We start from the raw sequence: 55,544 nt of genomic DNA, 5'->3' as shown, positions 1-55,544 counted from the left end.
CAAGGCGGCGGCGGTCATCAGGATGATCTCCGAAACCGGAAGATCGCGAAGCGGCGCGCCGATGGCACCGGTCAACCCCGCGCCATAAAGCCCTGCGAGGATCATCGGGGCCGCAGTCACGATCACCAGAACCCGGGTTGCATGGATCAGGGACAGCGCGCGCACATCTGCACCTGCCTCCTGTCCGAAGGTCACCATGTCATGCAGCCCGCCGGGCATCGCGGCATACCACGACGTCACGGGATCAAATCCGAGACGTCGAAAGAACGGCACGCCCACCAAGCCGATCAACACCACATAGATTGGAACCAGCGCCACGCTGCCCGCCATCTGCGGGATGCGCCCCACCACCTCGGGCGTGATCGATGCGCCGATCGCGACCCCCAGAATAGCCCGCGACAGGGTGGAGATCAGCCCCACCCCCTTGAGCGGCATCCCGGCCAGAGCCGCGAGCAGGCAGGCGGCCATCGGCCCGAAGAGGAAGGGTAGCGGCAACCCGGCGATCTGGAACAGGACGGCACCCGCCAACGCAAGGCCGAAAGTCACAAGCCGCATGGACAGCGAAGAAAACACGATGCGACTCCTTGCCGATTTTGAATACAGTTGTATACATATGGACACCAAAATGGCAAGTGAGGTGTCAGGATGACGGAGGACAGCGACCTTTCCCAAGGACAGGGCGCCTACCGCCAGTTGCTTGAAGAGGTGCGTGCGGGCAGGCTTGGCCCTGGAACGCGTCTGCGCGAGACCGATCTTGCCGCGCGTCTGGGAATCAGCCGAACCCCCGTGCGCGAGGCGATCCGCCAGCTGGAGGCCGACGGGCTGGTCGTGCATTTGCCGCGTCAGGGCGCGACGGTGCGCAGCCTCGATTATGCTGAAGTGATCGAACTTTACGAGATGCGCGCGGTGCTGGAGGGGACGGCGGCGCGACTTGCGGCGCGGGCCGCATCCGAGATCGAACTGGCGGAACTTGCCGCACTGAACGCTGATCTGGCCTCTGCCCCGCCGGGCCCCATTGCGCGCGAGTTGAACCGGCAGTTTCACCGCACGCTGCTTGATGCCGCACGCAACCGGTTTCTGGTCAAGGCAGTCAGCGCGCTGCAAAAGACGCTGCTGATCCTTGGGTCCAGCACGCTCACCGACCCTGACCGCGTGACGGCCTCCCTGAGCGAACATGCCACCGTCCTGGCGGCGCTGCAGGCCCGTGACGGGGCGACGGCCGAAGCGGCGATGCGGGCCCATGTCGAAGCGGCCCTGTCCATGCGCATCCGCGCCATGCGTGGTCGCGAGATCCCGCTGCACGACGAGCCGTAGACCGCCATCGCAGCGGGCCAGAGTGCAGAGCGATCGGGCGACGCGTCCTGCCGGTCAACCAAGAGGCGGGCCGCCCCTCGCTGTCCAGCACGAGGAAGGTGAAGGTGGCATCGGTCACCATCACGCTCTCTTCGGCATATCTGTTGCGCCGCCATGCGTCGACATGGATGCGCATCGATGTCCGACCGGTCGAAACCATGTCCGCGTAAAGCGACATTTCCTCCCAACCCTTCACAGGCTTGTGGAAGGTCATCCCCTCTACCGCGATGGTGGCCGAACGGCCCCGCGATGCCCTTGCGGCAAGATTGCCCGCCGCAAGGTCCATCTGGGCCATCAGCCAGCCCCCAAAGTTATCGCCCGACGGGTTGGCGTCGGCGGGCATGGCGATGGTGCGGATGACGGCTCGCCCGCTGGCTGCTCAGAGGACATGGCCACAAGCGGATGCGGGCGTTCGGGTATCCATGTTGCGCCCCCTGTTCAGATGGTCGTCGATTTCGGCGGCCGCCCCGATCATGCGACCGAACAGGAACACGGTAAAGGCCGCGGTTTCCAGATCGCGCGAGGTCAGGGCCCCGGACTGGTAATCCTTCCACAGCACAGACAGAAGCAGCGCCGCGATGATCGCATCGACATTTACGCAGAAGACATAGGGAGAGGCCCCCACCTCGAACAACTCGCGCACCAGATGTCGGTAGAAATCGTGGAAGACGTTGTATTCGCCCCGTTCCTCCATGAAGCGCGCGATAAAGCGTTCGCGCGGGTCAAAGTTTTCAGGCTTGCCCTTGAAGACCGGATGGTGGACGCCGGGAAGGGCGCGCACCTCTTGCCCCAGGTCTTTGGCGCTGCGCTTTTCGGCCTTGTAGGCAAGGGCAAAGCGGCGGGCCATCGCCTTCAGGTCAAGCCCGTGGTCCGGGTTGGCCGGATCTGTCAGCCCGCTGTCGCGGAACTGGTCCAGAAGGAAAGCCATGCCCTCAAACCCGTTGCCGCCGTGGCTGTAGCCCGAATGGGTCAGAAAGCCCATCATCGCCTTGTTGATCTGCACGCGCTCGGGTGTCTGGGGGCCGTCGGCGGCCACCGCGCCCTTGGCACCCTGCGCCGAGATTGCACCGGGGCCGTTGGAGATCAGAAGCCCGATGAGGATCTGGATGTAAAGTGCCTCGTTCGGGGCTGGCCTTTTGCCGGTCATTGCAAGGCAGCAGAGGTCGGCCATTGTCCAGTCCTGAAACCGCTCGGCGCGGGGAATGCCCCAGAGGCTGCCGGGCTGGTGATGCTGGCCGGGGATCGTCGCCCCCACCATCACGCCATAAAGCCGCAGATACCAGGGCAGCGTCCCGGCCGTCAGTCGGCTGATCCGCTTGCGCACCAGCGGGCCCCAGGCGATCGTCGTGGTGATGGCGGCAAGGATCGCGTCACGGGAGACACGGGCGCCCAGACCCATCAGGAAGTTCAGAAAGACCGACCGGCCGCCACGGGCGGCAATCGCCTCCAGCATCGCCTCGGGTCTTGGGTCGTCAGCCTCATCGGCGGTGGCAAGGAACAACCGGCGCGTCGCGTCATCGATCTGGATCCTGGACAGGTCAAAGCCTTCGTCGCGGCCATCGCGCAAGCCGGATTTGGCGAAAAGCTCGATCAGCGCCTGCGCGCAGGCCAGGGCCCGCTCCAGCCGGTGCGGGCCGGTAATACCCGCGGCGACCGCCATGATCGCGTTTGGGGCATTGGCCCCCGCACGCGCGGCATCGGTCGCGACAAGGATCGGATCCCCCACCAGGTTGACCTCAGCAGCCACAGCTACATCGAGCAGCGCCCGATCATTCGCGTCGGCAATTTCGTGGACAAGCGGCAAGGCAAACATTGCCTCAAGCGGTTGCAGCGCCAGATCGAGCACAGTGTGACCATGCACGCTGGTCACCTGTGTCTGGGCATCCATCACGCTGGCACCTGATTTGTCCTTCATCCCCTGCCGCGCGATGACCGCGCCGATCTGGTCAGACAGTCCGGCGATCTGCTGGTCGTAAGGGGAAGGTGCGGTCACCACGGGCAGGGCGATCTCGGATGGCAGCGGCAGCCCCTGATCGTTCGCGATCCATGGCTTCAATGTCAGCGATCCGCGCGGCGCAAAATCGGGTGAGGCCCCGTTCAGCGCCATCACCGCCGTAAGCGCCGCCGGAATGTCGGCAATGTTCGTCACCAGTGCACCCTTGGCCGAAACGTGCGGTGTTGCGGGCGTGAATATGCCTTTGACTCCGAACGCTTCCATGAACCAGCGCTCCTTGTCCTCGGCACTGTCGCCCGCGCCTGCCATCGCCCCGGCATGGCCCACGGCGCGTGTCAGCCGTGATTTCCAGCGGCCCACCACACAGGCAACCACGGGCTTGGACCATTCGATGCCCCGTTCGTAATAGCCGCCAGGTTCGACATAGAGCACCGCCGCACGCGAGCGGGAGTCATTGCCGAAGGCGTGGGCAAAGTCACGCGCGGCATACTGGATGTACACATCCTTGCCCGACGAAATCAGCGTCGTCGTTCCCCATCCAGCCGTCGCCATGTATTGCGCGATGGTGGTCGTGAACCCGCCCGAGTTCGAGAAAACGGCGACCGAGCCCTTGATGAGTGACTCCTCGGGGTGATCTCCACCAAGCGCGCCGCCAATGCGCACGCGCGACCAACTGTCAGCAACACCAAGGCAGTTGCCCCCGACGATATCGATGCCCGAGGTTTGCGCCATGGCCCGGATCTCGCGCGCGTCATGGACCGCGATCTTTTCGGTGATGATGACGATCTTGCGCAGCTCCGGGTTGACGCGGATCAACTCGGCCACGCCATCGCGCACGCCCGAAGGTGGCAGATAGACGACCCCGGTGTTGAAACGATGCCCGGCTCTCAGCCCTTCAAGCACGGTGTTGAACACCGGAATGTCGCCTGCCAGCGTCTTCAGAACCTGCCCCGACCGGCCCGGCGAGGTGCCGAACACCACATTGCCACCCGAGAAGGCGTGGCTGACCGGCGTCACAGTGCGGCTTTCGCTCCCCAGAATGTTCAGCACACAAACCCGGTCATCGGGCGTTGCGATCTGATCCAGACGGTCAATGCCCAGAAAATACGGAAAATCCGCGACCCCTTGGCGATACATGGCAAGTCTCCTGTCAGATGCTGATGTTCATCGCGCGGGCAATCTCGGCACGCCCACCGCCGCGCATCCATTGGTCGACCTGCTTGGCATGGTTGACCACTTCGGAAATTGCGCTGTCGAAGCCGAAAAAGCGGTAGGGCACGCCAAGGCTGTCCAGCGTATCGGCAAGGTTGCCCATGCCGCGCACAAGGTTCGGACCGCCGCGCCCAACCACGACATAGAGCGGCACCGGTCCATGCCGGGCAAAGTGCTCGCGCAGAGCATCACCCATGCCCCGGAAGGTTTCCAGAATGTCGGTATTGTTCGACTTGCCGCCAATGATGAACAGGACATTGGTCTGCTTCAGGAAATGACGGTAGCAGATCGAGGCGACGGCCTTCATCTTCTCATAGGGCGGGTTGCCCCCAAAATCGGAGGAGATGATGGCGGCATCGCCCAGAACCTCGGTCACCAGACTGTTCGCCCCACCGCCAAAGGTTGGCGCAAGGATGGTGCCCTTTTCGTTGATGACGAAGACGTCCGACTGCCCCTGATGGGTGCGCAGCTGGTTCACCTCTTGCTCGAACTCGGAAATGTCGGCGGCGAACAGATAATCCGGCAGGCCGAGGCGACCCACGCGCAGGTCGTCCCGGTCAAAGCCGCATTTGAAGTCGCAGGCGATGGGGGTCAGCCGGCCATCGCGGCCCGGCATCATGCGGATCGGGTTCAACTCCAGCGTTGTCATGCCGTAGTGGTGCATCAGCTCCCACAGTTTCGGCAGATGCTGCGTCAGGGGCGAGATGATCTCACGCGGGGCACCGATCTCGGTCAAGGCATTGGCGACGACGAAGGCCTTCATCCCCGTCAATGCATCAAACGGAACGCTCGCGATCTCGGACTTGTCGAGTTCCTCGATATCCACCCCGCCGCGGTGGGTCAGCGTCATCGTTGGGGCACGAAAGCGCGTGTCGTCGGTGATCGCGAAATAGACCTCATGTTCCGCAGGGACGCCCGCCTCGAAGGTCACGCCATTGGCCTTGGCGACCGCATTGCCGTGGCGGTGCTCGGCAAAGTAGAGCCGCTCCTTTTCCGCCAGTGCGGTTCCCAGATCACGGGCGCGACCAATCAGCCCGGCCTTGCCCTTCTTCCCCACCCCGCCCCGGAACAGCGGCTTGATGAAGATCAGGCCGTGTCGGTCGATCAGACCCTGGATCTGATCCTCTGTTGCGTCGGGGCCAAGGATTTCCGACGTGGGAAATCCGACATGGGCCAGCAGACGTGCACCCGTGAGCATTCCGGTCACCTGCATCAGGTTCCTCCAGTTGGCTATGAGATTTTGGGGGAGATAGGAGGGGACCTGGCCGCAGGTCAGCGCGCGGCCAGGTCAGGGGGACGGATCAGGCGTCCTTGAACACCTCGTCGCGCGATTTGCGGATCGACGGCAGCACCGCGACGAGCAGAGCGAAGGCCCCGATGGCCAGAAGGAAGGCCGACAGCGGCGAGGTGATAAAGGTGGTCATGCTGCCATCCGAAATGATCAGCGCCTGACGCAGCTTTTCTTCCAGCAGCCGGCCCAGCACGAAGCCAAGCGCAAGCGGCGCGGCCTCGAACTGCAGCTTCCACAGCGCAAATCCCACCAGACCCATCGCACCAGCCATCATCACCTGCGTCGGCTCGTTCGAGATCGAGAAGAGACCGATGCAGCAGAAGGCGACAATGGCAGGGAAGAGCAAGCGGTATGGCACCTGCAGCAGCTTCACCCAGAGGCCGATCAGGGGCAGGTTGATGATGACCAGCATCAGGTTGCCGATCCACATGCTGGCGATCAGGCCCCAGAACAGCTCCGGGTTGCGCTCGATGACCTGCGGACCGGGAACAATGCCCTGGATCATCATGGCGCCCACCATAAGCGCCATCACCGCATTGGGTGGCAGGCCCAGCGTCATCAAGGGAATGAACGAGGTCTGCGCGCCGGCATTGTTTGCCGATTCAGGCCCTGCAACCGCCTGCGAAACGCCGGTGCCAAAGTCCTGCGGGCGCTTCGACAGCCGCTTTTCCATCGCGTAGCTGGCGAATGGGCCGAGGATCGCGCCGTTGCCGGGAAGCACACCGAGCACCGCACCGATACCCGTCCCGCGCAGGATTGCGCCCATGTTTTCGCGCAGGTCACGCAGGCTGGGCCAGAGCCGCCCGATCGAACCCTTCACCAGATCGCGCTTTTCGGGGTCAGCCAGATTCTTGAAGATCTCGCCGAAGCCGAAGACGCCCATCGCCAGCACGACGAATTCGATCCCGTCGGTCAGCATGTGCAGGCCAAAGGTCATCCGTTCGCGCCCGGTTTCCATATCCGCCCCAACGCAGGACAGAAGCACGCCCGCCAGGATCATCGCCACGGCCTTGGTCAGCGATCCATGCGCCAGCACGACCGCAAACACGAGGCCCATGACCATCAGCGAGAAATACTCTGCCGGACCGAAGAGCAGACCCAGCTTGGTCATCGGAACGCCAAGCGCCGCAATGACGATGGTCGCAAAGGTGCCGGCGATGAACGATCCGATGGCGGCAAGCCCAAGTGCCAGCCCGGCCTGCCCGCGCTTTGCCATCTCGTGCCCGTCAATCGCGGTGACGACGGCCGTGGCCTCGCCCGGGATGTTCACCAGAATGGCCGTGGTCGAGCCGCCATACTGCGCGCCGTAGTAAATCCCGGCCAGCATGATCAGGGCACCGGTCGGGTCCAGCGCCAGCGTGACCGGCAGCAAGATCGAGATGGTCGCGACCGGGCCGACACCGGGAAGCACACCCACAAGCGTGCCGATAAGGCAGCCAACAAAGCAGAAAAACACATTCTTGAGCGTGAGCGCGACGGCAAAGCCCAGCCCCAGATTGTACAGCATGTCCATCATGTCAGTATCCGATCAGCCAAGGCGCAACAGGCAGCGAAAGCCCGAGCGCGAAACGGAACAAGGCAATGCAGAGCGCAGACAACACCACCGTGAAGATCAGAAGCTCCACCAGACGCGCATCCTTTGCCGCCATGCCCGAGCAGAAGATCGCCAGCGGCGTTGCGACCGCCATTCCCAGCACCGGGATCTTGAACGATCCGAAATCAAAACCACGGATCGTCAGGGCAAAGAGGAAGATCCCGACCAGCACCGGAACCATGTCTCGGATCGGCCAGTTGCCGGTTGATTCCGGTGGCTCGCGCCAGCAGATCGCCAGCTGCACAATTCCCAGAAGGATGATCAGCACCGACAACGCGCGCGGCAGAAGGCCTGATCCAACCCCCCCTTCGGTGAAGAAGGGAAGATCGGCGCTGGCATAGAGGGCAAAGAGCCCGAAAACCACGAGGCAGAGCCCGGCCAGCCGTTCTCGGCCGATCAAGGGTCGTGGCGGGGGCGGGTTGGTGACCTCGTGGCTCATTTCTGTCACTCCACCTTGATGTTGGCGGCCTTGACGACCTCACCCCAGCGGGCACGTTCCGCGGCCATGAAGTCAGCGAAAGCCTGCCCGGAGAGGGCCGAGGGCACGCCGCCATCGTTCTTCAGCTTGGCGATGAACTCCGGATCCGCGAGTGTTTCGGCCGTGGCGCTGGCCAGTTTGTCGCGCACGTCCTGCGGCAGCCCTTTGGGCCCCAGCAGGCCATACCATGCCGAGGCGGTGTAGGTCGGCAGTCCGGACTCGGCGACGGTCGGAACGTCGGGCAGTTCAGCAAAGCGCTCAGCGCCGGTCACCGCCAGCGCGGTCAGCGTGCCGTCGCCGACGAGGCCGATGACCGACGGAATGGTGGTGACCATGAAGTCGATATGGCCACCGACCAGATCATTCACCGCCGGGCCTGCACCCTTGTAAGGCACATGCTTCAGATCGATCCCCGCCGTCTGACCCAGAAGCAGCGTCGCGACATGGCTTGCCGAGGCGTTGCCGGCCGAACCGTAAACCAACTCTCCCGCCTTGGCCTTTTCAAGAAGCTCGGCCAGCGAGGTGACCGGCAGGCGCGGACCGACCACCACCACGAGCGAGGCATCGGCGATCATTGCGATCGGGTCCAGCGCTTCGGCCGGGTCGTGTTTCAGGTTGAAGATATGCGGGTTCACCGCCATCGGGCCCTGATTGCCCACCAGCAGGGTGTAACCATCGGGATCGGCGCTTGCGACCACCTCGGTCCCGATGTTTGCGGCCGCACCGGGGCGGTTTTCCACGATCACGCGGCCATTCAGCGCCTTTTCGAGCCGCGCGGCAAAGACGCGTGCAATCGCATCGGTTCCACCACCAGCCGCATAGGACACGACCAGTGTCACCGGCTTGGACGGATAGTCCTGCGCCAGCGCGGGCAGGCCCGCCGTCGACAACAGCGCCACCCCAAGCGCCAGCGCGGCACGACGATTGAATTTCAGCATGTCAGTTCCTCCCTTGAACAAAGATCTCCGGTTCCGCCTGCAGGTCCAGCCCCTCCAGCGGCTTGCCGTCAGTTTCTGCGTCGCACCAGAGCAGCGCCTTCGAACAGACGGCGGCAGGTACGGGTGACGAAGACGACGGGTTGGCCCGTCGCTGCGTCGGTCTCCACGCGCACGGCCATGCGACCGGACGGGTGTTCGAATGTGAGGTCAGTGGGCAAACGCAGATCCGGCATGGCAGTGCCCACGATGCTGTCCGGCAGCGTCGCGGCAACGGCAACCGAAACGGCCCCGGTCGTTGCAAGCGATGAATGGCAACTCCATGGTGTGAAGTACCGCACGGCCAGATCGCCCCCGCGTTGCGGGGCGCCGATCAGCACCGGTTTGGGAAGCACCGACTGCGCGACGTCGCCAAAACCCATCCTCTGCCCGGCCTTCAGGCGAACGGCCTCAAGCCGTGCCATGAACGCGGTGTTCCGGTCGAGTTCCTGTGCGCTTTCTGAACCTGTCAGTCCGAAGGTCTCGGCCCGGGCGATCATGACCGGCGTCGCGCCATCAATCAACGAGACCGGAACCCCATCAATCACCTCTTGCGGCGCGCCCGAGGGCAGAAGGTGCCCGGTCTTGGCCCCGATCGCCTCGAGAAATGCCAGATAGACCGGCGCCGCCGTGCCCGGCACGCCGTCGATACCGGCGTCACCTTGATAGCGTAGCTCGCCCCCCGGCGTGAGGATACGCGCCTCGATGATCTTGCCGGTATTTACGTTGTGCACGCGCACCCGCGTCTCGGACGGCCCGGCCAGCACCAGCCCGCGCTCAACTGAGAACGCCGCGACCGCCGACAACATGTTGCCGCAGTTGGGCGCGGTGTCGACGATCTGTTCATCGACCTTCACCTGCGCAAAGAGGTAGTCGACATCCGCCCCCTCGCGGCTGGCCGGTCCGACGATGGCGACCTTTGAGCTCAGGGGGTTGCCCCCCCCGATGCCGTCGATCTCCAGCGGGTGGCCAGAGCCCATGATCTCTATCAGCAGCGCATCGCGCTGCGCCGGGTCTGCGGGCAGATCGCTGCGCAGAAAAAAAGGTCCCTTGGACGTGCCGCCCCTCATCAGGACGCACGGTATGCGCATCAGGTCATCCATTTGGGTCTTCCTCCCAGGCGGAACTTGCCGCCCCTTGGACATGGAATGCCGGGAATCTTCTGTGTTGTGAATTGCAAAGAATTGATCTATTATTCCATTATGCGGAATAATTTCGAATTCCTTGACCTCAAGGCCTTTCTCGCGGTGCTGGAGCTTTCATCGTTCCACGTGGCAGCCAAACTGCTTAATCTGTCACCCCCTGCCCTCTCGCGTCGCATCCGCGCGCTGGAGGAGGCCGTGGGCGCGCAACTGATAGAGCGCACAACGCGCCGCGTCGGCCCCACGCAGGTCGGGCGCGAATTGATGCCGCTGGTGCGCCGGCTCGTCGATGAATTCGAGGAATCGATCCTGTCGATTTCCGATCTGGGCGGACGCCATCGAACGCAGGTCCGGCTGGCCTCGGTGCCCACCGCCGCCTTCTACTTCCTGCCGGGCATCGTGCGGGAGTTCAATGCGCGATACCCAGGAATTCGCTTCCGTATCATGGACTTGTCGGCGAACGAGGGGCTTGATGCCGTCGCCAACGGCGAAGTCGAATTCGGCATCAACATTACCGGCGCCACGCGGGATGACCTGCTGTTCACGCCACTGATGGAAGACCCGTTTGTCCTCGCCTGCCGCCGCGATCATCCGTTCTCGGGGCGCAAGACCCTGCCGTGGAGCGAACTCGTCGGGCATCCGCTGATCGGGGTGTCAAAGTCATCCGGCAACCGTGCCGTTCTCGACCGGGCTCTGGCCGCGACAGGTTTGCAGCTGGAACTGAACTGGTTTTACGAGGTCAACCACCTGTCGACGTCCCTGGGGCTGGTTGAAGCGGGGCTGGGAATCTCCGTACTTCCGAAACTCGCCACACCGCAACATGAACACCCGCTGATTGCCACCGTCCAGCTTGAAGATCCCGTCGTGTCTCGCACGATCGGCATCGTCGAGCGCCGCGGCGCCCCGCTCTCACCTGCAGCCATGCGGTTTAGGGACCTCCTGGTCAATGAATGGCAACGTACGGGCGTTATCAAGAACTGAGGAGTCCTCCAGGCGGTGGCCAGTATCGCGGCAATGGAGGAACGCCTGCCGATCCTGCCGCCCAAGTAAGAGGTGGAGCTGCTGAAAACCGCCGGTTTCCGGGACATCCAGTTGTTGTGCACCGCCCTCACTTTCAAGGGCTGGGTTGCCCGGTCGTGATGGTTGGAGCGACGATTTGTAGTCCAGCGTGAGGGGCGGCCGCCTTTCGCTCGACATATGACCGAGATATTTGCTGCAGCGGCGATCCAATGGCGGCTAATGGGATGTGTCGGCTGCTTCCCCACCGTTGGGTTACCCTGAAGAGGGATCAACCGTGCAACAAGGAGAAGTAGCCATGTGTGCAAACAAGACAGGAAGCTTCGAAGACCTTGTCGTCGTCGGTGTCGATATCGGCAAGGACACGTTTCATCTGGTCGGGTTCGACCGCGCCGGCCAGCTGGTCATGCGCAAGCAGATCAAGCGGCTGGCGTTGAGTGCCACATTCGAACAGCTCCCACGCTGCATCGTCGGGATGGAAGCCTGCCTCAGCGCCCATTTTGTCAGCCGGACGCTACGAGGCATGGGTTTCGAGCCGCGGATCATCCCCGCAATTTACGTGAAGCCCTTCAACAAGGGCCAGAAGAATGACTACAATGACGCCGAGGCAATCGCTGAGGCGGCGCTGCGACCTAACCTGCGGACCGTCTCGGAGAAGGATCAGGATCAACTTGATCTTCAGGCATTGCATCGGGTCCGGGCACGGCTGGTTTCGCGGCGCACGGCGAGCATCAACCAGATCCGGGCCTTTCTGATCGAACAGGGCATCACTGTGCGCTCGGGTCTGCGGGCGTTGAGGAATTCGTTTGAGGCGATCCTCGAACAGCGGCGGGGCGAGATCTCGCCCCGGATGCGCGGTATTCTGATCGGGCTTTACGGCGACTGGCTGTGGCTGGACAAACGGATCGAGGACGTCTCGGGCGAGATCGAGGAGATCAGCCGCACGGAAGAGAACTGCGCCAACGTCATGACCATCCCCGGGATCGGTCCAATGATCTCGACGGCAATGGTCGCGGCAGTTGGCAAGGGGGAGGCTTTCGACCGAGGTCGGGACTTTGCCGCGTGGGTCGGTTTGGTGCCGACCCAATACAGCACGGGCGGGAGAACGATCCTCGGGCGGATCACCAAACGGGGCAGCCGCTATCTTCGTATGCTCTTCGTTCAGGCGGCGAAGGTGATCATGATGCGTCAGAACAGGTGGTCCACCTTCAGCTTCGGCCCCTGGCTGACCGAAGCGGTGAAACGCATGCCGCGCAACAAGGCAGCCGTTGCGCTGGCCAACAAACTTGCCCGAACCGCATGGAGCGTTCTGCGACACGGGACCCGGTTCGACGCCCCAAGAGATATGGCCATGGAAACCATCTGACGCTTTCCACGGTCAGAAGGAGTTCGCGACAGAGAGACAGCATGGAACGGAGAAAATACGCCCCCAGAGTCTGACGGCCCTTATGGTCAGCCAGGACCTTGCCGCTAATGAGACCAAGGCGCGTGCGTAACCCCATCAAGGCCACGGCCCGCGAGCCGATCAACAGGCCGGATACATATGAGCGATTTCCGAAGTCGTGCCAAATTCTCAATTGCGAACAGCAGCCGACACATACATATGGGCCGGAATTGAAGTTGCTGGGGGGGCTCACGCCCCCTTCTCGAACTTCAGGACCGGGATGCCCAGCTTTTTGGCCTTGTCGGCGAGGTTTTCCTGGATGCCGTTGCCCGGGAAGACGAGGACACCCACGGGGAGTACATCCAGCATGGCGTCGTTGCGCTTGAAGGGTGCGGCCTTGGCGTGTTTGGTCCAGTCCGGCTTGAACGCGACCTGCGTAACCTTGCGGGCATCGGCCCATTTGGCGGCGATGAGTTCGGCCCCCTTGGCGCTGCCACCGTGCAGGAGAACCATGTCGGGATACTTGGCCTGGACCTGATCAAGCTTGACCCAGATCAGGCGGTGATCGTTAAAGTCGGTCCCGCCGGTGAGGGCAACCTTGGGGCCGGAGGGGAGTAGTACTTCGTTTTCGGCGCGGCGCTTGGCTGAGAGGAAATCGCGGCTGTCGATCAGCGCCGCCGTCAGATGCCGGTGGTTCACCATCGAGCCAGAGCGAGGCCGCCAGGTTGAGCCGGTGTGCAGCTCGAATGCCTCGGCGCTGCGGTCGCGGAAGGCTTCCAGACAATGCCGCCGTTCGACAAGGCTGGTGCCTTCGGCCGTCAGGCGCTCAAGCTCGGTCGATTTCACCTCAGAACCGTCCTGTTCGCGCTGAAGGCGGTGCTGCGCCACTTCGTTGTCATCGAGCAGGCGTTCGGTGCGGGCGGCGGCGCGGTGGAAGAGGTTGACCTGACCCCAGAGCAGTTCTTCGAGGTCGGGTTCCATGCGGGTATCGCCGAGGGTCGCGACGAGGGCATCGAAGATATCAGTGACCGCGTCGATGAGGCGCTCGGGTTCTGGCATCGGGCGCAGATCGGCCTCGTCCTGGAAGGCACGGGTGCCATAGAGCTGAAGCTCCTGAAGCGCCCAGGCGGTCTGGGAAAGGGCGGGGCTGCGGTCGAAATCCTCGCTCTGGAATTGGGTCGTCATGGTCTTTTGCCTCCGGCTGCTCGGGCCCGCGCGACATCCCCGCGCGGCCTTCATGGGCTGCGAAAGCTGTCACTGGGGACGCCCCTTCACCCCCTCTTCGGGGCCGGAACGCATGTGGAGGAGGACGGGGGGCGGCTGATTTGCTTCGCGATGCAAAGCGGGGGCAAACCTCGGGGTTCCCATGCGACCTGTCGCATGGGGTGGGGTTCCCCGCGGCGGAAATCAGTTGCGCCCCGTCCTTGCAGGGGCGGCGCCTTTGACGGCCGCCTGCCCATCTCTTGAAGGACGTGCGGGTGTCGGGCGGGTTTGACAGCCGGGACATGGCAATAGACCACGACCGAATTTCCTCCGGCGAAGTGCGCCGCCTGCCCCGCTTTGCCAGACTGCCTTTGCGCTAGGGGGCTCAGATCGGCAGACGGTGCAAATCCTCAGGGCCGATCTGCTCTGCCAGATGTTGACGCAGCGCTTCAACGCCGTGGGCGCGGAGATCATCGTTGAAATCCCCGAGTTGCGGCTCGAGCACCATGACCTGAAGCCCGTCCTTGGATGCTCTGGCGGTCAACCTCTCCGTCGCGCGTGCCCCGGCCGGATCGCGGTCGCGGGCAATGTAGAGGCGCTGCACCCCCGCGGGCAGGATGACGGCTCCGAGGTGAGACGATGACAGCGCCGCCCAGACGGGTAAAGAAGGGGCCGCCTCGCGGATGGACAGCATGGTCTCGATGCCTTCACCCAGCACGAGGACGGAGTCACACGGGCTCAGCCTGACAGCATTGCCGAGGAGGTGACCCATTGCCCGACGGGGGATCTCGACATGCGCTTTGTCCTGTCCGTCAGGAGCCAACCAGGTGCGATGCACACCTTGCAGGACCCCTGCCCCATCGGTGACCGCAGCGATCATCGCAGGTCTGGGAACGGGCCTGGTCTGACCCTCATCCCGATGCCAGCACTTCGGGTGGAAGCGCAGGGCCGCACTTGGCACCGCCTGGGTGATGCCCCGGGAACGCAGGTAAGTTGCTGCCAAGGAACCGGCCAATGGAAGCGAGGCCGCAAACAAGCGCGATGCTGCTGCCGGCGTGCCTGAGGGGGATTTTCGGCTGCGCGAGGGATTGCCATCCGGGAGAACCGGCTGCGGACGGCCAAGATGCACCCGGGCCTCGGCCAGAAGATCGGGAAAGCGGGTGATGCCCGTCCGTTCGCGAATGATGTCAAGGAGATCGCCAAACTGGGACGTGGCACTGTCGGTCCACTTGCCTCTGGCACCCGGTCCAGAGGTCGGGCCAGTTAACCTGACAAACAGCGAGCGGCCCGGATTGTTCTGCAGATCGCCGACCATCCAGTAGGAGCCTTCCCGCCTCCCGGCGGGAAGATAATGACGGCAGACGCTTTCGGCATTTTGCGAGAGGTCTCGCAGCAGATCTTCTGTTTCCAATGACATGGCACACACACTTAACAACCCTTGCGTGCGTGTAGTCCCTGGATGTGGAAGCGTGCAAGCAGTTGATAGAGCACGTTGATCCCGCTCGAATCCGTCGGACAGAAGAGCCTGAGCTTCCAGCTGATGATCTCCGAGAAGAAGCCATCGGCCTTGAGCCGGTCCTTGGCGGCTTCGGTGAAGCCGGACAGCTCAATCCGGTTCACGCCCATCACGCGAGACCGGTGCAACTCCATCCCCTCGGCCAGCCGCACGACGGTCTTGCCCTCCAGAACGAGGGCGTGGACCTGCGCGGGCGTCAGCTTGGGCGCATCGGCGGCAAGCGTGGTGGCGACCCAGGCGGGCGAGACACGGCGGCCGATGATGCGCTGGCCATCATCGGTTTGCAGGCGATAGACGCGGGTTTCGTCCTGCGGAAGCTGCTTCCAGATCGGCAGCAGCAGCCCCGCCACGATGTGCAGCGTGGACTCCGAGAACTCCGGCACCTCGGCCAGTTCTGCGGTCCATGCAGCGGAGAACGCGGCGCGGTCGGCCTCGAGCCAGTGGGTGTCCTCCATGATCTTGGCAGGCACGGTGCTCGTCTCGGTCGGACGGATCAGGCGCAGGCGCGGTTCGATGGTGCCATCGTCGAGCATCAGGCTGGTGGCAGGCACCTGCACTGCGGCGCGACCGGAGCGGCTGTTGATCAGAAGCCGCGCCTTGGGGTCATCGAGCCAGTCGAGCGCATCGGCGAGCGCGGTCGGCATGTTACAGCGCTTTTCCGCGATGGTCAGAAGCTGGGTTTCTGCACCGGAACCGGGATGGGTGTAGATCACCCTTGCATCCGTGATGCGGAAGCTTTCGGCGCGCAGAGTCTCGAGCCCGAGGTCATAGACCCCCGCCGCAATGGCGCCCTCGATCCGCGCATCGAGAAGCTCTTCGAAGGCCGCGAAGAGCACGGCCTGCATGTCGATCCTCAGCGCCAGCAGGCGATTGAGGAAGGTCGTGATCGGGGGCAGGTCATCTTTCAGACCGTTGTCATCGGTCAGGCTGAGCCCGGTGGCGTCCTCAAAGGCCCCGAGCGAGCACCCCGCCACATCGCCGCGATAGATGCGCCGGTAAAGCTGGCGCAGGGCGTCGCGGGCATAGGGGCTCTCGAGGTTGTCCTCGGGGCGGAACAGCCCCTGCCCCCCGGTCTGGCGCTGACCCCGCGTGATGGCACCCAGCGTGTCGAGGCGTCGCGCGATGGTCGAGAGGAACCGCTTCTCCGCCTTCACATCGGTGGCTACCGGTCGGAAGAGCGGCGGTTGCGCCTGATTGGTGCGGTTGGTGCGCCCGAGGCCCTGGATGGCAGCGTCGGCCTTCCAGCCGGGTTCCAGGAGATAGTGGACCCGCAGTCGCTGGTTCTTTGCCCCTAGATCGGCGTGATAGCTGCGCCCTGTGCCGCCGGCGTCCGAGAAGATCAGGATGCGCTTCTGATCATCCATGAAGGCGGCGGTTTCCGCGAGATTGGCCGATCCGGCCCGGCTTTCCACGACGAGGCGCGCAGCGATGCCTTCGCCCTTGCGCACGATACGGCGCGAGCGGCCCGTGACCTCGGCCACGAGGTCGGTGCCGAAGCGCTGGACGATCTGGTCGAGCGCCCCCGGCACGGGCGGTAGGCCAGCCAGCTTCTCGATCAGCGCGTCACGCCGACGGGCGGCTTCGCGGCATTCGACCAGCTGGCCTTCGCGCACGACGGGCCGGGAGGAGAGATTGCCTTCGCTGTCGGTAAAGGGCTCGTAGAGCTGCACCGGGAAGGAATGGGCGAGGTAATCCAGGACGTATTCCCTCGGGGTGATGTCGACGCGGATGTCATTCCACTCCTCGGTCGGGATCTCCGACAAGCGGCGTTCCATGAGCGCCTCGCCCGTCGAGACAATCTGGATGACGGCCGCATGGCCCACCGCCAGATCGCCCTCGATGGCGGCGATCAGCGTGGGGGTTTTCATGCTGGTCAGCAGATGGCCGAAGAAGCGCTGCTTGGCGGATTCGAAGGCCGACCGGGCGGCGGACTTGGCCTGGCGGTTCAGCGTGCCACTGTCGCCCGTAATGTTGGCAGCCTCCATCGCGGTAGCCAGGTTGTTGTGGATGATGGCGAAGGCCCCAGCGTAGGCATCGTAGATGCCGCGCTGCTCGAGGGTCAGCGCATGCTCCAGCATCTCGTATTCGACGCCGTCATAGGAAAGCGACCGGGCGGTGTAGAGGCCGAGAGACCGCAGGTCGCGCGCGAGGACCTCCATCGCAGCGACCCCGCCCGCCTCGATGGCTTCGACGAACTCCCCGCGCGTCCCGAACGGAAAATCCTCCCCGCCCCAGAGCCCGAGGCGTTGCGCATAGGCGAGGTTGTGGACCGTCGTAGCCCCCGTGGCCGAGACATAGACCACGCGGGCATTCGGCAGCTTGTGCTGCAGGCGCAGGCCCGCCCTGCCCTGCTGCGATGCCTCGGTGTTACCGCGCTCGCCCTTCGACCCGGCCGCATTGGCCATGGCATGACTTTCATCAAAGAGGATCACGCCGTCGAAGTCCGCGCCCAGCCAGCCGACGATCTGGTCGACGCGAGACTTCTTGGCGCCGCGCTCCTCCGAGCGCAGCGTCGCATAGGTGGTGAACAGGATGCCCTCGGTCAGAAGGATGTCGCGGCCTTGGGCAAAGCGCGAGAGCGGCGTGACGAGCAGCCGCTCCTGACCCAGCGCAGACCAGTCGCGCTGCGCATCCTCCAGCAGCTTGTCGCTTTTCGAGATCCAGAGGGCCTTTCGGCGGCCTTGGCACCAATTGTCGAGCAGGATTCCGGCCGATTGGCGGCCCTTGCCTGCACCGGTGCCATCGCCAAGGAAGAAGCCGCGCCGGAAGCAGACAGCATCAGCGGCATCCTCCGGTGCGGCCGAGACCATGTCGCCCGTTTCATCGACACACCATGATCCGGCGAGATATGCGTCATGCGCCTCGCCCGCGTAGATCACGGTTTCAAGCTGTGCGTCGGAAAGCAATCCGTCCCGCAGAACGGCGGCGGGCAGCTTGGGGCGGTAGCTGGGTTTCGGGGGTGCAACGGAAGCCATGGCCGCCGATTGCACCAGCTTGGTCGGGTGCGGTGCCGCGCCGGGGATGTCGATGGCCTGCAGACGGAAGGTCTCATAGATCGCATCGGACAGGCGCGCGGCAACCTCGTCCTCTTCGGCGCTGCGCTGCGCATAGGCCAGATCCTCGGCCTCGATCCGCACGGGACCATGCGCGGGCGGAGCCGAGGGTGCCGGGCGAGACGGGCTGATAGCCTTGCGCACGGCGGGCGATGGAATCCCCGGGAGGAGGGAAGAACGGGCCTGTCCTGCCGCTGCGATCTGATCCAGTTCGAGACGCGGTGGGACCTCGGCCGTGATCCGGGAAAAGAGCTTCGCCACATCCGGAGACATGGGCTGGTTGAGATTGGCGGTGATGCCACCTCGTTCGCCGCCCCGGCACTTGTCGAAGACCAAAATCCGCGTCTCGAAGCTGGTGCCATGCTTGGCAAAGGCCGCGCCCGACACAGCGCCGGTGAAGACCAGATGCGCGGTCTCTGTCAGGCGACCGAAGGTCTCGGACCAAGCGGGCGCATCCGGCGCGAAACCGGCCCCGGTGATGGCGACCAGACGACCGCCGGGCGCGAGACGGGCGAGCGCCGATCGCAGATGCCGAGCCGTCGCTTCGGTCGTGCGGCCATCGACATTGGCCACGGCGGAAAACGGCGGGTTCATCAGGATGACGCTCGGGCGCAAGTCAGCGTCCAGATGGTCGTCGATCTGCGCGGCATCGAAGGTGGTGACGCGCCGGCCCGGAAAAAGGAGGCGCAGAAGATCGGCGCGGGTCTCGGCCAGTTCGTTCAGCGCGAGGCTGCTGCCCGCGATTTCGGCGAGGATCGCGAGAAAGCCAGTCCCGGCCGAAGGCTCGAGGACCAGGTCACGGGGCGTGATCTGTGCAGCAGTGAGGGCCGCGAGCCCCATGGGCAGCGGCGTCGAGAACTGCTGGAAGCGCTCCATCTCCTCCGAGCGGCGGGTGTGGGTCGGCAACAGGCCCGTCATCTTGGCGAGGATGGACAAGAGTACTGCGGGCGAGCCCGCCCGGGCCAAAAGGGCGCGGCCGAACTTCCGCAGGAAGAGGACGAGCGCCACCTCACCCGCCTCATAGGCGAGCTTCCAGTCCCAGGCGCCATCGGCATCGGAGCCGCCGAAGGCGCGCTCCATCTCGAGGCGCAGACGCAGCGCGTCGATCTGAAACCCTTGCGCCAGATCAGGCTGCAGCACTTCGGCGACGGCGAGGATCGCGGGCGCGCGATCCGCGGACGGAACAGCGACGGGAGGCGCAACGGTCGCGAGATAGGTCATCGGGAAACTCCGGAATGAGGGACAGGGACAGGCCCGGTCACCCTCTTTCGGGCGCCCTCAGGCCTGATCTTTCCCGGCCCCCCTCTTCCTCTCGAACCGACGCGTCCCGGACGCTCGGGTTGATTTTGTTCCTTTTATGTTCTATTTTTGAGGTCAAGCCTGAAAGGGAGTTCCCCCATGGAAAGCACCACGCACGCCCTGCCCGCGACACCCAAGCAGATCGCCTATGCCCCCGGTCGCTTGCCCTGCGCAACCAGACCCTCCTGCCCTGGGAGGTTCAGCAGGACCGCCGGTCGCTCAGCGCTTGGATCGAGGCGCAGGCCCAACTGCGCCCGGTATCGGACATGGACCGGCTGCCGACCTCGAAGCAGGTGGCCTTCGCGGAGAAACTCGCCCGGATCAAGCGCCGCGCCGTCCCGGACGAATGCTTCCACGACAAGGGGCTGATGTCGAAGTGGATCGACGGGAACAAGTGACGAACATCACTCGTCGGACTGCGTGAAATCGTGCTTACCCGCACGGAGGTGCTTTCGCCTGCGAAAAGCGGCACGCAGCGCCTCGGTCGGTGAAGCCGGGGAATCCAACGCCTCAAAGAACGCCTGATGGTCGCATGGCTTCAGGTTCGTGACGTCGGGGCTTATGTCGCTAGGTGCTTTCATTTCTTCGGACCTCCAAGGGCGCGCGGTCTCTGACTGGTCAGCCGACAGCCGTAATCGAGTAGTGTGCTGTCCCATCCCAAACAAGATCCCAGGATGCGCCCGGTCGGACGTTCTGAATGGCGTGCGGCTCGAAGCAGACCAGACAATTCCCGCCAAGAGCAGGCGCCCGGACTGATGGGTAAATCAGACCGCGGGATCCCGCTCGGCGCAGATGTTGGGCTAGGCTTTGCCCCTCGGGATATCCAACGGCCGGATCGGGATGCAGCGCCGGATGTTCCGGCTCATCGGTCAGATCATCGAAGATCCCGATGAAATCCGCCAGCAGTTCCACATAGCGGGCGCTGTCATGGAAGCTGCCCGTAAAGCCAAGTTCGCGCGTGCGGTGCCAGGCCACTTCGCTGACGGACACCATCACATCCCATGCGCAATACCAAGCTCCGCGCTCCTCGATGTTGAAGCGGTTCCCTCCTGCGCGGGTATAGGTGAAGGCAGCATTGACATGGCTGTCGCCGTAGATGCGCAGATCGCGGCTGCGTCGCTGCCAGGCAAGCTCGCGCGGGTCCAGATGCGGGTTGCGCCCGCGTTCGGCCAGAAGACGGCCACTGGTCAGCCCCTCGATCTCTGCCAAGATCGCCATCTCGTCATCGCTATCGACGAGACCGCGCAGCGATGGCGGTTTGTGGTAGGTGGCGGGCAGGAGGCGAACGAGACCGCGATCGGAAATCTCGGTCTGCTTCATGCCCCACCACGAAGGGCATCGAGATAGGTCCGCACTGCGAGGATCTGCGGCAAGCCACCGTCGATGGCGATGTCAACCGGACGGCTACCCCCAAACAGCGGCCCTGTGTTCGGTCGGGTGAACCAGCTTCGCGCGAGCGGCTCGGAGAAGTAGAGTTCGAGCGACTTGTAGATGCCGATCACCGCACTGAGCCGCAGCAGTTGATCCTTGGTCAGTTCTCCCGCAAAGTCCGGCTTCTTGGCACGCTTCCACGTGCTCACCGTCATGTCGGCAAGGCCAGCCGCTTCGTTCAGGTTGAGGCCCCAGGCATCGGCCACGCGCGCATAGGCCTTCAACGCGACGGCGTTGACCTTTGCAGGTTCCCGGATTTTCTCTGCGACGTGCATGTCGTCCTCCATCGCCCTCAACATAGTTCATATGACCCTATTGTAAAGATCAAATGAACTGCGCGTCGTCATTGATCATCACCCGAAGCGCCGTCCGCCTTCCGTGAAGGTGTACTCGTTGACGATGATCCCTTCCTCGATGGCCTCGTCCGAGGTGAGGTGGTCGTATTCGGCCTCAAGCTGGCGGTAGAGCCAGCGGGCCAGATCGCGCAGCGCCTCGGTCACGACCTCTTCCGCGTCCTCGGTGGGCGGTTGCCAGGTCGGGTCGGGGGCGTCTGAACCCTCCACTCCCTGTCAGGTGTAGAAAAGTGATGGAGAGAGGGGGGCGTTTGTCGTGGGAACGCCCGGCAGTCAGGACGCAGGTCTTGCCCGTTCTGACACTGTCGCAAGTGCGAAGCGCACAAGATAATCGTTCAGCGCCAGTGATGCGGCACAAGCAACATCGGCATCGCGTTCCATGACGCCTGACAGGATGGCTGTGTGCAGCGCCTTTCCCGCAGTGATTTCCTTGGTCTCGTCCTGCACATGCAGAAACCAGAATCTGCGTGACAGGCTTTGCAATGGGGTCAGTGCGGCTTCGAGATAAGGGTTGCCTGTTGCGCGAATGATGACTGCGTGGGTCTGCCGCACAGTTTCGGCATAGCCGCGCAGATCGAACGCGTCAGCCAAAGTTGCCCGCAATTGGGCCAGCTCGCCGATGTCTTTCGATGTCGCGCGCTGGCAGGCCAGCAGCACGGACAGGCGTTCCATCACGCGGCGGACTTCGAGCCCATTGAGCTGATCCTCGACCGACACAGCCGGGATCTCGATGCCCTTGCTGGCATGTATCCGCAGCATCCGGATCAGGGCGAGCCTCTGAAGCGCTTCACGCACCGGCGTTCTGCCCAATCCGGTCGCTTCCACAAGCCCGCGTTCCGAAACCATCGAGCCGGGCTTCAGCTCTCCCCGTTCGATCATGTCTTGCAGCAAGGCAACGGCCTGATCCGACTGGCTACCCATGATTTCCCCCGCACTCCCTGAAAGCCGATCTTGCGACACGGCGGTCTTGGCAAGGAATCACTTGCCATGCAACCGATATATCGGTGATATGTCGAATAATGCGCAGCAGCCCAGGACAAATCAGCCATGAAATATGCCCCACATATCGAACCGAGCCCGTTGCCTTTTTCCCCATTCAAGAGTTGCACGATCCCCCGGCCGATCGGGTGGCTGTCTTCGGTCAGCCCCACGGGAGTCGAGAACATCGCCCCCTACAGCCAATGGCAGAACCTGTCCTTCGATCCGCCCATGGTGATGTTCTCCGCCAATCAATACCCGGATGGGCGGCGCAAGGACACGGTCATCAACGCCGAGACGGCCGGTTGGTTCGTCTGGAACATGGCCACATGGGATCTGCGCGAGCAGGTCAATCTCAGCGCTATGGCCTTGCCGCCCGGCGAAAGCGAATTCGATCATCTGACCGTCACGCGCGACTATGCCGACAACGCCCCCATTCCGTTGGTGCGTGAAAGCCCGGTCAAGTTCGAGTGTCGCTACCTGTCCACCCACCGCATCAAAGGAAACTCGCCGGTCGGAACGATCGACATCGTGTTTGCGCGGGTGGAGAAAATCCACATCGACGACCGGGTTATCCGGCCGGACGGGCGGCTCGACATCCCCGCGATCCGACCCATCGCACGGTTGGGGTATTTCGACTATACGGTGATCGACAACGTGTTCGAGATGCGCGTTCCCGGATCAGATGGTGATGCGCAGGCTGGCCTTGAGGGGCGGGCAAGCATCTGAATGCCCTTTTAGCCGTCATCACCAAGATCACTCGGTTCTGATGGCGCGCAAATGGCGCGGAATCTGTCGCGCTTTTGGCGCGCAATCGTCAAAGAAAATGACAACGCAAGGCGCATCCGCTCAAGCGCGCCCGTCTGCTTGATTTGGCTTGATAACCAAAATGGTGCGAACCTTCGCCGTCTGAGATGCGAATTTGGCTGATCGGCCAAATTTGTTGCCTGGAACGTCCCTGCCCACTATGTTTTGGCGAGATAACCAAAACCTTTGGCCAGAGCTGCAGATCAACAGCGCGACAGATCTCGGCAACCTCATCCGCAACCGGCGTGAAGCGCTCGCCATCAAGCAGGGCGACCTCGCGAGCAGCGCTGGGGTCGATCAGGGCAACCTGTCGAAGATCGAGCGCGGCACCGCCAAGGCGACACTCGACACCTATCTGCGCCTGTGCAGCGCGCTCGGCATCGACCTGCTAGCGGAGCCGCGGGCATGAGGATGAATGTCTGGATCGAGGCACATGACAAGCCCGTCGGCTTACATTCAGCCAACTGAATCAGAGACATCGGACTTCTTCAACAGCCCCCGCAGGACCAAAGCCCGGTCCCGGCGGCACGCCGGGAGGCGCCCGAACCGACAGTCGGCAATCACAGCAGCACGGCGGCCATCATGATACCATGCTTCGTCGGATCTCCCTCTGTTTGAAGCCGCTCACCAAGCTCTTTGACGATCTGCAGTTTGGAGCGTCTATAACGCTGAAAACCGTCTTCCTCCAAAGTAACCAGTGGCACTCTCTTTAGAAATATGTCACTTTAGGTGTCATGGACGCCGTAAGATCACAAAACCTGAAGAAGCTGATCGACGCTGTGCCGGCCGGGTATCTGGTCGATGCCGCATGGCTCGTCTCGCATGGCATCGCCTATGAGAGTTTTCGCGACTATGTCAAACGCGGCTGGCTGGAGCGTATCACACGCGGTGTCTTCCGCAGGCCGATCCCAACCACACCGACGACAAACAGCATCAACTGGAAGACCTGCATCCTGTCCATGCAGCACATCATGGGCCATGATTTGCACGTCGGCGGCACGACGGCACTTGGCGAACAGGGACATGCCCACTACTTGCGCCTCGGGAAAAGCGCCCCGGTCTGGGTCTATGGCGACAGTATCCCGAAGTGGTTGGTCAAACTGCCGACGGATGTCCCGATCAATATCCGCCCCCGGTCCTTGTTCGCCGATCCGAAGCTCAGCGTGACCCTGGGCAACAGGACGGACCTACCATGGGATTGGGGTCTCACGATGTCGACGCCGGAGCGCGCGATCTTGGAAGCCATGGACGAACTGCCCGACAATGAAAGTTTTCACACGCTCGACATGGTCTTCGAGAGCCTGACAAACCTGCGCCCGAGACTGCTTTCTGACCTCTTGCAGGCGTGCCGCAAGATCAAAGTCAAGCGCCTGTTCTTCGTCTTCGCCGACCGTCACAATCATCCTTGGCGCAAGCGGATCGACCCGCAGGCCTTCGACCTCGGAAGCGGCGACCGAGCCCTGATCAAAGGCGGCAAGATCCACCCACACTACCGGATCGTGGTGCCGGAAGAATTCGTGAAACCGGAGGCCGAGAGTGGCGCGTGAGACCTATGAAGCCCAGGTTGCACTCCTGGTACGCGTCCTTTCCCATGTCGCGGGAGAAAGTGTCTTTGCGCTCAAAGGCGGTACGGCGATCAACTTGTTCTACCGCGACCTGCCGCGGTTGTCGGTCGACATAGACCTGACCTACCTGCCAATCAAGGAACGCACCGAGAGCCTGGCCGAGATCAATGCCGCGATGGATCGCCTTGCGGCGGCCATTGAGACCGGCATCCGCGGCGCGAAATCTCAGCGCATCCAGGGAGGCGGCGGCGGAGCCACGCGGCTCTTGGCGCGTCTTGGGAATGCCGAGATCAAAATCGAAACCTCACCCGTGACCCGGGGCGTCGTCCACGACCCGGAGACCCGGGCCGTCTCGGCCGCCGTCGAGGATGCCTACGGCTATGCCGAAATGCAGATCGTCTCGTTCGAGGACCTGTTCGCTGGAAAGCTGCACGCCGCCTTGGACAGGCAGCACCCCCGGGATCTCTACGACGTCACGCTTCTTTACGAAAACGAAGGCCTGACGCAGGACCTGTTCCTTACTTTCCTGATCTATGTTGCCAGCTCCCCGCGGCCGGCGCATGAGCTGCTCGATCCCAACCTGATTGATCTCGCGCAACCCTATGCGCGGGAATTCGAGGGCATGACCAGGACACCCGTCCCTCTCGACACACTCTTGGCGACCCGCAAAAGACTGGTCGCCGATCTGCAATCGAGGCTCGATGACAAGGCCAGGCAGTTCCTCCTGACACTGCAGGACGGAGCGCCTCACTTTGCGGCGATCGACCGGTCGCAAGCTGCTGACCTACCGGCCGTGAAGTGGAAACTCCTCAACCTGAACAAGTTGAAGCGCGACAACCCCGGAAAACATACCGCGCAGCGCGACGCCTTGTTGAAGCTCCTCGGCTGAGCCATGCCCCGCCCCGTCGTGCGGGGGGCAGGACATGATGGGTCCTCTCAGTCGATGGCTTTGAAGATCTTGCCCGCCTCGGGATGGTCCCCGGCGAAGGCGCAAAGCCGCAAGTAGGCGTCGGCGAGCTGGTCGGATTCCTGCTGGAAGGACAGGTGTGAGAGAGCGAAAAGGGTGGCGATCAGGCCCGCCGCTTCCGCCGAGACCTCGCCTTGGTAGCCGTTCGTCTCGCAAGAGATGCGGAAGCGTTTTTCAGCTGCTGGCGAGAGGAACAAGGGCTGGCCCCCGAGTTCATGGAAATGCCACATGCCCCCGGTGTAGTCGTCCGGGGCGAGCCAGGACATGAACTGATAGACGGTGCGCTCGCCAACAAGAATCAACTTGCGACCGAAGAGACCCGGAAGGAACGACATGCGGCGGGCTTCGGGGACGAGGGTGGCGGGCGTGGCGGCGTTGGCAGTCAGGATCATCGGAAATCCTCCGGTTCAGGGGTGAGGAACGCACTTCAGCAACTCTCTCGACCCGCCTGCACGTCCGACAAACTCCACCTACCTCTGCCTCTCGACCCGCCGCCAACGAGAGCCGTCGTGATTGGCTCCCCGCGGCGGCGGGCCGAGGTCACTCCCTGCCCCGGTCGCGCCAGCCGATGAAGCTCGACGGGCCGTCATAGGCGACATGGCGGGTTTCATCCATGACGAAGCCGAAGGGGCCGACCTTGTAGTCCTTGGAGGGAACAAGGAAGCGACGCTCTTGGGCGGAAGGGTCGCGCTGCCCGCCGAGGGTGGCGACGACCTCGGTGAAGCCGGGATGGTGATCCGAATGGATCGCCGAGATCACGACCCAGTCTTTCGCATGATCCTGTGCGAAGGCCTCGGCATCCCGGGCGCGAGATTCGCCGGGGCGGAGCGCCCGACCGTGGATGGCCTCCCAGGCATCCGGCCAGCTGTGGCGCAGGGCCTCTTCGGCCTGCCGCCGCTCGAGGGCCGTGAAGAGATCTGGCCAGGCGGTGGCAACGGCGGACCAGGCGGCGTCCTCTTCGTAGTAACCCGCCACGTTGCGCAGAAGGGGATGCACCTTGGCATTGCGCTCGGGCGAGAGATGAAAGCCACCGTGCCCGGCGGTCGTGTGAAACACCACTCCCTCGCCATAGCAGACCGCGCCCTGCGACGGCCCCAGGGCGTGCTGGCGGCAGTGCGGGATTCGCGTCGACCAAGGGCAGCCTTCTCTGCCTGATGTTCGGTCTGCTCATGGACCAGGGCGCGGAAGGCAGTTTCGTCGCCGACATCCCCGCCATGACCGAAGAAGTCCGAGCGGGTCCAGTCCGAGAAGGATTTCGACAGCCTCCAGCCGCTGCCCAGGAAGTACCCGCCGTTCCGCTTCGGGATCATGGCAAAGGCGGCCTCGCCGAGCCGGGCGACAAAGAGGCCGTCGGAGCTGACACCGAAGTCCGGGACGGGGCAGGAAACGGGCGCGCGGGGCGGAAGGGCGGTATTCATCGGACCAGCGCCTCCACCGCGTCGATATCCTCACCATTCAATGCCGCGGTCAGCCATTCGTGGGTACTGATCCAGCCGATGCTCTTGCGCGCGCCGAGGTCAATGACATGGGCGCCGCCGCCGAAAGCCTCCAGCCTGAACCTTGAACAGGTCAGGGCGTAGTCGAAACCCCATAAGCCCGTCAGGTCGATCTCGGCAGCCAGGCGCAGGACGAATGTGATGAGCCTGTCGACATCGCCCTGCCCATCATCATGGAACCAGAGCACCGAAGTGCCGGGCCCGTCCTGCAGCGCCAGCGAGAAGCCGCCATGCTCAGGCTCACCGGAAGCCTCGTCTTCCGCGAGCAGACGGACATGGAGATCAAGTGCATGCGCGGCCTTCTCGGGAGTGCCTGCGTCCAAGACGCAGGAGAAGTGGGTGAAATAATCGGCCATTCGGCCCTCCATAAGTGAAGGCACCCGACCCCATTAGGCCGGGTGCGATGGAAATTTCGGGATCGATGGGTGAGACGCGCGTCAGCCCGGCTGCACGCGCGCCTGGTCCTGCGCCGCTTGGTGGGCGCTGAGCAGATCGCGGTAGTATCGCTTGCGCGCCGCGCGCCAGCTGCGGACGGCCAGCGTGTCGGGATGCAAGCGCCGGATCGCGGTGCGCAGAACCGTCAGGTTCGACGCCTCGGGCGGCAGGCAAAGGTCTTGATAGGCTCTGCACATGTCAGCGGACCTCCAGGACAGGCGGGGCCAGATGCGGGTCGACCAAGGCTTCGATCTTCTCGGCTCGGCCCATCCATGGCTCGGGCCGGATCGTTTTCACCCAGTCGGTGAAGCTCGGGATGAACCCCAGATCCTCCCGCACATGCTGCTCGCCGACCCAGCGGGTCGGGATGATGCGGCCCGTCGAGAGCGTGATCGTCGCCCCGAAGATCGTCTCCGAGAGCCAAATCCCGGCGGCATGATGAAACATCGCTCTGTGACGAAAGTCCGCACATTGGGCTTTCGAGCTATCGTACCAAGCGTGGATAGGCTGGAAATCGTCAACGGTGCCGCCCCATTTCTTCACCGAGGACAGGGCGTGGTGATACGGATGTGCCATTGCCGCCCCCTCAGAAATCATGGGTGAAGAGTTCGGACGACGTGAATCGTTCGTTGAACTCAAGGTGGATGGAGCGGGCAGCCGCGTCAAAGCAGAACTCGCCATAGGCGCCGTCGTTGTTTTCCCAGCCGCCATGGGTGTCGGAGAGGAAATCGTAGGCCAGCTGCTCGACAGCATCCTCAAGTGAAAGCTGTCGCATTTCGACCTCGGGGTCATCCCAGGTCAACGCGGCATAGGCGATTTCCACGGGCGGGAAATCGACGGCAGTCTCGCCATTCCAGGCCGCGATGCTCTCGATCTGGCCGCTGTCGCCTTCGCCATCGAAGGTGACGGTGACATGGGTGATGCCGGCGGCCATCAAGCCGTCGAAGAGGCGGTCTTTGTTGCCGGGGCGCAGGGCCTCGATCCGGGCGGTGCGTTCGGCGTGGCCTGCAAAGATCGACACCAGATCGATGGTCGAGGGCGGCATCGGGGCCGCGAGGGTAGGTTGGGTTTGGGTCATGGCTGTCTCCGGAAAGGGGGAAGGGATCGGAGCCGGACGGGCGATCTCTCTCATCCCGCCAGGCTCGCAATCCCCCTGCCCTCCTCTGCCTCTCTGGGATCACGCGGCGATTTGCAGCGTGCGGGCGGCAAAGGCGCGCCAAAGTGGATCGACGAGGCGTGCCTCGAGGCGTTGGGCCCGCTGGCGAAGCCGGGCGGCGAGCTCGGCCTCCTGCCAATCGCTGACGCGGGCGACTTGGGCGCGCAGCGCGCTTGCCTCCATGACGACGGCGCGCGCCTCAGCGGCGCTCTGGACCGGGTGGCACCAGGCGACGGTACCGGAGGTGGCGACGCCCGCCAGAACCAGCCGATCGTCTCGGTCGAGGATGGCGAGGATCTGGGGAGCGGCCTGGAACTCCATGTGGTCGGCTGCCTTGACGGCCCCCTCCATCGCATCGGCCAAGCTCGCGAAGCGGGCGAGAACCACGGGCTGCGCCATACCCGACAGGGCTGCGGCAGGGTTCACATTGGGCAGGGTCAAGGCAAAGGGATGGTCCGGCGAAAAGGACGACAGGAGAAAGGCAACCGGAAGCTCGGTGGGCGGCAGCATGTTGGAAGCCAGGGGGACATGGTCAAGCATCGGGAGGTCTCCGACGGCGCGGGGGGCCTCTCCTCTCGCTTCAGCCGTCAAAGACAAAACCGCCGCCCTCTTCCTCGAAGGGCGGCGTCGGTGGGGCAGGATCGTCAGACAGGTCACATCTTGCCCAGACTGCGCAGCGACAGCTCATAGCCCGCGCCGACGATGATGTGGTCGTGCAGCGTCAGACCCAGAAAGCGGCATCCCTTCTGGATTTCTTTGGTCATGGTAAGGTCGGCTTCGGACGGCGTCGGATCCCCGGACGGGTGGTTATGGATCAGGATCAAAGCACTGGCCCCGAGGATCAGCGCCCGCTTGATCACCTCGCGCGGATAGACCGGGACATGGTCGACGGTGCCGACCGCCATTCGCTCGTCCGAAATCAGCCGGTTTTTCCGGTCGAGGTAGAGAACATGGAAGCGCTCCTCCGGGCCGCGCACTGTCACGGCGCAATAGTCGCAGACGACTTGCCACGAGGTCAGCGCCGGATTCCGGTTCAAATAGCGGCCGAGGATTTCGCGGGCCTCGAGAATCACGGTTTCTTCTTGCGGGGTCATGGGGGCCTTTCGGGAAATGAAGGGCTGGTCCTCGCCAATCCGCGGCACGCGGTTGGCGAGGGGTAAAGCCCGGGAAGGGGAAGAGAGGATGTGGAGGTGCAGCAGCCCCCTGCCCCACCGAAGGTGGGAGATGGCAGGCTACGACGCTGGCTCAGCCGACGCGGTCGAGGAGCTTCTTGGCACGGCCTTCCATGTCGAGACGCGCATCCTGCTGGGTCTTGTCGCGCGCCAGTCGCGTGATCCCCTGCACGAAATCGAAGATGCTCTCCGGCGGGCGGCCCTCTTCCATCAGCACCTTCTCGATGATCTTGCCGGACTCGGCCTTCGAAAAACCGCGCTTCCTCAGGAAGTCATCCCGGTCCGCATCGGTCCGTGCGACAATCTGCTGCCGCGCTGCCTTGATGCCGTTCACGAAGCCCTGTGGCGAGGAATTGGCGAAGCGCGTCAGCGCCGGGGCCGCCTCATGCGCGAAGCGCGAGGCGGCATACTTCGAGTGCCGGATGGTGATTTCCTGAAAATCCTCAACGCCCCACAGGTTGCGGTTCTGGCACACGGCGCGCAGATAGAAGCTCGCCATGCCGAGGGTCTTGGCTCCGACCTCGGAGTTCCAGCAATAAAATCCCCGGAAGTAGAGGTCCGGCGATCCATCGGCCAGCCGCCCCGCTTCGATCGGGTTCAGGTCATCAACCAGGAACAGGAAGACGTCGCGGTCCGAGGCGTAGAGCGTCGTCGTGTCGCGGCTGATCTTCACATCGGGATTGTAGACCCCTGTTGACCAGTCGAGCACGCCCGGCACCTTCCAGCGCGTGTCGCCGGTGCCATTGCCCGCGATGCGCTGCACCGCCTCGACCAGTTCGTAGTCGTGGATCCGGCCATAGTCGGGGCCGGTCACGGCGCGCAGTTCCGTCCGGCCATCCTCGGTCTCGAAAGTCTTCACCTGCTCGGCGCGGTGATTGGCAAGGCCGTATTGCAGGTTGATCCCGGCCAGTGGCGCGGGCAGCTGCCGCAGGTAGGAGGCCGGCGCGCCGACGATGCTGGCAAGTTGGCCGAAGGCCCAGTGCGTGGGCGCGACGGGTTCATGCGCTTTCGGCAGGACGAGGTGCAGCCGTTCGGCGCTGTCGCGCGCGGCCTCGACCCGAATGTCGGCCGTCTGCACCACCCGGCTGCGGCTGCGCTCAGACCGGCCCTTCACTGATGCCCAAAGATCATCGAGCGAGAGATACCGCTCATCATCGGGCCGGTTGAACCATTCGGACGAGACCCGCCCGTTCCGCTCCCCCCGGCTGGCATCTACCTTCCAGCCACCCGCCCGCACCGGCTGCACCGGATCCAGAACCTCCACAACGCCCATCGGCATCCCTCCGTGACAGGCGCTGGAAGCCACTCTCCCAGCCTTCAACCCATCGCGAAAGCAACCAGCCCCTCTCTGCCTCTGCGGCCCAAACCAAAGGACGGCGCGCTGGCCTTGGTCAGAAATGTCAGCCCAGCCAGCAAGGCTTCCAACGCGGCATACGTTCTGGCAATGTTCCATCTCACCCCGATTTCGAGGACTCGCCGATGTGCAACCTTTACTCGCAGACCAAATCCCAGGACGCGATGCGGCATGTCTTTGACGATATGGTCGAGGAGGACGAAGACCTGATCGACACCAGCGGCAACCTGCCCCCGATGGCCGGGATCTTCCCCGACTATCCCGCACCGATCATCCGGCACGGGCCACAGGGCGACTGGCAGCTGACCAAGGCCCGCTGGGGCATGCCGACGCCGGAGGTGTTTCTGGTGGGAAAGCGCACCGCCCCCGGCGTGACCAATATCCGCAATGTGGGATCAAAGCACTGGAAGCGCTGGCTTGGGGTGGCTCATCGCTGCCTCGTGCCCTTCACCAGCTTTTCCGAGATCGACAGCCGTCCGGGCGCCCCTCGCAACCATCCGGTCTGGTTCGCGCTTGGCCCTGATCGGCCCCTGGTCTTCTTCGCAGGTATCCGCACCGAATGGACATCGGTGCGCAAGCTGAAGGAGGGCGAGGTCACGGCAGAACTCTTCGGCTTCCTGACCTGTGCCCCAAACCGCGAGGTAGCCTCTGTTCATCCCAAGGCGATGCCGGTCATCCTGACAAAGCCGGAGGAATGGCGATGCTGGCTGACCGCTCCGACGGCGGAAGCCCTGCGGCTGCAACGCCCCTTGGCCGACGGCATGCTCCAGATCGTAGCGGAAGGGGGGCGTGAGGATGCGGTCTGACCTTCGCATGCAGACGGGCCCAACCGATCTGTTCGACCTTCGTCCGCGCCGCGTGCATGAGGCCGAGGGGCGGGGTCGCCGTGCCTTTGCACTGTTTCAGGCGGAGCGGCATCCCGGCCCGCTGGTCTGGATCCTGCCTGCCTATGTGCCCGAACTGCCGATGCTGCGCGGGTTGCCGCGGGGCGTGGGCGAACGGCTGCATCTGTTTCGCCCCGTTGGTGAGACGGACCTGCTGTGGTGCATTGAGGAAGCATTGCGCGCCGCCCCGGTCAGTCTTGTCATCGCCGAGCCGGAAAAGCCGATGTCGCTGACCGCTGGCCGCCGGTTGCAACTGGCGGCCGAGGCCGGGCGCACCACCGGCCTGATGCTGATCCGCGAGGGCGCAGGCAGCAATGCCACCGAGACCCGCTGGAAGTGTGAACCCGTGGCCAGCACGGCTGCGGACTCGACTCTGCATCAATGGGATCTTAATAAGAACAAAAAGGGAACTTCTGGAAGCTGGGTGTTGAACTGGAATGGCGCGTCGGCTGCTGTCCATATGGTTTCCGAGGCTCGCCAGCGACACGAGCCTGCGGGCACGGCCCGTTGAGGGGCCCTTTGCCCTGACCCATCGGTCGGGCAATAGCGATCACCTGCACTGCCTGAACCAAGCGGCCTCGTCGCGCGGTTTGCATCGCGGCATGGCTTTGGCCGATGCCCGCGCGATCTGCCCCGATCTTGCCACCCGCCCCGCCGACCTGGCGCGCGAGGCCGCCGCCCTTGCAAGCCTGCGCCGCTGGGCCGGGCGCTATGCTCCGATGGTGGCCACCGATGGCGTCGACGGGTTGATGGCCGATATCTCCGGCGTGCCGCATCTGTTCGGCGGCGAGGCCGACCTGCGCGATGATTTGCAGGCACGGCTGGAGAGGGCAGGCCTGCACGCCACCAGCGCCATTGCCGGAACCCGTGGGGCGGCCCATGCCCTCGCGCGTCATGGCGGCGGCATTGTCGCCGATGGACAGTTGGCAGAGGGGATTGGGCATCTTCCGGTCACCGCGCTCAGGGTGGACCACGACACGGCAGAGGCGCTGGCCCGGGTCGGCTTGGCGCGGATTGCCGATCTGACCCACTTGCCGCGCGCGCCCTTGGCCCGGCGGTTCGGGTCGGGGCTGGTGCTGCGGCTGGATCAGGCGCTTGGGGCGCAGGCCGAGCCAGTGGCCGCAGAACCGGACGCCCCGCAGTTCGGGGTTCGGATGACCCTGCCTGAGCCGATTGGCCTGCAATCAGATGTGATGGCGGGCCTCGCGCGCCTGCTGGAGCGGCTCTGCGCCAAACTGGCCCGGCATCGAATGGGCGCGCGCCGGGTGCGGCTGGAGCTGCGCCGGGTGGATCGCGGCACGGCGCAGGTCGAGATCGGCCTCGCCCGACCGATGCGCGACCCTGCCCGGATTGCTGTCCTGTTTGCCAAGGGGGTAGACGAGGTGGAGTCCGGTTTCGGCATCGACGCGCTGCGGCTGACAGCCCCGGTGACCGAAACCCTTGCTCCTGAACAGATCGGCGGTGGCCCGACGATACGACACGAAGATGCACTGGCGGACCTGCTGTCCTCCGTCGGCAATCGCATCGGCTTTGACCGGGTGCTGAGGCTCTTGCCCGCAACCAGTCTGATCCCGGAGCGCAGCTTCCTGCTGGCCCCCGCCGCCTGGTCGACACCCGAGCCGATCCCGCATCGCGCAGGGGTGGCGCGGCCGATCATCCTCTTTTCACCAGAGCCGGTGACGGCGGCTTCCGGCACACCACCCGCCCGTTTCCGCTGGCGGCGCATGCGTTTTACCACCTTGCGCGCGACGGGGCCGGAGCGGATCACCCCGGAATGGTGGTTCGACGATCCCGCCTGGCGGTCTGGTCTGCGTGATTACTGGAGGGTCGAAACACAGGAGGGCCCGCGTCTCTGGCTGTTTGTCACCCCGCAATCGCAGGGCGCACAGGATGGGCCCGCGCCCGTAGGACCGCTAAATTGGTATGTCCAGGGGGAGTTCGCATGACCTCCGCCCGCGTCCAGCCCTATGCCGAACTCTGCGTCACCAGCAATTTCACCTTTCTGCATGGGGCCTCCCATCCAGAAGAGCTTGTCACCCGCGCCGCTGAACTGGGCCTTGCCGCCATCGCCATCACGGACCGCAATTCGGTTGCGGGCGTGGTGCGGGCGTTTTCCGCGCTGAAGGAACTGGCGCGGCTGCGGGACGAATCCCAAGCTGCTGCCGAGGCAGCACAGGATGGCCCGACCATCCGGTCGCAGCGCGTCACCGATCATTCCAGCCGCCAGACCGTGCCGCATTTCACAGGCGCGACAGCCGCCCCAGTTCAAACCGGTGCCCCCCTGCCGAAACTGATCGCGGGGGCACGGCTTGTGCTGACCGACTCTGCTGTGGACTGGCTGGCCCTGCCGACCGATCTGGCGGCCTGGTCGCGGCTGACCCGGCTCCTGTCCTTGGGCAACCGCCGCGCGCCCAAGGGCGAATGCCACCTGCAGCGGGCCGATCTGACCGAATGGGGTCAAGGCATGATCCTGATCGCCCTCCCGCCAGACCCGCTGGACGATGCCAACTCCAAGACCACCCGCGTCGATCTGCTGACCGTCACCCGCGCCTTCCCCGGCCAGTGCTTCCTTGGTGCCGCCCCGCGCTATGATGGCCGCGATCAAGCCCGCCTTGATCAGCTGGCCATGCTGGCCCAAGGCGCGAACCTGCCCCTGGTCGCTGTGGGCGACGTCCTGATGCACCGTGCCGCCCGCCGCCCTCTGGCCGATGTGCTCACTTGTCTGCGCCTTGGCTGCACCATAGACAACATCGGCACCCACCGGCTGGCCAATGGCGAGCGCCGCCTGAAATCCGGCTCCGAGTTGGTCCGGCTCTTCGCCCGCCACCCGGCAGCCATTCGTCGCACGCTGGAGATTGCGGATCGTTGCGCCTTCCGCCTGAGCGACCTCAGCTATCAATACCCGGATGAAGCGCAAGAGGGTGAACCGGCACAAGACCGGCTGGAGCGGCTGGCGTGGGAGGGGCTGCACTGGCGCTATCCCGCTGGCCCACCGCCCAAGATCGTACATCGCGTGGAAAAGGAGCTGACCCTGATCCGCGAGGTGGAATACGCCCCCTATTTCCTGACTGTGCATGACATCGTCCAGTTTGCGCGATCGAAGGGCATCCTCTGCCAGGGGCGCGGGTCTGCCGCCAATTCGGTGGTCTGCTATCTGTTGGGCATCACCGAGGTGCCGCCTGAATCCATTACCCTGATCTTCGAGCGGTTCATCAGCAAGGAACGCGGCGAGCCGCCCGACATCGACGTGGATTTCGAACACGAGCGCCGGGAAGAGGTGATCCAGTGGATTTATGCCCGCTATGGCCGGGAGCGCGCCGGGCTGACCGCCACGGTGATCCATTTCCGCAGCCGTGCCGCCATCCGCGAAGTGGGCAAGGTCATGGGCCTCAGCCAGGACGTGATCGCCCGGCTTTCCGGGCAAATCTGGGGCTGGTCCTCCGCTGCCCCCGGCGAGGATCGCTTGCGCGACGCAGGCCTCTCCATCGAAGATCGGCGGGTGCAACTGGCCGTGCACCTGATCGGTGAGATCATCGGCTTTCCGCGCCACCTGTCGCAGCATGTCGGCGGCTTCGTCATCACGCGCGGACGGCTGGACGAACTCTGCCCCATCGAAAATGCTGCGATGGACGACCGGACCATCATCGAATGGGACAAGGACGACATCGACGCGCTTGGCCTCTTGAAGGTCGATATCCTCGCCCTCGGCATGCTGACCGCCATCCGCAAGGCCTTTACCCTTCTGGCCGATCATCGCGGCCAGAAGCTGACACTCGCCAACGTCCCACCTGAAAATGCGCCGGTCTATGACATGCTCTGCCGCGCCGATGCCATCGGGGTGTTTCAGGTGGAAAGCCGGGCGCAGCTGAACTTTCTGCCCCGGATGCGGCCGCGCAAATTCTACGATCTGGTCTGTGAGGTCGCCATCGTCCGTCCCGGCCCGATCCAGGGCGGCATGGTGCATCCCTTCATCAACCGTCGCATGGGCCGCGAGCCGGTCGAAGATCTTGGCCCGGCGCTGATGGAGGTTCTGGCCCGCACCTATGGCGTGCCGCTGTTCCAGGAACAGGCGATGCAGATCGCCGTGGTCGCGGCGGGCTTCACCCCCGCAGAAGCGGATCGCCTGCGCCGCAGCCTCGCCACCTTCAAGCGGATGGGCACCATTGGCAGCTTTCGCGGCCGTTTTGTCAGCGGAATGCTGTCGCGCGGCTATGATGCGGATTTCGCGGCGCGCTGCTTTGCCCAGATCGAAGGCTTCGGCAGCTATGGCTTCCCCGAAAGCCACGCGGCCAGCTTTGCGCGGCTGGTCTATATCTCGGCTTGGCTCAAATGCCACCATCAGGCAGTCTTCACCTGCGCGCTTCTGAACAGCCAGCCGATGGGATTCTATGCCCCGGCGCAGCTGGTGCGCGATGCCCGCGACCATGGTGTGGAGGTGCGACCGATCTCGGTCAACCATTCGCTCTGGGATTGCACGCTGGAACTGCGCCCGGATGGTGGACTGGCGCTGCGGTTGGGGTTCCGCCAGATCAAGGGCATGCGCGAGGAGGACGCCGCCTGGATCGCCGCCGCGCGCGGCAACGGCTATCCCGACGTGGAAAGCCTGTGGCGCCGCGCGGGCGTGCATCCCGATACGCTGGAGCGCCTCGCCGAAGCCGACGCCTTCGCCGCCCTTGGCCTGACCCGCCGCGATGCGCTTTGGGCCGCAAAGGCGCTGAAAGCCCCGGCCCCGCTGCCCCTCTTCGGCCCGGATGGCGAAGGTGGCACTGAACCCACCGTCACCCTGCCGCAGATGACCCTCGGTCAGGAGGTGATCGAGGATTATCTGTCCCTGCGCCTATCTCTGCGCGCCCATCCGATGGAATTGTTGCGTCCCCGCCTGCCCGAAAGCCTGCCACATGACCGACTGTCGCTGGCGAAAGGCCGCGTCACCGTCACCGGCCTCGTCATCACCCGCCAGCGTCCCGGCACGGCCTCGGGCGTGATCTTCCTGACGCTGGAGGATGAAACCGGCACCGCCAATGTCATGGTCTGGAAGAAGGTCTACGACACCTTCCGCAAGGCGGTGATCGCCGGGCGGCTGCTCCGCGTCACGGGCCGGATCGAGCGCGATGGCCCGGTCGTCCATCTGATCGCCGAACGAGTCGAGGATGTCTCGCCGCTCCTTGCCACGTTGGGTCGCCCGGTGATCATTGACGCCAATGATGGGCGTGCCGACGAGACCAGGTCGCCCGCTGGGGGCAGCATCCACTCCACCGCGCGCCATCCGCGCGAACAGGCAAGGAAACTGTTCCCAAGTCGGGATTTCCATTGAGGGCAATGTGCAGCGCCAACGACGAAAATGGGCGGGAAGCGGACATTCGACTATTCTACGGATTTAATTTTGGTTCTGCGAAATCGGCTATTCGTTGGACGACACAACAGGCGAACAGGCTCTGCGTCATGTTCGATCAGGTGGCGATTTTTTCTGACTTTCGGTGATGTCGTCGCTGGAACCAACCCATAGCCTTGAGTTGGACACAACGCGCAGAAGTGCCTCGCGAATTGTGTCGCTGATCGGAATCTTGCTAAAGACCCTTGCATCCATAAATACTGAAGTCGCTCGGCATTCGAAGCATGTAGTCTGTCCTTGGCGACCAATAACTTGCAAACCCACTGACCTGCTGGACGCGAACTTCGGAAACAAGAGGCATGCCAGCCCTGACTGGAGACATGAAGTCAAAGGTCAGATTAACGAAGGGGATTGCGATCTTTTCTTCCGTCAGAAGATAGAGCCAGCCGCATCCATCCAAGAGTTCGTCCCAGAACGCCTCGAGAGCTTCGATAGCGAAATTGGTGATCCGGCCAGTGAACGCGATTCCAAGCAAGTCGCAGTCACCAAAGAATATTCTGCGTGGGAATAGAAAGGCTTCTTGCGCCATCTTACTTCTACTTCTCCAAGAAAACTGATCTCGGCGCAGTGCCGGGAAACTGAAGATGGTATGTATTCCAAATTCTGGCTGAACTTGGGTCTTCCAGGCTCATGGCGTGCGCGCATGGCCCATTCGCGAACAGTGCAACCGGCTACACGCCGAGGCAGACCTGCTCCCTTTCATGTGTCGTTCTGATACTGGGCCGGGGTCGTGCCGACGATTTTTCGAAATGTCCTGCAAAAGTGACTTTGATCAGAGAAACCGCAATCCAGGGCCACAACCTTGTGGGCCGCCTTGCCTTGCCGCAGCATCTCTTGTGCCTTTGCAACCCTTTTGCGGATGACATAGGCATAGGGCGCCAGGCCGAATTCGGCCTTGAACTGACGCGAGAAGTGAAATGCGCTCAGACCGGTGGCCTCTGCGAGATCGTCCAGGCTGATATCCTCGGCCAGCCGGCTTTCGATCAGATCATTGATCCGGTTGCGTTGCGCACCGCTGAAGGCAGAACCCTTGTCTTCGGTCAGGGTGATTTTGGCGTAGTGGCGCAGAAGATGCACCGCCAACTGGCTGCGCAGAGTGTCGATCATCAGCCGTTGCCCGATGCCGCCGCATTTCAGTTCGGTTTCCAGCATCTGGAACGATGCCAGAATCAGAGAATCCTCGGCAGCGATCTGGTCATCAATCTCGACTGACTGCGGGTCGCGGCCAAAGACGGTTTGTGCCGTGCTTTCCAGGCTGTCATGGGCCAGGTAGATGTGGCGAACCTTGATCGGCTCGGCCCAGGCCCAGGTCGATTGCTCGGCCCGGGTCAGAAGCGAGATCCGCCCGCTGCCGACCTGGCCGCTTTGCCACGGACCGCCACTGGTGCGGCGCATCGTGGTGGGCGCGCCGTCATAGGCCACGATCATGTAATCGCGCATCAGCGGGATGGCGACCTCTTGCCGGTCATAGTGATAGCCCTTGAGCGTGATGCCCTTCCAGTCATGGGGCGAGGAGTCCAGCGTCATCTGGCCCGGAATCCAGTCGGGTATCTTGTCGGGTGCCACGAGCGTCTGTTGCATGCCTTTCTCCCTCTGTCGCAATCCATGTGGGTCGAACGGGGTCAATCCGGTTGTTCTTCCAGAACGATCCCCGATCGGGTCAAGGTGTCGATCTGGTCGTCGGAATACCCGGCCTCCTGCAGCAGGGCACGGCTGTGTTGGGCAAAGCGGGGCGGGGCGAGGCGGACGACGCCGGGCGTGCGCGAGAACCGCGCCGGAATGCCTGTGCCTTGGTAGCTGCCCGCGGTGACGACCATGCCGCGATGGGCCGTATGGGGATGTGCCAGCGCCTCGTTGACGTTGCGAACCACCCCGGCAGGCACGCCTGCCTTCAGCAACCGGGGCTCCAGCACCTGTGCGTCAAGCTCGGCCAGCCGCGCCGAAAGGATGGCGGTGATCTCGGCCCGGTGGGCCAAACGGGCGGCGTTGTCGGCAAAGCGGGGATCGGCGGGGACATCGGGCAGGGCCAGCAGCTCGCACAGCTTGGCGAACTGGCCGTTGTTGCCGACGGCGAGGTAGAGCTTGCCGGTGCGGGTCTCATACATGTCATAGGGCACGATGTTGGGATGCCCGTTGCCGGTCGCCACCGGCACCTTGCCCGACATCAGCGCATTGGCCGTCTGCGGATGCATGACGCTGAGGGCGCAGTCATAAAGCGGCACTTCGATCGCCTGCCCAAGGCCCGAGCGAAAGCGCTCGATGATCGCCGCCAACACGGCGTTGCAGGCGATCAGCCCGGTGCTGATATCGACCACCGGCGTGCCCAGCCGGGTCGGACCCGCGCCGGGTGTGCCGTTAATGCTCATCAGCCCGGTCATGGCCTGGACCACGGCGTCATAGCCGGGAAAGCCGCCCAAGGGGCCATCGGCACCAAAGCCGGTGACATGGGCGAGGATCAGCCTTGGAAAGCGGTCTTTCAATACGGCGTCATAGCCCAGACCCCATTTTTCCAAAGTGCCCGCCTTGAAGTTGTGAACCAGCACATCGGCCGTTTCCAGCAGGCGCAGGATGATCGCCTGCCCCTCGGGCTTGCCGATATCTATGGCGATGGACCGCTTGTTCCGGTTGGCCCCCGAGAAATAGGCGCTGAGACCGGCATTGAAGGGCGGCCCCCAGCCGCGCGTCTCGTCGCCTTGCGGCGGCTCGACCTTGATGATTTCGGCCCCATGATCGGCGAGCATCTGCGTGCAATAAGGGCCGCCCAGAACGCGGCTGAGGTCCAGAACGCGGATACCATCCAGAGCGCCCATCACAAAACCTCCAGATACAGGGCTTCGACTTCGGGGGCGGTCATGTCGCGCGGATTGGTGGCCAGAAGGCGGCTGATGCCGGTGACGACCTGTTGCGCCATGCCGGGAATGGCCGCTTTGGTGACGCCCATATCCGACAGCCGGGTTTTCAGGCCGCTGGTTTTCAGCAACCGCTCCAGTTCGTCAATCAGCGCCAGGGCCGCTGCGGCATCAGAGTTGAAGGGCCGCGACGGCAGCAGCAGCCGCGACAGGCGCGCATATTCGGCTTCGGCGGCTGGCAGGTTGAACCGAAGGACCGGCCCTGCGACCAGCGCATTGGCATGGCCATGCGGCACATGAAAGCCACTGCCCAAAGGATAGGACAGTGCATGGATGGCGCCCACGCTGGCATTGATGAAGGCCATGCCCGCCAGCGTTGCGCCCAGCAGCATCGCCTCGCGGGCAGCAAGGTTGGACGGCGTCTCCAGCACCAAGGGCAGGTTCTGACCCAACAGAACCAGCGCCTTGTCGGCCAAGGCGTCCGACACAGGGTTCTTGCGGGTCCGGCTGGTCGCGGCTTCGATGGCGTGAACCATGGCGTCCAGAGCCGTCGCCGCCGTGATGGCGCGGGGCATGCCCAGGGTCAGCCGCGCATCCAAGAGCGCCACATCCGGCAGAAGCTGGGGGGCATAGACCGCCTTCTTCTCATGGCTGTCCGAGGTCAGGACCGAGACCCATGTGACTTCTGACCCAGTGCCCGCCGTGGTCGGCACCTGGATCAGCGGCAGGCGTTTGCCTGTCACGCGATCGACGCCGATCATCTCGGCCACAGGTTGCCCGCTGGCAGCCGCAGCTGCCACGACCTTGGCGGTATCAAGCGAGCTGCCGCCGCCCAGGCCCACGATGCCATCGGCCCCAAAGGCCCGCGCCGCTTCGACCGCAAGACCCACCACCGCCACGGGGGGATCGGCCTCGACCTTGTCGAAGACCTCGGCGGCCAGTCCCGCGGAGGCCAGGGCGTCCAGGGCCTCGGCGGCAAAACCGCAGGCGACGATGCCGGGATCAGAGATCACCAGAACGCGGGTCGCGCCAAGGCCCTGCATCAGGGTGCCCAATTGTGACAGCCCGCCCGATTGGCAGACGATCTTCGGAGTGGACAGGAAGTTGAAATCCATGGTTTTCCTCACGCCGCGTCGCGGATCATGTTGCGGGCGATGACCAATTGCTGGATCTGGGTCGTGCCCTCGTAGATGCGGAACAGGCGCACATCGCGGTAGAACCGCTCGACGGCATAATCCGCCATATAGCCCGCCCCGCCATGGATCTGCACGGCGCGGTCAGCCACCCGTCCCACCATTTCACTGGCATACATCTTGCAGCAGGCCGCTTCGGTCGAGACGTTCTGCCCGGCATCCTTGCGCCGCGCCGTCTCTTCGATCATGCAGCGGGCGGCGAAGGCCTCGGCCTTGCTGTCGGCCAGCATCGCCTGCACCAGTTGCTTTTCCGCGATGGGCTCGCCGAACTGCTTGCGCTCCATGGCAAAGGCCAGGGCATCGCGGATCAACCGCTCTGCCGCCCCGGTGCAAACCGCCGAGATATGCAGACGGCCGCGATCCAAGACCTTCATCGCGGTCTTGAAGCCTTGATTTTCCCGCGCGGCGCCGCCGATGATATTGGTCGCCGGAACCCGCACGTTTTCAAAGATGACGTCGCAGGTGTGCGAGCCCTTTTGCCCCATCTTGCGATCGGTTGCTCCCAGCGTCAGCCCCGGCGTCCCCGCCTCAACGATAAAGGCGCTGACCCCGGCAGAGCCTTTAACTTCGGCATTCGTGCGGGCAAAGACTGTGAAGACATCGGCACGGGGCGCGTTGGTGATATAGCGCTTGGTGCCGTTCAGAATGTAATCGTCGCCATCCCGTCGCGCCGTGGTGCGCAGGGACCCCGCATCCGACCCGGCATCCGGCTCGGTCAGTGCAAAGGAGGCGATCATCTCACCCGAGGCCAACGCAGGCAGATAACGCGCCTTCTGCTCGGCCGTGCCGTCTATGATGATGCCCTGAGAGCCGATGCCGTTGTTGGTGCCAACCAAGGACCGGAACACCGGAGAGGTCTGGCCCAGGATGAAAGCTGCCTTCACCTCTTCGGCCATCGACAGACCAAGGCCGCCATATTCCTCGGGGATGGCCATGCCGAACAGGCCCATCTCGCGGATTTCCTGTACAAGGGCCGGCGGGATGGCGTCGTCATCGGCCACGCGGGCCTCGTTCGGGATCAGGCGATCCTTCACGAAGCGGTCAAGCGCTTCAAGGAACTGGGAAAGGGTGTCGGGATCAAGAGCCATGGTTTTGCACTTTCAGGGAGCAATCGCCGCAAGGCGGCGGACAAGATCGGTCAGGCGCGGCGCCAGGTCGTATTCGACATGGTCGCGCGTCAGGGTCTGGGCGGAACCGCCACAGTTGAAGGCCACCATGGGCGAGCCGTCGCGGGGTTTGAACGGCACGGCCACTGCCGCGACATCCGGGCGCCATTCGGCGATAGACGTGCAAAACCCCCGAACGTGATAGCTTTCCACCGCGTCTTCGATGCCGCGCTGGACCACAGGCCAGTTGGCGCCCTCGTCCTGACGGATGTCTTCCATCGCGGCGGCGCGGGCGTCGTCGTCCATGGCGGCCAGATAGGCCCGGCCCATGGCCGTCGTGGCCAGCTTGATCTGCGCGCCGACCTCGATGTTCAGCGCCACCGCATTGGTGCCCCGGCAGCGCTCCAGATAGACCATCGACAGGCGGTCGCGGCCCGCCATTGCAACAGGCAGGGTGGTCGCCTCGGCCATCGCCTGCATCAGGGGCTTGGCCAACTGCCGCAGCGGCATCCCCGCCAGGCAGGAGAATCCCAGCGACAGCACCGGCGGCGCCAGTTGATAGCGCGCCGTATCTGGGTTGTAGGACAGATACTCCAGTTTGTGCAGCGTATAGGTCAGCCGCGAGACGGTGGATTTCGACAGCCCCGTCCGTTCCGCAAAGTCGCGGTTGCCCAGCGACTCGCCTTCGCGCCCAAACGCCCGCAACAATTCCAGCCCGCGCGCCAAGGCGGTCACGAAATCGCGGTCCTGCCCGTCATCCTCGTCGCGTTCCTTCCTTGGCCGCATCAGTGCCTCCCCTGCCGCGTCTTGAAACTCAATTAAGCGCAAGCTAAGGTCGGCGTCAATAGTGCGGAATAGTATTCCGCATAGCGGAATATTGGCGCCGCCCGCCTTGATCCGCTGGCTCCGAAGGAACGCGGGTGGCGCGAAAAATCAGGGGAATAAGGCTATGAATGATATGACCTATCCAGTGATCCAGCATCTGATCGGGCCGGAATGGAGCGCGCCCGAGGGCGAGGCAGACCGCGCCGTCACCAACCCTGCGACCGGGCTTCAGATCGGGCGCATTCCCCAAGCGACGGCGCAGGATCTGGATCTTGCGGTGCGCACTGCCGAATCGGCCTTCGCGCTTTGGCGGCACCGGTCCCCGATGGATCGCAGCGCCATCCTGCGCCGCTTTGCCAATCTTCTGCGGCAGAACGAAGCCCGGATCGCCCGCTGGATCACGCTGGACGAGGGCAAGCCCCTGGCCGAGGCGCTGGCGGAAGTGCAGGCCTCGGCCGACCATGTCGATTGGCATGCCGAAGAAGGGCGGCGGATTTACGGGCGCATCGTGCCCGCGCGCAACCCATCGGTGCAACAACTGGTGGTGCGCGAGCCGGTCGGCGTCTGTCTGGCCATCACGCCATGGAACTTTCCGCTCAGCCAGGCCGTCCGCAAGGTGGCCGCCGCTTTGGCCTCGGGTTGCACCATGATCCTGAAGGGCCCGGCAGAGGCGCCCTCGGGCTGCCTTGCCATCGCGCATTTCCTGCAAGAGGCAGGGTTGCCTGAGGGTTGTCTGAACCTGGTCTGGGGCAACTCGGCCTTCATCTCGGAAACGCTGATCCCAAGGCCCGAGGTGCGCAAGATCACCTTTACCGGGTCGGTCGAGGTGGGCAAGCATCTGGGCGCGCTGGCCGGGCGCCACATGAAGCGGGCAACGATGGAACTGGGCGGCCATGCCCCGGTTCTGGTCTTTGATGACGCCGATGCTGAGGCTGCTGCCCGGGCGCTGGCCCTCAACAAGTTGCGCAATGCCGGGCAGGTCTGCATCGCGCCGACACGGTTCTTTGTGCAGTCCGGGGTGCATGACCGTTTTCTTGACGCCTTGGTTTCGGCGTTCAAGGCCGTCAAAGTGGGCGACGGGCAGGAGGACGGCACCCAGATGGGGCCGCTCTGCCATCCGGGCCGCGTGACGGCGATGGAAAAGCTGGTGGCCGATGCGCGCGAGGGGGGCGCACAGGTGCTGACCGGCGGCCACCGGATTGGCAATGCGGGCAGTTTCTATGCGCCAACCGTGGTTGACACGCCCGACGACAAGATCGCCCTGATGCGGGAAGAGCCCTTCGGCCCGGTTGCCGTTGTTTCGCCTTTCTGGGAGGTCGAGGATGGTCTGGCGCGGGCGAATGGCTTGCCGTTCGGTCTGGCTTCTTATGTCTTCACCAACAGTCTAGAGCGGGCGGACCGGGCCGCGGCAGGCTTGCAGGCGGGCATGGTCAGCATCAACCACTTTGGCCTGGCGCTGCCAGAGACGCCCTTCGGCGGACAGCGCGACAGCGGTTATGGCAGCGAGGGCGGGACCGAGACTTTCGACGGGTATCTGTCCACCAAGTTCATCTCGCGCAATTCCGTGCCCGTGAAGTGAGGATGCCATGTCTGTCAATCTGACCTTTCAGGACGGCACCGCGATCCTGACTATCGACAACCCGCCGCTGAACCTGATCAGCGCCGAGGTGCGCGCGGGGCTGTTGCGGGCCATGGCCGAAGTCACGGCGCAAGGAGCCAAGCGGCTTGTCATCACCGGCGCTGGCACTGTCTTCGTCGCTGGGGCCGATGCAACTGAGTTTGGCCGACCTCCAGTCGCGCCGCATCTGAACGATGTGCTGGCGGAATTGGCAACCTTGCCGATCCCGACCATCGCCGCCATGAACGGCACGGCGCTGGGGGGCGGGCTTGAGATAGCGCTGGCCTGCCGGTCACGCATCGCGGCCCCAGCAGCGCAGCTCGGCCTGCCCGAGGTCACATTGGGCCTGATCCCCGGTGCAGGCGGCACGCAACGCCTGCCGCGTCTGGTGGGGATCAAGGTCGCACTAGAGATGATCGTTGAAGGCAAAGCCATTTCAGCGGCCAAGGGGCAGGCCATCGGGCTGGTGGACCTTGTGGCCAATGATCCTATGGCCGCGGCGTTGACCTTTGATGCGCCAGCAGTAATCGCTGACCAGCGTCCAGCCCCGTCTGCCGACGCCGAGGCCGTCCAGGCCATGCACGCCCAGATCAAGCGCCGCTTTGCGGGCCAGATTGCCCCCGCTATTGCGATTGATCTGGTGTCCTCCAGTGCCACACTGCCGCTGGCCGAGGGGCTGACGCAGGAAAGGGCGGCGTTTCTGACCCTGCGCACCTCGCCCCAAGCGGCGGCACTGCGGCATGTGTTCTTTGCCGAACGGGCGGCGGCGAACCGGGGGCGGGACTACCCCAAGCCCCTCCACCCGATGACCACGGCCATCGTGGTGGGCGGCGGCAACATGGGTGCTTCGATTGCCTATGCCCTGGCCGTTGCAGGCCTGGAGGTGACCGTTGTGGAGCGTGATGCCGCTGCAGCGGGGCGTGCCGAGGCGAACCTGAACAAGCTGGTTGATCAGGGCGTCAGCCGGGGCAGTTTATCTGCCTCCGAAGGGCTGGCGGTCCAATCGCGGCTGCGCGGTCTTGTGGGCTACAGCGCTCTGCCGCCCGCCGATCTGGCCATCGAGGCGGCTTTTGAGGATATGGGCGTCAAACAGGCGATCTTTGCCGAACTGGAGGCCGCCTTGCCCGCCCAGACGATCCTTGCCACCAACACCTCCTATCTGGATGTGAACCTTCTGGCGTCTGGCCTGAAAGACCCGTCGCGCTGTCTTGGCCTGCATTTCTTCAGTCCGGCCCACATCATGAAGCTGTTGGAGATCGTCAAAGGCGATGCGACCGCGCCGCAGACCCTTGGCGCGGCCTTTGCCTTGGCACGGCGGTTGGGGAAAGTGCCGGTGGTTTCCGGGGTTTGCGATGGCTTCATCGGCAACCGTATCCTGATGCGCTACCGGCAAGAGGCCAACCGGCTTTTGGTCGAGGGCGCCTTACCGGATCAGGTGGATGCGGCGATGCGGGGCTTTGGCATGGCGATGGGGCCGTTCGAGGCGCAGGACATGTCCGGTCTGGACATCGCCTATGCAAACATCAAACGACAGGGCGGCGCTGGCGTTCCGCTGGTTGAACGGCTGGTCGAGGATTACCAGCGCCTTGGCCGCAAATCGGGCGCGGGGTGGTATGACTATGACGCCGGGGGGCGGGCGGCGGACTCGTCTCTGGTGGCCGATGTGATCCGCGCCACCTCGGAGGCCTTGCACCTGACGCGAGGGGACTTCCCGGCGGACGCAATTGTAGAGCGCATCACCTTGGCCATGATCGCCGAGGCATGCGCCATTCTGGACGAGGGCATAGCCGGGCGACCGCAGGACATCGACCTTGTGATGATCCACGGCTATGGCTTCCCGCGGTGGCGCGGCGGGCTGATGCATCATGCCGACAGCCTTGGCGATCTGCGGGACCGCTATTCTGCGCTGGCGGAAACCGATCCGAAAAGCTGGGTTGTGCCGCCCTTGCTGCGCAGGCTTGCTGACAGGGGGCAGTCGCTGGCCAGCCTGAACTGATCCCGCACAGCAAGAACAGGCCATGGAACAAGCAAGTTCGTGCAATACAGTGCCTGCTTCCGCCCCGTAGCCTCCGTCAACCTTGGGCCGCCGCCCAAACCCGTCAGCCGATCAAAGGCGGGATGCGGCAGCCCGATACGCCACTCATGAGGAGGATGACATGGCCGTAAGCAAAGAAGCCGATACCCTGCGCGCACTTTACCAAAGCTGGACAGATCAGATGGTTGCCAACCCCGGCCTGACCATCGCCAACCTGCGCAGCATGTTCGACGAATGGCACCAGCCCGCGCTGGAGCCGGAAAACGTCACCTACAAAAGCGAAATCGTCGGCGGGGTCGAGGCGATCTGGGCGCTGCCCGTGGGCGCGGACGCCAAGAAGGTCATCGTCTATACCCATGGCGGCGGCTTTGCCGTGGGATCGGCAGACAGTCACCGCAAGATGGCGGGCCATCTGGCCAAGGCCCTGGGCGTGACCTCGGTCATCCTGCATTACCGGCGTGCGCCTGAACATCCCTTCCCGGCGCAGATCGAGGATGCCGTGGCCGCCTACAAGGCGCTTTTGGGCAAAGGCTATCAGGCGGGCAACATCCTGACAGCGGGCGACAGCGCGGGCGGCAACCTGGCCATCGGCTCGGTGCTGAAGATGCGCGACCTTGGGCTGCCCCTGCCCGGCGCGGTGATCGCGTATTCGCCCTGGCTGGATATGGCGATGCGCGGTGCCACGCTGACAACCAATGCTGCCACCGACGCCCTGGTTGGCAAGCCGATCCTGGAGGCGATGGCGGGCATGTTCCTGGGCGGGACCGATGCGCTGAACCCGCTGGCCAACCCGTTGGAGAACGACTTCGTCGGCTTCCCGCCGCTGTATATCACCTGTGGTGGGGCCGAGACTTTGCAAAGCGACTCGGAAACGCTTTATGCCAAGGCCAAGGCCGCAGGGGTCAAGACCGCGCTTTCGGTCGTGCCGGGCATGCAGCACGTCTTTCCGGCACTGTCGGGCCGCGCGCCCGAGGCTGATGGAGAACTGGCCCGCATCGCCGCCTGGTATCGCGCGCTGTAACCCAAAGGCCCCGGGGGCATCCGGGGCCATCCGTCACACAATCCGGCCCCGCCCCGTGTTTCACGGGACCAAGGGGGCATGCTCTGGGAGGATGCATATGACCAAATCTGAAACGACCAAAACCAAGGGCGCCGATTATGACGCCGTCATCATCGGCGCGGGCTTTGGCGGGCTTTATTCCGTCTACAAGCTGCGCGACGAACAGGGGCTGAACGTCCTGGGCTTTGACAGCGCGGGCGACGTGGGCGGCACCTGGTATTGGAACCGCTATCCGGGCGCGGTTTCGGACACCGAAAGCTATGTCTACCGCTATTCCTTCAGCGGTGAGCTTTTGCAAAAGGGCCGTTGGAAGACCCGCTATCTGACGCAGCCGGAAATCCTGGACTATATGAACGAGGTGGCCGACCACTACGACCTGCGCCGCAGCTATCAGTTTGGCACCAAGGTCACCGCGACGCATTTCGATGATGTCACGGGCCTGTGGAAGGTCACGACCGACAAGGGGCAGACCGTCACCGCAAAATACCTGATCACCGGGCTGGGGCTTTTGTCGGCGGTCAACAAGCCGAACTTCAAGGGCATTGACAGCTTCAAGGGCCAGATCATGCACACGGGTGCCTGGGCTCAGGATGCCCAACTTGAAGGCAAGCGCGTCGGCGTCATCGGCACCGGGTCAACCGGGGTGCAGGTCATCATCGCCACCGCCCCCATCGCCAAACACCTGACGGTTTTCCAGCGTTCGGCCCAATATGTTGTGCCGATCGGCAACACCCCGCAAAGCGCCGAGGTGATCGCGGAACAGAAGGCAAACTACGATGACATCTGGAAACAGGTGAAATCCTCGGTCGTGGCCTTTGGGTTTGAGGAAAGCACGATCCCGGCCGAAACCGCCTCGGAAGAGGTCCGCAACGCGGTCTTCGAAGCGGCATGGCAGCGCGGCGGCGGGTTCTATTTCATGTTCGGCACCTTCTGCGACATCGCCACCAGCCAGATCGCCAATGATGCGGCGGCGGGCTTCATCAAGAAGAAGATCACCGAGATCGTCAAAGACCCTGCAATCGCCAAGATGCTGACGCCGAAGGATATCTATGCCAAGCGGCCTCTGTGCGCCAACAACTACTACGGTGTCTATAACCGCGACAACGTCACCCTGGCCGACGTGAAAGCCGACCCGATTGCCGAATTCACCCCGACGGGCATCCGCCTTGAAAGTGGGGCGGAACATGAGCTGGATGTGGTGATCTTTGCCACCGGCTTTGACGCGGTGGACGGCAACTATACCCGCATCGACATGCGCGGGCGCGGCGGCGTGACGATGCGCGAAAAGTGGAAGGACGGCCCGCTGGGCTATCTGGGGATGATGGAGACGGATTTCCCCAACTTCTTCATGATCCTTGGCCCGAACGGCCCCTTCACCAACCTGCCGCCTTCGATCGAAACGCAGGTGGAATGGATCGCCGAGACCATCGAGATGATGGAGGCCAAGGGCCGCGTCAGCATCGAGCCGACCGAAGCCGCACGGGATGAGTGGGTCGGCCTGTGCCGCACCATCGCCGACATGACGCTGTTCCCCAAGGCGGAGTCCTGGATTTTCGGCGCCAACAGCCCCGGCAAGAAGAACGTCGTGATGTTCTACATGGCGGGCCTTGGCAATTACCGGGGCGCCATCGGGGCGGTGAAGGACGGCGGCTATCAGACCATGATCTTCGACCGCGCCAACGCGCTGGCCTGAGGACAGGCATCAGGGCCGGGGGCAAATCCTCCGGCCCGGCTATTTACAGAAAAACCATGGAAATAAGGGAGAGAGTCTATGGGACGCGTAACAGGTAAGGTGGCTTTGGTCACCGGCGGCGCCATGGGGATGGGCAAGTCGCATTCCGAACTTCTGGCGCGCGAGGGCGCGCATGTCTTCGTCACCGACCGCGATACGGCAGCGGGCGAGGCGGTGGCCAAGGGCATCGTGGCCGCCGGAGGCAAGGCTGATTTCATCAAGCATGACGTGGCCAGCGAAGCCGACTGGAACAATGCCATCTCCACCGTTCGGGCGAAAGCCGGGCGGCTGGACATCCTGGTGAACAACGCTGGCGTGTTGATCCTGAAGCCGCTGCACGAAACCACGCCGGATGAGTTTGACCTGACGATGAACGTCAACGTCAAGGGCGTTTACCTGGGCATTCGGGCCGCGGTGCCGCTGATGAAAGAATCGGGCAAGGCCTCGATCATCAACATCTCGTCCATCTATGGCATCGTAGGTGCCGCGATGGCAGGGGCCTATATCGGGTCCAAGGGCGCCGTGCGGATGCTGACCAAATCCTGTGCGGTCGATCTGGCGGACACGGGGATCAGGGTCAACTCGATCCACCCCGGCGTGATTGACACGCCGATGACCAAGGATCTGCTGCATACCGATCCGGCCATCCGCCAGGCGATCTTGGGTTGCACACTGCTGAAGCGCCCCAGCAAGCCGGAAGAAGTCTCGAACGCCGTGCTATTCCTTGCCTCGGACGAAGCCTCCTTCGTTCATGGCGCCGAGATTGTCGTGGACGGCGGCTACACCGCAAACTGATGTCCGAGCATGCCTTATCCGTCCGCTCGCACCGGACGGGCAAGGGACTTGAAAGGGAATACCTCGCATGAAGATCCTTGTGCCTGTGAAGCGCGTGATCGACTACAACGTGAAGGTTCGCGTAAAGTCGGATGGGTCAGGCGTCGATCTGGCGAATGTGAAGATGTCAATGAACCCGTTCGACGAGATCGCCGTTGAAGAGGCGATCCGTTTGAAAGAAAAGGGCATCGCCACCGAAATCATCGTCGTCTCCATTGGGGTGAAACAAGCGCAGGAAACGCTGCGTACAGCTCTGGCGATGGGTGCCGACCGCGCGATCCTGATCGAGGCCACCGACAACGTCCAAACCGATATAGAACCGCTCTCCGTCGCCAAACTGCTGGCCGGCGTGGTGCGGGAAGAAGGCCCCGGCCTTGTCCTTTGTGGTAAGCAGGCCATCGACAACGACATGAACGCCACCGGCCAGATGCTATCCGCCCTGCTGGGCTGGTCGCAGGGGACCTTTGTCTCCGAACTTGCCATCGAAGGCGACACTGCGAGGGTAACCCGCGAAGTCGACGGCGGCCTTCAAACCATCGCCGTCAAGATGCCCGCCATCGCGACCGTCGATCTGCGCTTGAACGAACCGCGTTATGCCTCGCTGCCCAATATCATGAAGGCCAAGGCCAAGCCGCTCGCAACCAAGGTCCCCGCCGACTATGGGGTGAACATCGCACCGCGTCTGTCGGTAGTGAAAACCTCGGAACCGGCAAGTCGGAAGGCGGGAGTGAGGGTGAGTTCGGTCGACGAACACGTCGCAAAGGGCTCTGTTGCATAAATCCCGAGAGGGATTCATCTCGTGAATCCAGCGTGGTAGCTGGACTGCATGAGCAGACCCACACCCCCCGCTTACAAGACCAGGAACTGGCCGGCCTATAACGAAGCGCTCAAGCGCGGGCGGCAGCCCGCCTATGGCGACGCCGCGATCCAGACCTGCCTGACGATTAAGGCCTGTTCGGCATGGCGCTCCGCCAGACCACAGGGTTCGTCGAGAGCCTGCTGCGTCTGATCGGCCTGGACCGGGCCGTGCCTGATTTCAGCACGCTTTCGAGGCGCCAGAAGACCCTGAAGGTGAACATTCCCTATCGCGGTTCGGACGGCCCGTTGCACCTGCTGGTCGACAGCACCGGGATCAAGGTCGAAGGTGAGGGCGAGTGGAACGCCCGTAAGCATGGCGGCGCCAAACGCAGGGTCTGGCGCAAGATCCATATCGGCATCGACGAGAAATCGTTGGAAATCCGGGCCGCCGAGTTCACCACCAGCGATGTAGACGATGCACCGATGTTGCCCGAGCTGCTGGAGCAGATCCCACTCGAGCAGGAGATCGCCAGCGTCACCGCCGACGGCGCCTTCGACACCCGCAAATGCCACGACGCCATCGCCGCCCGGGGTGCGGCAGCGATCATCCCGCCCCGCAAGAACGCCAAGCCTTGGAAGCCCGACACCGCAGGAGCCATAGCCCGGAACGAAATCCTGCGCACATCGAAGCGTGTTGGCCGGACGATCTGGCGACGATGGAGCGGCTATCACCGTCGAAGCCGCGCCGAGACCAAGATGCACTGCGTCAAGCTCTTGGGGCAGCGCCTGTCCGCCCGAGACTTCGACCGTCAGGTTGCGGAGTTCCAGGTCCGCGTCGCCGTGCTCAACGGCTTCACCGCGCTCGGCACGCCCATCACGCAAGTCACAGGATAAGTCTGTCCGGGGATGGGGAAACTCCGGCCATCAGCCAATTTGTGCAACAGAGCCGCGTGAGTGCAGAAGATGTTGATTTCATTTTCCATCCTTCGATTTCTGGGGCGGCCCAGCTATCGAAATGGCCGGTTGAACGGGAGGGGTTTTCGGCTGGCAGAATGCCCGGAACCCGGCGGGTTTCTCCACCGGGTCCGAGGGTGAGCCCCCGTTCCTTTCAGAACGGGATCTCGTCGTCGCGGTCGACCAGCTCGGGGTTTTCGTGCTCGGCCGTCTTCGGGCGGCTCAGGAAGTCGACCTTCTCGGCGATGATCTCGCAGCCGTAGCGGTCGGTGCCGGTTGCGTCGGTCCACTTGGTGTAGTGGATGCGACCGTGGACGAGGACCTTCATGCCCTTTTCGCAGTGCTCAGCGACCGTCTTGCCGAGACCGTTGAAGCAGGTGATGCGGTGCCATTCGGTGTCCATGACCCGGTAGCCGTTCTCGTCGCGCATCACGCGACCTTCCGAGAGGCGCGGCCGCGAGGTGGCCAGGGTGAAGTTGGTGATCTTCGTGCCACTTTGGGTCGAGCGCACTTCGGGCTTTTGACCGATGTTGCCAGCGAGGATGACGATGTTCTGCATGGTAAGCTCCTGTGTTTCCTGTCCCTGGGACCGTCCCTTCGACAAGACCCGGAAAAAGCCTGTCGGCTGAGGTGTGCACGGGAGACGGAACGGCGACCGGAAACCTCCAAAAGGCCGGGGTGGAGCGGGCAGCCCCGAAGGGGCAACACGGCCCGGACTGACGCGGGGTTGCGCGCCAGAGGCCGAACAGGCTTAGGGGATTGTCAGTCGAAGGGATGGCGCCGGGGATAGGGAGCGACCTGGGGCTCTTGCAGAACTTGTCCTTCCTTGCCGAGGCTACGGGGTTGAAGCCGTTGCGAACGAAACGACCCCGCGGCCCAGGCCAACTCCGCCCCCTGCCCTATCGTGGTGAACTCCACGGGAGTTGCGATGTTGCGACCGGACGGCTATCCCGGAGGCATCATTCAGGATACGAGGGCCAAATGACTGATTTCGATCTCGAGGCACTGTCGCTCAAGGACCTGCGGCAATTGCAGAAGGACCTCGCCAAGGCGATTTCCACTTACGAGGACCGGCACAAGGCCGAAGCCCGCGCCAAGCTGGAAGCCATCGCAAAAGAGATGGGCTATTCCCTCGCCGACCTGATCGGCACCGAAGTGAAAGCCACCCGTGCGCCTGCCGTGGCGAAGTACCGTCACCCTGAGAACGCGGCTCTCACCTGGTCTGGCCGTGGCCGGAAACCGCAGTGGTTCGCGGATCACATCAATGCGGGCAAAGACCCGAGCGCCCTGGCAGTCTGACGACGTTGGGTGACCACGCCGTTAAGAAGCATGGCCAAGTTAAGGAAACCAGTTTTTTCTGACATGACTGCCCACTCATGTTAGAAAAATGAGGATTTCTTAACACGGCACAGGGAACATGTTAAAGCCGACTTACGCCATTCCCGCCTTGCCACCCGAGGCAGAGGTTGAAACCGTTCCGGTGCTGAAGGCGCTCGCTCGCGCCAGCCGCGCGCTTGCGGATCTGAAGGGTCAGGCAAAAACCATCCCGAACCAGGCATCCTGATCGATACTTTGGCACTACAGGAAGCTAAAGCATCGTCAGAGGTCGAGAACATCGTCACGACGCAGGACGAGCTGTTTCAGGCGGACGTTTTCCCCGACGATCCGCAGTCCCCTGCGGCAAAAGAAGTTGCTCTCTATCGCGACGCTTTGCGGCTTGGATATGCGCGCTTGGGCGAAACCGGCGGCCTCATCCCGAATTCGGCGCTCATCGACATGTTCCGCTTGCTGAAGGGCCGCAGCGATGGGTTTCGCGCGACACCAGGAACCGCCCTGAAAAACGAGCAAACAGGGGAGATCGTCTTCGTTCCACCCCAGGACGCGCGAGAGATTGTCCGCCACATGACGGCGCTCGAACGGTTCATCAACGACGATGACCTCAGCCCACTCGACCCTTTGATCAAGATGGCCTTGATCCATCATCAATTCGAAAGCACCCATCCGTTTCCGGATGGGAACGGACGGATCGGGCGCATCCTGAACGTGCTCTATCTCACCAGGACTGGGTTGCTCGATATCCCGGTGCTCTACCTGTCGCGCTTCATCACCCGCAACAAGGCGGACTATTATAGACACTTGCAGGCGGTGCGCGACACCGGGGACTGGGAAGCTTGGGTCATCTACATGCTGGAGGCTGTCGCAGAAACTTCTGCGACTACGGTCGAGATCGTCACCGGCATACGACAGCAAATGGCGGACGTGAAGCATAGGCTTCGGGATGAATTGCCGAAGATCTACAGCCAGGAACTTCTGAACAACCTGTTCCGCCACCCATACACGCGGATCGAATATCTGCAGAACGATCTGGATGTCAGTCGGCAGACAGCCGCGAAGTATCTCGACACCTTGGCCGAGCACGGCTTTGTCGAAAAGCACCGCTCTGGAAAGAACAACTACTTCATCAACGTCGCCCTGGTGAAACTCTTCCTCGACGTGTCGGGCGGGCCGTAATTCTCGACGCGGTGCGTCACGCCTTGGAAAGCGGTCGTGCCGACCACCACGTCGGCCCAACTTTCCGGTCGGCTGGAACGGCTGACAGGCGAAAGGGCCGGACCGGGGCCCCTGCCCCGACGCCGAGCCCTCGTTGAGGCCGTGGGCATCATGCCCACGGGTCAACCTCAGCGATCACCTGAACCTCGTCGCCGTCGACTTCATCGGCGGGGACGGCGCCGAAGGTTCCATCCCCTGCCTGGAAGACGACAATAGAGACCATGAGCGTGGCGGCGAGGGAGGCGGCGAAGGCGTGAGCATCTTTGCGGGACATCTGTTTGGCTCCTGTCTGGGAGGCGGGGGACCATCCCCCGCGCGACAGGACCCCGCAGGCCCGAAGACTGGCTGACATCACCGGGTGCGTTCGGCTCGCCCGAATCCACCCGGCGGCGAGGGCTCGCCCGTAGTCCGACCCCTCGCGGGTTGATCTCGAAGACGGGATTCGGGCCAAGGAAGGGAATGGCGAGCGGGGGATGGTCCCCCAACGTCAGGAGCCGGTTGTCCTGCTGATGCTTGGAACGCCGCCAGCA

Annotated in this window: 50 protein-coding genes and 4 pseudogenes (1 of these 54 only partly in view); 21 read left to right on the top strand and 33 right to left on the bottom strand. The window is 63.6% G+C overall.

Annotated features, from left to right (window positions below; translation table 11 throughout):
• A protein-coding gene (locus BMX43_RS16315; RefSeq protein WP_091303225.1) for an AbrB family transcriptional regulator crosses the window boundary here: on the bottom strand, window positions 1-555 show its 5' portion. Its footprint begins 459 nt before the window's first position; 555 of the gene's 1,014 nt are visible here — the first part of the coding sequence; the start codon lies at window positions 553-555; its stop codon lies off the left edge, out of view.
• Between the two features lie 90 nt (window positions 556-645).
• Between BMX43_RS16315 and BMX43_RS16310 the strand changes: the two genes are divergently transcribed.
• Window positions 646-1,314, top strand: coding sequence for a GntR family transcriptional regulator (locus BMX43_RS16310; RefSeq protein ID WP_091303224.1), 669 nt, complete (start codon window positions 646-648; stop codon window positions 1,312-1,314).
• Between the two features lie 154 nt (window positions 1,315-1,468).
• Here the strand turns inward: BMX43_RS16310 and BMX43_RS20410 are convergent.
• The 7 genes and pseudogenes from BMX43_RS20410 to BMX43_RS16275 form a co-directional block, all read right to left on the bottom strand.
• A pseudogene (locus tag BMX43_RS20410) lies at window positions 1,469-1,696 on the bottom strand (acyl-CoA thioesterase); the annotation flags it as partial.
• 36 nt (window positions 1,697-1,732) lie between these two features.
• The gene (locus tag BMX43_RS16300; RefSeq protein ID WP_091303223.1) at window positions 1,733-4,444 is read right to left on the bottom strand and encodes a CoA-binding protein; all 2,712 of its coding nucleotides are present in this window, start codon (window positions 4,442-4,444) and stop codon (window positions 1,733-1,735) included.
• A 13-nt stretch (window positions 4,445-4,457) separates the two neighbouring features.
• A complete protein-coding gene (locus BMX43_RS16295; RefSeq protein ID WP_091303222.1) occupies window positions 4,458-5,732 on the bottom strand; it encodes an ATP citrate lyase citrate-binding domain-containing protein in 1,275 nt (424 codons plus the stop codon).
• 88 nt (window positions 5,733-5,820) lie between these two features.
• Window positions 5,821-7,326, bottom strand: a complete 1,506-nt coding sequence (locus BMX43_RS16290; RefSeq protein ID WP_091303221.1) for a tripartite tricarboxylate transporter permease — start codon at window positions 7,324-7,326, stop codon at window positions 5,821-5,823.
• A 1-nt stretch (window position 7,327) separates the two neighbouring features.
• Window positions 7,328-7,843 carry a tripartite tricarboxylate transporter TctB family protein gene (locus BMX43_RS16285; protein ID WP_091303220.1) on the bottom strand — a complete coding sequence of 172 codons (516 nt, stop codon included), beginning with the start codon at window positions 7,841-7,843 and terminating at the stop codon, window positions 7,328-7,330.
• A 5-nt stretch (window positions 7,844-7,848) separates the two neighbouring features.
• Entirely contained in the window at window positions 7,849-8,820 is a 972-nt protein-coding gene (locus BMX43_RS16280) for a Bug family tripartite tricarboxylate transporter substrate binding protein (protein WP_091303219.1), read from the bottom strand.
• Between the two features lie 68 nt (window positions 8,821-8,888).
• Window positions 8,889-9,959 (bottom strand): 4-oxalomesaconate tautomerase, encoded by a 1,071-nt coding sequence (locus BMX43_RS16275; protein WP_091303218.1) that lies wholly within the window; start codon window positions 9,957-9,959, stop codon window positions 8,889-8,891.
• A gap of 45 nt (window positions 9,960-10,004) precedes the next feature.
• Between BMX43_RS16275 and BMX43_RS16270 the strand changes: the two genes are divergently transcribed.
• Together BMX43_RS16270 and BMX43_RS16265 are read left to right on the top strand one after the other, a co-directional pair.
• The gene (locus tag BMX43_RS16270; protein ID WP_245749508.1) at window positions 10,005-10,979 is read left to right on the top strand and encodes a LysR family transcriptional regulator; all 975 of its coding nucleotides are present in this window, start codon (window positions 10,005-10,007) and stop codon (window positions 10,977-10,979) included.
• Window positions 10,980-11,313: 334 nt separating this feature from the next.
• The gene (locus BMX43_RS16265; protein ID WP_091303217.1) at window positions 11,314-12,381 is read left to right on the top strand and encodes an IS110 family RNA-guided transposase; all 1,068 of its coding nucleotides are present in this window, start codon (window positions 11,314-11,316) and stop codon (window positions 12,379-12,381) included.
• A gap of 267 nt (window positions 12,382-12,648) precedes the next feature.
• Here the strand turns inward: BMX43_RS16265 and BMX43_RS16260 are convergent, their stop codons facing one another.
• From BMX43_RS16260 to BMX43_RS16250, 3 genes are all read right to left on the bottom strand, one after another.
• Complete coding sequence (locus tag BMX43_RS16260) at window positions 12,649-13,584, bottom strand: DUF2493 domain-containing protein (protein ID WP_091303216.1); 936 nt, start codon at window positions 13,582-13,584, stop codon at window positions 12,649-12,651.
• A gap of 403 nt (window positions 13,585-13,987) precedes the next feature.
• Window positions 13,988-15,019 (bottom strand): DUF7146 domain-containing protein, encoded by a 1,032-nt coding sequence (locus BMX43_RS16255; RefSeq protein ID WP_091303268.1) that lies wholly within the window; start codon window positions 15,017-15,019, stop codon window positions 13,988-13,990.
• Between the two features lie 11 nt (window positions 15,020-15,030).
• Window positions 15,031-19,392, bottom strand: coding sequence for a strawberry notch family protein (locus tag BMX43_RS16250; protein WP_091303215.1), 4,362 nt, complete (start codon window positions 19,390-19,392; stop codon window positions 15,031-15,033).
• Between the two features lie 177 nt (window positions 19,393-19,569).
• Between BMX43_RS16250 and BMX43_RS16245 the strand changes: the two are divergent.
• Window positions 19,570-19,868 (top strand): annotated as a pseudogene (locus BMX43_RS16245) (hypothetical protein).
• 6 nt (window positions 19,869-19,874) lie between these two features.
• Here BMX43_RS16245 and BMX43_RS20510 read toward each other — a convergent pair.
• From BMX43_RS20510 to BMX43_RS16220, 5 genes and pseudogenes are all read right to left on the bottom strand, one after another.
• The gene (locus BMX43_RS20510; RefSeq protein ID WP_217643972.1) at window positions 19,875-20,051 is read right to left on the bottom strand and encodes a type II toxin -antitoxin system TacA 1-like antitoxin; all 177 of its coding nucleotides are present in this window, start codon (window positions 20,049-20,051) and stop codon (window positions 19,875-19,877) included.
• Between the two features lie 37 nt (window positions 20,052-20,088).
• Window positions 20,089-20,790: an RES family NAD+ phosphorylase gene (locus tag BMX43_RS16235; protein WP_091303213.1), complete on the bottom strand. Its 702-nt coding sequence runs from the start codon at window positions 20,788-20,790 to the stop codon at window positions 20,089-20,091.
• Window positions 20,787-21,188: an MbcA/ParS/Xre antitoxin family protein gene (locus BMX43_RS16230; protein ID WP_091303267.1), complete on the bottom strand. Its 402-nt coding sequence runs from the start codon at window positions 21,186-21,188 to the stop codon at window positions 20,787-20,789. Before BMX43_RS16230 ends, BMX43_RS16235 begins: the two co-directional genes overlap by 4 nt.
• Before the next feature lie 66 nt (window positions 21,189-21,254).
• Window positions 21,255-21,440 (bottom strand): annotated as a pseudogene (locus BMX43_RS16225) (hypothetical protein); the annotation flags it as partial.
• 87 nt (window positions 21,441-21,527) lie between these two features.
• Window positions 21,528-22,175, bottom strand: coding sequence for a GntR family transcriptional regulator (locus BMX43_RS16220; RefSeq protein WP_091303211.1), 648 nt, complete (start codon window positions 22,173-22,175; stop codon window positions 21,528-21,530).
• A 126-nt stretch (window positions 22,176-22,301) separates the two neighbouring features.
• Between BMX43_RS16220 and BMX43_RS16215 the strand changes: the two genes are divergently transcribed.
• From BMX43_RS16215 to BMX43_RS16200, 4 genes are all read left to right on the top strand, one after another.
• Window positions 22,302-22,961, top strand: a complete 660-nt coding sequence (locus tag BMX43_RS16215; RefSeq protein ID WP_091303210.1) for a flavin reductase family protein — start codon at window positions 22,302-22,304, stop codon at window positions 22,959-22,961.
• 238 nt (window positions 22,962-23,199) lie between these two features.
• Window positions 23,200-23,448 (top strand): helix-turn-helix domain-containing protein, encoded by a 249-nt coding sequence (locus BMX43_RS16210; protein ID WP_091303209.1) that lies wholly within the window; start codon window positions 23,200-23,202, stop codon window positions 23,446-23,448.
• A gap of 325 nt (window positions 23,449-23,773) precedes the next feature.
• The gene (locus tag BMX43_RS16205; RefSeq protein ID WP_091303208.1) at window positions 23,774-24,586 is read left to right on the top strand and encodes a type IV toxin-antitoxin system AbiEi family antitoxin; all 813 of its coding nucleotides are present in this window, start codon (window positions 23,774-23,776) and stop codon (window positions 24,584-24,586) included.
• Window positions 24,576-25,493 carry a nucleotidyl transferase AbiEii/AbiGii toxin family protein gene (locus BMX43_RS16200; RefSeq protein WP_091303207.1) on the top strand — a complete coding sequence of 306 codons (918 nt, stop codon included), beginning with the start codon at window positions 24,576-24,578 and terminating at the stop codon, window positions 25,491-25,493. Before BMX43_RS16205 ends, BMX43_RS16200 begins: the two co-directional genes overlap by 11 nt.
• 47 nt (window positions 25,494-25,540) lie before the next feature.
• Here BMX43_RS16200 and BMX43_RS16195 read toward each other — a convergent pair whose 3' ends face one another.
• The 9 genes from BMX43_RS16195 to BMX43_RS16155 form a co-directional block, all read right to left on the bottom strand.
• Window positions 25,541-25,963 (bottom strand): antirestriction protein, encoded by a 423-nt coding sequence (locus BMX43_RS16195; protein ID WP_091303206.1) that lies wholly within the window; start codon window positions 25,961-25,963, stop codon window positions 25,541-25,543.
• A 148-nt stretch (window positions 25,964-26,111) separates the two neighbouring features.
• Window positions 26,112-26,627 carry a DUF7007 domain-containing protein gene (locus tag BMX43_RS20015; RefSeq protein ID WP_217643971.1) on the bottom strand — a complete coding sequence of 172 codons (516 nt, stop codon included), beginning with the start codon at window positions 26,625-26,627 and terminating at the stop codon, window positions 26,112-26,114.
• A gap of 358 nt (window positions 26,628-26,985) precedes the next feature.
• Window positions 26,986-27,423 (bottom strand): hypothetical protein, encoded by a 438-nt coding sequence (locus BMX43_RS16185; RefSeq protein ID WP_091303266.1) that lies wholly within the window; start codon window positions 27,421-27,423, stop codon window positions 26,986-26,988.
• A gap of 81 nt (window positions 27,424-27,504) precedes the next feature.
• Window positions 27,505-27,699, bottom strand: a complete 195-nt coding sequence (locus BMX43_RS16180) for a hypothetical protein (protein WP_091303205.1) — start codon at window positions 27,697-27,699, stop codon at window positions 27,505-27,507.
• 1 nt (window position 27,700) lies between these two features.
• Window positions 27,701-28,078 (bottom strand): DUF6915 family protein, encoded by a 378-nt coding sequence (locus BMX43_RS16175; RefSeq protein ID WP_091303204.1) that lies wholly within the window; start codon window positions 28,076-28,078, stop codon window positions 27,701-27,703.
• A 10-nt stretch (window positions 28,079-28,088) separates the two neighbouring features.
• A complete protein-coding gene (locus BMX43_RS16170) occupies window positions 28,089-28,580 on the bottom strand; it encodes a DUF6878 family protein (protein WP_091303203.1) in 492 nt (163 codons plus the stop codon).
• Window positions 28,581-28,679: 99 nt separating this feature from the next.
• A complete protein-coding gene (locus tag BMX43_RS16165; RefSeq protein WP_091303265.1) occupies window positions 28,680-29,198 on the bottom strand; it encodes a DNA repair protein RadC in 519 nt (172 codons plus the stop codon).
• Between the two features lie 113 nt (window positions 29,199-29,311).
• Entirely contained in the window at window positions 29,312-29,752 is a 441-nt protein-coding gene (locus tag BMX43_RS16160) for a JAB domain-containing protein (RefSeq protein ID WP_091303202.1), read from the bottom strand.
• 151 nt (window positions 29,753-29,903) lie between these two features.
• On the bottom strand, window positions 29,904-31,103 hold the full coding sequence (locus BMX43_RS16155; protein ID WP_091303264.1) for a DUF932 domain-containing protein: 1,200 nt from the start codon (window positions 31,101-31,103) through the stop codon (window positions 29,904-29,906).
• A 206-nt stretch (window positions 31,104-31,309) separates the two neighbouring features.
• Between BMX43_RS16155 and BMX43_RS16150 the strand changes: the two genes are divergently transcribed.
• Genes BMX43_RS16150 through BMX43_RS16135 form a run of 4 tightly spaced genes read left to right on the top strand, consistent with a single transcriptional unit; the run spans window position 31,310 to window position 37,382 of the window.
• Window positions 31,310-31,990, top strand: coding sequence for an SOS response-associated peptidase (locus BMX43_RS16150; protein WP_091303201.1), 681 nt, complete (start codon window positions 31,310-31,312; stop codon window positions 31,988-31,990).
• Window positions 31,991-31,997: 7 nt separating this feature from the next.
• On the top strand, window positions 31,998-32,579 hold the full coding sequence (locus BMX43_RS16145) for an ImuA family protein (RefSeq protein WP_091303263.1): 582 nt from the start codon (window positions 31,998-32,000) through the stop codon (window positions 32,577-32,579).
• Window positions 32,506-34,014 carry a Y-family DNA polymerase gene (locus BMX43_RS16140; protein WP_091303200.1) on the top strand — a complete coding sequence of 503 codons (1,509 nt, stop codon included), beginning with the start codon at window positions 32,506-32,508 and terminating at the stop codon, window positions 34,012-34,014. The genes BMX43_RS16145 and BMX43_RS16140 overlap by 74 nt, the downstream gene beginning before the upstream one ends.
• Entirely contained in the window at window positions 34,011-37,382 is a 3,372-nt protein-coding gene (locus BMX43_RS16135; protein WP_091303199.1) for an error-prone DNA polymerase, read from the top strand. Before BMX43_RS16140 ends, BMX43_RS16135 begins: the two co-directional genes overlap by 4 nt.
• Before the next feature lie 253 nt (window positions 37,383-37,635).
• Here the strand turns inward: BMX43_RS16135 and BMX43_RS16130 are convergent, their stop codons facing one another.
• The 6 genes from BMX43_RS16130 to BMX43_RS16105 form a co-directional block, all read right to left on the bottom strand.
• Window positions 37,636-37,989 carry an acyl-CoA thioesterase gene (locus BMX43_RS16130; protein ID WP_245749507.1) on the bottom strand — a complete coding sequence of 118 codons (354 nt, stop codon included), beginning with the start codon at window positions 37,987-37,989 and terminating at the stop codon, window positions 37,636-37,638.
• Window positions 37,990-38,159: 170 nt separating this feature from the next.
• Entirely contained in the window at window positions 38,160-39,086 is a 927-nt protein-coding gene (locus BMX43_RS16125; protein ID WP_245749506.1) for a helix-turn-helix domain-containing protein, read from the bottom strand.
• Window positions 39,083-40,270, bottom strand: coding sequence for a CaiB/BaiF CoA transferase family protein (locus tag BMX43_RS16120; protein WP_175482147.1), 1,188 nt, complete (start codon window positions 40,268-40,270; stop codon window positions 39,083-39,085). Before BMX43_RS16120 ends, BMX43_RS16125 begins: the two co-directional genes overlap by 4 nt.
• Window positions 40,270-41,424, bottom strand: a complete 1,155-nt coding sequence (locus BMX43_RS16115; RefSeq protein WP_091303196.1) for an iron-containing alcohol dehydrogenase — start codon at window positions 41,422-41,424, stop codon at window positions 40,270-40,272. The genes BMX43_RS16120 and BMX43_RS16115 overlap by 1 nt, the downstream gene beginning before the upstream one ends.
• An 8-nt stretch (window positions 41,425-41,432) precedes the next feature.
• Window positions 41,433-42,590 (bottom strand): acyl-CoA dehydrogenase family protein, encoded by a 1,158-nt coding sequence (locus BMX43_RS16110; RefSeq protein WP_091303195.1) that lies wholly within the window; start codon window positions 42,588-42,590, stop codon window positions 41,433-41,435.
• A 12-nt stretch (window positions 42,591-42,602) separates the two neighbouring features.
• The gene (locus BMX43_RS16105; protein WP_091303194.1) at window positions 42,603-43,394 is read right to left on the bottom strand and encodes an IclR family transcriptional regulator; all 792 of its coding nucleotides are present in this window, start codon (window positions 43,392-43,394) and stop codon (window positions 42,603-42,605) included.
• A gap of 163 nt (window positions 43,395-43,557) precedes the next feature.
• Here BMX43_RS16105 and BMX43_RS16100 point away from each other — a divergent pair, with 163 nt between their 5' ends.
• The 7 genes and pseudogenes from BMX43_RS16100 (at window position 43,558) to BMX43_RS16070 (ending at window position 52,404) form a co-directional block, all read left to right on the top strand.
• Window positions 43,558-45,012: an NAD-dependent succinate-semialdehyde dehydrogenase gene (locus BMX43_RS16100; RefSeq protein WP_245749505.1), complete on the top strand. Its 1,455-nt coding sequence runs from the start codon at window positions 43,558-43,560 to the stop codon at window positions 45,010-45,012.
• A 7-nt stretch (window positions 45,013-45,019) separates the two neighbouring features.
• Window positions 45,020-47,047 (top strand): 3-hydroxyacyl-CoA dehydrogenase NAD-binding domain-containing protein, encoded by a 2,028-nt coding sequence (locus BMX43_RS16095; RefSeq protein ID WP_091303193.1) that lies wholly within the window; start codon window positions 45,020-45,022, stop codon window positions 47,045-47,047.
• 160 nt (window positions 47,048-47,207) lie between these two features.
• Window positions 47,208-48,107 carry an alpha/beta hydrolase gene (locus BMX43_RS16090; protein WP_091303192.1) on the top strand — a complete coding sequence of 300 codons (900 nt, stop codon included), beginning with the start codon at window positions 47,208-47,210 and terminating at the stop codon, window positions 48,105-48,107.
• Window positions 48,108-48,204: 97 nt separating this feature from the next.
• A complete protein-coding gene (locus BMX43_RS16085) occupies window positions 48,205-49,839 on the top strand; it encodes a flavin-containing monooxygenase (protein WP_245749504.1) in 1,635 nt (544 codons plus the stop codon).
• Between the two features lie 78 nt (window positions 49,840-49,917).
• Window positions 49,918-50,673 (top strand): SDR family NAD(P)-dependent oxidoreductase, encoded by a 756-nt coding sequence (locus BMX43_RS16080; RefSeq protein ID WP_091303190.1) that lies wholly within the window; start codon window positions 49,918-49,920, stop codon window positions 50,671-50,673.
• Window positions 50,674-50,740: 67 nt separating this feature from the next.
• The gene (locus tag BMX43_RS16075; RefSeq protein ID WP_091303189.1) at window positions 50,741-51,490 is read left to right on the top strand and encodes an electron transfer flavoprotein subunit beta/FixA family protein; all 750 of its coding nucleotides are present in this window, start codon (window positions 50,741-50,743) and stop codon (window positions 51,488-51,490) included.
• Window positions 51,491-51,538: 48 nt separating this feature from the next.
• Window positions 51,539-52,404 (top strand): annotated as a pseudogene (locus BMX43_RS16070) (IS5 family transposase).
• A gap of 214 nt (window positions 52,405-52,618) precedes the next feature.
• On the opposite strand, the gene BMX43_RS16065 reads toward BMX43_RS16070, so the two are convergent.
• Window positions 52,619-53,023, bottom strand: coding sequence for a single-stranded DNA-binding protein (locus BMX43_RS16065; protein ID WP_091303188.1), 405 nt, complete (start codon window positions 53,021-53,023; stop codon window positions 52,619-52,621).
• Between the two features lie 422 nt (window positions 53,024-53,445).
• On the opposite strand from BMX43_RS16065, the gene BMX43_RS16060 reads away from it, so the two are divergent.
• Together BMX43_RS16060 and BMX43_RS16055 are read left to right on the top strand one after the other, a co-directional pair.
• A complete protein-coding gene (locus BMX43_RS16060; RefSeq protein WP_091303187.1) occupies window positions 53,446-53,763 on the top strand; it encodes an H-NS histone family protein in 318 nt (105 codons plus the stop codon).
• A gap of 273 nt (window positions 53,764-54,036) precedes the next feature.
• Window positions 54,037-54,975 (top strand): Fic family protein, encoded by a 939-nt coding sequence (locus BMX43_RS16055; RefSeq protein WP_245749503.1) that lies wholly within the window; start codon window positions 54,037-54,039, stop codon window positions 54,973-54,975.
• A gap of 148 nt (window positions 54,976-55,123) precedes the next feature.
• On the opposite strand, the gene BMX43_RS19870 is transcribed toward BMX43_RS16055, so the two are convergent.
• Window positions 55,124-55,288, bottom strand: coding sequence for a hypothetical protein (locus tag BMX43_RS19870; RefSeq protein ID WP_175482146.1), 165 nt, complete (start codon window positions 55,286-55,288; stop codon window positions 55,124-55,126).
• Between the last annotated feature and the right edge of the window lie 256 nt (window positions 55,289-55,544).

Source organism: Gemmobacter aquatilis (genome assembly GCF_900110025.1).
In the GTDB taxonomy this organism is placed as follows: Bacteria; Pseudomonadota; Alphaproteobacteria; order Rhodobacterales; family Rhodobacteraceae; genus Gemmobacter; species Gemmobacter aquatilis.
This window is presented reverse-complemented; position numbering and strand designations above follow the sequence as displayed.

What these genes read in the sequence shown, in the direction of transcription:
- BMX43_RS16310 (WP_091303224.1), top strand. Translation starts at nt 646, where the DNA reads ATGACGGAGGACAGCGACCTTTCCCAAGGACAGGGCGCCTACCGCCAG.
- BMX43_RS16300 (WP_091303223.1), bottom strand. Translation starts at nt 4,444, where the DNA reads ATGTATCGCCAAGGGGTCGCGGATTTTCCGTATTTTCTGGGCATTGAC.
- BMX43_RS16295 (WP_091303222.1), bottom strand. Translation starts at nt 5,732, where the DNA reads ATGCAGGTGACCGGAATGCTCACGGGTGCACGTCTGCTGGCCCATGTC.
- BMX43_RS16290 (WP_091303221.1), bottom strand. Translation starts at nt 7,326, where the DNA reads ATGATGGACATGCTGTACAATCTGGGGCTGGGCTTTGCCGTCGCGCTC.
- BMX43_RS16285 (WP_091303220.1), bottom strand. Translation starts at nt 7,843, where the DNA reads ATGAGCCACGAGGTCACCAACCCGCCCCCGCCACGACCCTTGATCGGC.
- BMX43_RS16280 (WP_091303219.1), bottom strand. Translation starts at nt 8,820, where the DNA reads ATGCTGAAATTCAATCGTCGTGCCGCGCTGGCGCTTGGGGTGGCGCTG.
- BMX43_RS16275 (WP_091303218.1), bottom strand. Translation starts at nt 9,959, where the DNA reads ATGGATGACCTGATGCGCATACCGTGCGTCCTGATGAGGGGCGGCACG.
- BMX43_RS16270 (WP_245749508.1), top strand. Translation starts at nt 10,005, where the DNA reads ATGCCGGGAATCTTCTGTGTTGTGAATTGCAAAGAATTGATCTATTAT.
- BMX43_RS16265 (WP_091303217.1), top strand. Translation starts at nt 11,314, where the DNA reads ATGTGTGCAAACAAGACAGGAAGCTTCGAAGACCTTGTCGTCGTCGGT.
- BMX43_RS16260 (WP_091303216.1), bottom strand. Translation starts at nt 13,584, where the DNA reads ATGACGACCCAATTCCAGAGCGAGGATTTCGACCGCAGCCCCGCCCTT.
- BMX43_RS16255 (WP_091303268.1), bottom strand. Translation starts at nt 15,019, where the DNA reads ATGTCATTGGAAACAGAAGATCTGCTGCGAGACCTCTCGCAAAATGCC.
- BMX43_RS16250 (WP_091303215.1), bottom strand. Translation starts at nt 19,392, where the DNA reads ATGACCTATCTCGCGACCGTTGCGCCTCCCGTCGCTGTTCCGTCCGCG.
- BMX43_RS20510 (WP_217643972.1), bottom strand. Translation starts at nt 20,051, where the DNA reads ATGAAAGCACCTAGCGACATAAGCCCCGACGTCACGAACCTGAAGCCA.
- BMX43_RS16235 (WP_091303213.1), bottom strand. Translation starts at nt 20,790, where the DNA reads ATGAAGCAGACCGAGATTTCCGATCGCGGTCTCGTTCGCCTCCTGCCC.
- BMX43_RS16230 (WP_091303267.1), bottom strand. Translation starts at nt 21,188, where the DNA reads ATGGAGGACGACATGCACGTCGCAGAGAAAATCCGGGAACCTGCAAAG.
- BMX43_RS16220 (WP_091303211.1), bottom strand. Translation starts at nt 22,175, where the DNA reads ATGGGTAGCCAGTCGGATCAGGCCGTTGCCTTGCTGCAAGACATGATC.
- BMX43_RS16215 (WP_091303210.1), top strand. Translation starts at nt 22,302, where the DNA reads ATGAAATATGCCCCACATATCGAACCGAGCCCGTTGCCTTTTTCCCCA.
- BMX43_RS16210 (WP_091303209.1), top strand. Translation starts at nt 23,200, where the DNA reads ATGTTTTGGCGAGATAACCAAAACCTTTGGCCAGAGCTGCAGATCAAC.
- BMX43_RS16205 (WP_091303208.1), top strand. Translation starts at nt 23,774, where the DNA reads ATGGACGCCGTAAGATCACAAAACCTGAAGAAGCTGATCGACGCTGTG.
- BMX43_RS16195 (WP_091303206.1), bottom strand. Translation starts at nt 25,963, where the DNA reads ATGATCCTGACTGCCAACGCCGCCACGCCCGCCACCCTCGTCCCCGAA.
- BMX43_RS16185 (WP_091303266.1), bottom strand. Translation starts at nt 27,423, where the DNA reads ATGGCCGATTATTTCACCCACTTCTCCTGCGTCTTGGACGCAGGCACT.
- BMX43_RS16180 (WP_091303205.1), bottom strand. Translation starts at nt 27,699, where the DNA reads ATGTGCAGAGCCTATCAAGACCTTTGCCTGCCGCCCGAGGCGTCGAAC.
- BMX43_RS16175 (WP_091303204.1), bottom strand. Translation starts at nt 28,078, where the DNA reads ATGGCACATCCGTATCACCACGCCCTGTCCTCGGTGAAGAAATGGGGC.
- BMX43_RS16170 (WP_091303203.1), bottom strand. Translation starts at nt 28,580, where the DNA reads ATGACCCAAACCCAACCTACCCTCGCGGCCCCGATGCCGCCCTCGACC.
- BMX43_RS16165 (WP_091303265.1), bottom strand. Translation starts at nt 29,198, where the DNA reads ATGCTTGACCATGTCCCCCTGGCTTCCAACATGCTGCCGCCCACCGAG.
- BMX43_RS16160 (WP_091303202.1), bottom strand. Translation starts at nt 29,752, where the DNA reads ATGACCCCGCAAGAAGAAACCGTGATTCTCGAGGCCCGCGAAATCCTC.
- BMX43_RS16155 (WP_091303264.1), bottom strand. Translation starts at nt 31,103, where the DNA reads ATGGGCGTTGTGGAGGTTCTGGATCCGGTGCAGCCGGTGCGGGCGGGT.
- BMX43_RS16150 (WP_091303201.1), top strand. Translation starts at nt 31,310, where the DNA reads ATGTGCAACCTTTACTCGCAGACCAAATCCCAGGACGCGATGCGGCAT.
- BMX43_RS16145 (WP_091303263.1), top strand. Translation starts at nt 31,998, where the DNA reads ATGCAGACGGGCCCAACCGATCTGTTCGACCTTCGTCCGCGCCGCGTG.
- BMX43_RS16140 (WP_091303200.1), top strand. Translation starts at nt 32,506, where the DNA reads ATGGCGCGTCGGCTGCTGTCCATATGGTTTCCGAGGCTCGCCAGCGAC.
- BMX43_RS16135 (WP_091303199.1), top strand. Translation starts at nt 34,011, where the DNA reads ATGACCTCCGCCCGCGTCCAGCCCTATGCCGAACTCTGCGTCACCAGC.
- BMX43_RS16130 (WP_245749507.1), bottom strand. Translation starts at nt 37,989, where the DNA reads ATGGCGCAAGAAGCCTTTCTATTCCCACGCAGAATATTCTTTGGTGAC.
- BMX43_RS16120 (WP_175482147.1), bottom strand. Translation starts at nt 40,270, where the DNA reads ATGGGCGCTCTGGATGGTATCCGCGTTCTGGACCTCAGCCGCGTTCTG.
- BMX43_RS16115 (WP_091303196.1), bottom strand. Translation starts at nt 41,424, where the DNA reads ATGGATTTCAACTTCCTGTCCACTCCGAAGATCGTCTGCCAATCGGGC.
- BMX43_RS16110 (WP_091303195.1), bottom strand. Translation starts at nt 42,590, where the DNA reads ATGGCTCTTGATCCCGACACCCTTTCCCAGTTCCTTGAAGCGCTTGAC.
- BMX43_RS16105 (WP_091303194.1), bottom strand. Translation starts at nt 43,394, where the DNA reads ATGCGGCCAAGGAAGGAACGCGACGAGGATGACGGGCAGGACCGCGAT.
- BMX43_RS16100 (WP_245749505.1), top strand. Translation starts at nt 43,558, where the DNA reads ATGAATGATATGACCTATCCAGTGATCCAGCATCTGATCGGGCCGGAA.
- BMX43_RS16095 (WP_091303193.1), top strand. Translation starts at nt 45,020, where the DNA reads ATGTCTGTCAATCTGACCTTTCAGGACGGCACCGCGATCCTGACTATC.
- BMX43_RS16090 (WP_091303192.1), top strand. Translation starts at nt 47,208, where the DNA reads ATGGCCGTAAGCAAAGAAGCCGATACCCTGCGCGCACTTTACCAAAGC.
- BMX43_RS16085 (WP_245749504.1), top strand. Translation starts at nt 48,205, where the DNA reads ATGACCAAATCTGAAACGACCAAAACCAAGGGCGCCGATTATGACGCC.
- BMX43_RS16080 (WP_091303190.1), top strand. Translation starts at nt 49,918, where the DNA reads ATGGGACGCGTAACAGGTAAGGTGGCTTTGGTCACCGGCGGCGCCATG.
- BMX43_RS16075 (WP_091303189.1), top strand. Translation starts at nt 50,741, where the DNA reads ATGAAGATCCTTGTGCCTGTGAAGCGCGTGATCGACTACAACGTGAAG.
- BMX43_RS16065 (WP_091303188.1), bottom strand. Translation starts at nt 53,023, where the DNA reads ATGCAGAACATCGTCATCCTCGCTGGCAACATCGGTCAAAAGCCCGAA.
- BMX43_RS16060 (WP_091303187.1), top strand. Translation starts at nt 53,446, where the DNA reads ATGACTGATTTCGATCTCGAGGCACTGTCGCTCAAGGACCTGCGGCAA.
- BMX43_RS19870 (WP_175482146.1), bottom strand. Translation starts at nt 55,288, where the DNA reads ATGTCCCGCAAAGATGCTCACGCCTTCGCCGCCTCCCTCGCCGCCACG.